Annotated in this window: 51 protein-coding genes, 5 tRNA genes, 1 rRNA gene and 3 pseudogenes (1 of these 60 only partly in view); 44 read left to right on the forward strand and 16 right to left on the reverse strand. The window is 52.2% G+C overall.

Annotated features, from left to right (window positions below):
- The 8 genes from ACVBDQ_RS10615 to ACVBDQ_RS10650 form a co-directional block, all read left to right on the forward strand.
- A 23S ribosomal RNA gene (locus tag ACVBDQ_RS10615) occupies nt 1-232 on the forward strand; the annotation flags it as partial.
- A 56-nt stretch (nt 233-288) separates the two neighbouring features.
- Nucleotides 289-360: transfer RNA gene (locus ACVBDQ_RS10620), tRNA-Gly, on the forward strand.
- 10 nt (nt 361-370) lie between these two features.
- Nucleotides 371-444 (forward strand) — tRNA-Arg (locus ACVBDQ_RS10625).
- A gap of 102 nt (nt 445-546) precedes the next feature.
- Nucleotides 547-617 (forward strand) — tRNA-Gly (locus ACVBDQ_RS10630).
- Between the two features lie 316 nt (nt 618-933).
- Nucleotides 934-1,010 (forward strand) — tRNA-Arg (locus tag ACVBDQ_RS10635).
- Nucleotides 1,011-1,537: 527 nt separating this feature from the next.
- Nucleotides 1,538-1,804 (forward strand): LysE family transporter, encoded by a 267-nt coding sequence (locus ACVBDQ_RS10640; RefSeq protein WP_223812650.1) that lies wholly within the window; start codon nt 1,538-1,540, stop codon nt 1,802-1,804.
- A gap of 335 nt (nt 1,805-2,139) precedes the next feature.
- Nucleotides 2,140-2,424: a hypothetical protein gene (locus ACVBDQ_RS10645; protein WP_011231627.1), complete on the forward strand. Its 285-nt coding sequence runs from the start codon at nt 2,140-2,142 to the stop codon at nt 2,422-2,424.
- 233 nt (nt 2,425-2,657) lie between these two features.
- The gene (locus tag ACVBDQ_RS10650) at nt 2,658-5,471 is read left to right on the forward strand and encodes a tetratricopeptide repeat protein (protein ID WP_021321523.1); all 2,814 of its coding nucleotides are present in this window, start codon (nt 2,658-2,660) and stop codon (nt 5,469-5,471) included.
- Between the two features lie 103 nt (nt 5,472-5,574).
- On the opposite strand, the gene ACVBDQ_RS10655 is transcribed toward ACVBDQ_RS10650, so the two are convergent.
- Nucleotides 5,575-6,816 (reverse strand): aminopeptidase, encoded by a 1,242-nt coding sequence (locus tag ACVBDQ_RS10655; protein WP_011231625.1) that lies wholly within the window; start codon nt 6,814-6,816, stop codon nt 5,575-5,577.
- Between the two features lie 321 nt (nt 6,817-7,137).
- Between ACVBDQ_RS10655 and ACVBDQ_RS10660 the strand changes: the two genes are divergently transcribed.
- On the forward strand, nt 7,138-8,574 hold the full coding sequence (locus tag ACVBDQ_RS10660; protein ID WP_014196165.1) for a sodium/proline symporter: 1,437 nt from the start codon (nt 7,138-7,140) through the stop codon (nt 8,572-8,574).
- A 145-nt stretch (nt 8,575-8,719) separates the two neighbouring features.
- Here ACVBDQ_RS10660 and hpaB read toward each other — a convergent pair whose 3' ends face one another.
- Entirely contained in the window at nt 8,720-10,165 is a 1,446-nt protein-coding gene (gene hpaB / locus ACVBDQ_RS10665; RefSeq protein WP_011231623.1) for a 4-hydroxyphenylacetate 3-monooxygenase, oxygenase component, read from the reverse strand.
- 474 nt (nt 10,166-10,639) lie between these two features.
- Here hpaB and ACVBDQ_RS10670 point away from each other — a divergent pair, with 474 nt between their 5' ends.
- The 8 genes from ACVBDQ_RS10670 (at nt 10,640) to ACVBDQ_RS10705 (ending at nt 17,367) form a co-directional block, all read left to right on the forward strand.
- Entirely contained in the window at nt 10,640-11,155 is a 516-nt protein-coding gene (locus tag ACVBDQ_RS10670; protein ID WP_446663210.1) for a DoxX family protein, read from the forward strand.
- Between the two features lie 237 nt (nt 11,156-11,392).
- On the forward strand, nt 11,393-13,060 hold the full coding sequence (locus ACVBDQ_RS10675) for an AMP-binding protein (protein ID WP_020279268.1): 1,668 nt from the start codon (nt 11,393-11,395) through the stop codon (nt 13,058-13,060).
- Nucleotides 13,061-13,118: 58 nt separating this feature from the next.
- Nucleotides 13,119-14,666 carry an acyl-CoA carboxylase subunit beta gene (locus ACVBDQ_RS10680; RefSeq protein ID WP_014196163.1) on the forward strand — a complete coding sequence of 516 codons (1,548 nt, stop codon included), beginning with the start codon at nt 13,119-13,121 and terminating at the stop codon, nt 14,664-14,666.
- Between the two features lie 314 nt (nt 14,667-14,980).
- Nucleotides 14,981-15,265, forward strand: coding sequence for an autorepressor SdpR family transcription factor (locus ACVBDQ_RS10685; RefSeq protein WP_011231619.1), 285 nt, complete (start codon nt 14,981-14,983; stop codon nt 15,263-15,265).
- The gene (locus tag ACVBDQ_RS10690; RefSeq protein ID WP_446663211.1) at nt 15,252-15,899 is read left to right on the forward strand and encodes an SdpI family protein; all 648 of its coding nucleotides are present in this window, start codon (nt 15,252-15,254) and stop codon (nt 15,897-15,899) included. The genes ACVBDQ_RS10685 and ACVBDQ_RS10690 overlap by 14 nt, the downstream gene beginning before the upstream one ends.
- Nucleotides 15,900-15,923: 24 nt before the next feature.
- Nucleotides 15,924-16,706: a YhfC family intramembrane metalloprotease gene (locus tag ACVBDQ_RS10695; protein WP_446663212.1), complete on the forward strand. Its 783-nt coding sequence runs from the start codon at nt 15,924-15,926 to the stop codon at nt 16,704-16,706.
- Nucleotides 16,703-17,071 (forward strand): VOC family protein, encoded by a 369-nt coding sequence (locus ACVBDQ_RS10700; RefSeq protein WP_096225016.1) that lies wholly within the window; start codon nt 16,703-16,705, stop codon nt 17,069-17,071. The genes ACVBDQ_RS10695 and ACVBDQ_RS10700 overlap by 4 nt, the downstream gene beginning before the upstream one ends.
- 92 nt (nt 17,072-17,163) lie before the next feature.
- Nucleotides 17,164-17,367, forward strand: a complete 204-nt coding sequence (locus ACVBDQ_RS10705) for a hypothetical protein (protein ID WP_049624781.1) — start codon at nt 17,164-17,166, stop codon at nt 17,365-17,367.
- Here ACVBDQ_RS10705 and ACVBDQ_RS10710 read toward each other — a convergent pair.
- Entirely contained in the window at nt 17,350-17,532 is a 183-nt protein-coding gene (locus ACVBDQ_RS10710) for a small acid-soluble spore protein H (RefSeq protein ID WP_044743730.1), read from the reverse strand. The two genes, ACVBDQ_RS10705 and ACVBDQ_RS10710, sit on opposite strands and share 18 nt — an antisense overlap.
- A 207-nt stretch (nt 17,533-17,739) precedes the next feature.
- On the opposite strand from ACVBDQ_RS10710, the gene bioF reads away from it, so the two are divergent.
- Complete coding sequence (gene bioF, locus ACVBDQ_RS10715) at nt 17,740-18,912, forward strand: 8-amino-7-oxononanoate synthase (RefSeq protein ID WP_446663213.1); 1,173 nt, start codon at nt 17,740-17,742, stop codon at nt 18,910-18,912.
- 92 nt (nt 18,913-19,004) lie between these two features.
- Here the strand turns inward: bioF and ACVBDQ_RS10720 are convergent.
- A tRNA-Pro gene (locus ACVBDQ_RS10720) sits at nt 19,005-19,078 on the reverse strand.
- A gap of 366 nt (nt 19,079-19,444) precedes the next feature.
- On the reverse strand, nt 19,445-19,906 hold the full coding sequence (locus ACVBDQ_RS10725; protein ID WP_014196158.1) for a Uma2 family endonuclease: 462 nt from the start codon (nt 19,904-19,906) through the stop codon (nt 19,445-19,447).
- Nucleotides 19,907-20,053: 147 nt separating this feature from the next.
- Here ACVBDQ_RS10725 and ACVBDQ_RS10730 point away from each other — a divergent pair, with 147 nt between their 5' ends.
- From ACVBDQ_RS10730 to ACVBDQ_RS10765, 8 genes and pseudogenes are all read left to right on the forward strand, one after another.
- Complete coding sequence (locus ACVBDQ_RS10730; RefSeq protein WP_014196157.1) at nt 20,054-20,629, forward strand: Uma2 family endonuclease; 576 nt, start codon at nt 20,054-20,056, stop codon at nt 20,627-20,629.
- A 165-nt stretch (nt 20,630-20,794) separates the two neighbouring features.
- Nucleotides 20,795-21,721, forward strand: a complete 927-nt coding sequence (gene glsA, locus ACVBDQ_RS10735; RefSeq protein WP_021321807.1) for a glutaminase A — start codon at nt 20,795-20,797, stop codon at nt 21,719-21,721.
- Between the two features lie 13 nt (nt 21,722-21,734).
- Nucleotides 21,735-22,139: a hypothetical protein gene (locus ACVBDQ_RS10740; RefSeq protein WP_014196154.1), complete on the forward strand. Its 405-nt coding sequence runs from the start codon at nt 21,735-21,737 to the stop codon at nt 22,137-22,139.
- 432 nt (nt 22,140-22,571) lie between these two features.
- Nucleotides 22,572-23,888 carry an ABC transporter substrate-binding protein gene (locus ACVBDQ_RS10745; RefSeq protein WP_014196153.1) on the forward strand — a complete coding sequence of 439 codons (1,317 nt, stop codon included), beginning with the start codon at nt 22,572-22,574 and terminating at the stop codon, nt 23,886-23,888.
- Between the two features lie 182 nt (nt 23,889-24,070).
- Nucleotides 24,071-25,378: a carbohydrate ABC transporter permease gene (locus ACVBDQ_RS10750; protein WP_021321806.1), complete on the forward strand. Its 1,308-nt coding sequence runs from the start codon at nt 24,071-24,073 to the stop codon at nt 25,376-25,378.
- Between the two features lie 13 nt (nt 25,379-25,391).
- A complete protein-coding gene (locus ACVBDQ_RS10755; protein ID WP_014196151.1) occupies nt 25,392-26,219 on the forward strand; it encodes a carbohydrate ABC transporter permease in 828 nt (275 codons plus the stop codon).
- A 268-nt stretch (nt 26,220-26,487) separates the two neighbouring features.
- Nucleotides 26,488-26,941 (forward strand): annotated as a pseudogene (locus ACVBDQ_RS10760) (MaoC/PaaZ C-terminal domain-containing protein).
- Nucleotides 26,942-27,075: 134 nt separating this feature from the next.
- Nucleotides 27,076-28,371, forward strand: a complete 1,296-nt coding sequence (locus ACVBDQ_RS10765) for an MFS transporter (RefSeq protein ID WP_033012663.1) — start codon at nt 27,076-27,078, stop codon at nt 28,369-28,371.
- Between the two features lie 94 nt (nt 28,372-28,465).
- Here the strand turns inward: ACVBDQ_RS10765 and iscB are convergent, their stop codons facing one another.
- From iscB to ACVBDQ_RS10780, 3 genes are all read right to left on the reverse strand, one after another.
- On the reverse strand, nt 28,466-29,719 hold the full coding sequence (gene iscB / locus ACVBDQ_RS10770; protein ID WP_223812651.1) for an RNA-guided endonuclease IscB: 1,254 nt from the start codon (nt 29,717-29,719) through the stop codon (nt 28,466-28,468).
- A 222-nt stretch (nt 29,720-29,941) separates the two neighbouring features.
- Nucleotides 29,942-30,394 carry a GNAT family N-acetyltransferase gene (locus tag ACVBDQ_RS10775; protein ID WP_047818559.1) on the reverse strand — a complete coding sequence of 151 codons (453 nt, stop codon included), beginning with the start codon at nt 30,392-30,394 and terminating at the stop codon, nt 29,942-29,944.
- Nucleotides 30,395-30,424: 30 nt separating this feature from the next.
- Nucleotides 30,425-31,321 (reverse strand): Rpn family recombination-promoting nuclease/putative transposase, encoded by an 897-nt coding sequence (locus ACVBDQ_RS10780; RefSeq protein WP_047818558.1) that lies wholly within the window; start codon nt 31,319-31,321, stop codon nt 30,425-30,427.
- Between the two features lie 423 nt (nt 31,322-31,744).
- Between ACVBDQ_RS10780 and ACVBDQ_RS10785 the strand changes: the two genes are divergently transcribed.
- From ACVBDQ_RS10785 to ACVBDQ_RS10805, 5 genes are all read left to right on the forward strand, one after another.
- Nucleotides 31,745-32,758, forward strand: coding sequence for a LacI family DNA-binding transcriptional regulator (locus ACVBDQ_RS10785; protein WP_446663214.1), 1,014 nt, complete (start codon nt 31,745-31,747; stop codon nt 32,756-32,758).
- A 140-nt stretch (nt 32,759-32,898) separates the two neighbouring features.
- Nucleotides 32,899-33,978: a Gfo/Idh/MocA family protein gene (locus ACVBDQ_RS10790; RefSeq protein ID WP_446663215.1), complete on the forward strand. Its 1,080-nt coding sequence runs from the start codon at nt 32,899-32,901 to the stop codon at nt 33,976-33,978.
- Between the two features lie 118 nt (nt 33,979-34,096).
- Nucleotides 34,097-34,846: a ThuA domain-containing protein gene (locus ACVBDQ_RS10795; RefSeq protein WP_011231598.1), complete on the forward strand. Its 750-nt coding sequence runs from the start codon at nt 34,097-34,099 to the stop codon at nt 34,844-34,846.
- The gene (locus ACVBDQ_RS10800) at nt 34,843-35,997 is read left to right on the forward strand and encodes a Gfo/Idh/MocA family protein (RefSeq protein ID WP_446663216.1); all 1,155 of its coding nucleotides are present in this window, start codon (nt 34,843-34,845) and stop codon (nt 35,995-35,997) included. The genes ACVBDQ_RS10795 and ACVBDQ_RS10800 overlap by 4 nt, the downstream gene beginning before the upstream one ends.
- A 103-nt stretch (nt 35,998-36,100) precedes the next feature.
- On the forward strand, nt 36,101-37,072 hold the full coding sequence (locus ACVBDQ_RS10805; protein ID WP_033017215.1) for a sugar phosphate isomerase/epimerase family protein: 972 nt from the start codon (nt 36,101-36,103) through the stop codon (nt 37,070-37,072).
- A 183-nt stretch (nt 37,073-37,255) separates the two neighbouring features.
- Here the strand turns inward: ACVBDQ_RS10805 and ACVBDQ_RS10810 are convergent, their stop codons facing one another.
- From ACVBDQ_RS10810 to ACVBDQ_RS10830, 5 genes and pseudogenes are all read right to left on the reverse strand, one after another.
- Nucleotides 37,256-37,732, reverse strand: coding sequence for a CBO0543 family protein (locus tag ACVBDQ_RS10810; RefSeq protein WP_014196141.1), 477 nt, complete (start codon nt 37,730-37,732; stop codon nt 37,256-37,258).
- A 151-nt stretch (nt 37,733-37,883) separates the two neighbouring features.
- Complete coding sequence (locus ACVBDQ_RS10815) at nt 37,884-38,234, reverse strand: hypothetical protein (RefSeq protein WP_011231594.1); 351 nt, start codon at nt 38,232-38,234, stop codon at nt 37,884-37,886.
- Nucleotides 38,235-38,341: 107 nt separating this feature from the next.
- Nucleotides 38,342-39,397, reverse strand: a complete 1,056-nt coding sequence (locus ACVBDQ_RS10820; protein WP_011231593.1) for an RNA-guided endonuclease TnpB family protein — start codon at nt 39,395-39,397, stop codon at nt 38,342-38,344.
- A gap of 4 nt (nt 39,398-39,401) precedes the next feature.
- Nucleotides 39,402-39,799, reverse strand: a pseudogene (tnpA, locus tag ACVBDQ_RS10825) (IS200/IS605 family transposase).
- 250 nt (nt 39,800-40,049) lie between these two features.
- On the reverse strand, nt 40,050-40,508 hold the full coding sequence (locus ACVBDQ_RS10830) for a CBO0543 family protein (RefSeq protein WP_025039170.1): 459 nt from the start codon (nt 40,506-40,508) through the stop codon (nt 40,050-40,052).
- A 198-nt stretch (nt 40,509-40,706) separates the two neighbouring features.
- On the opposite strand from ACVBDQ_RS10830, the gene ACVBDQ_RS10835 reads away from it, so the two are divergent.
- From ACVBDQ_RS10835 to tnpB, 5 genes are all read left to right on the forward strand, one after another.
- Nucleotides 40,707-41,033 (forward strand): nucleoside triphosphate pyrophosphohydrolase, encoded by a 327-nt coding sequence (locus tag ACVBDQ_RS10835; RefSeq protein WP_011231590.1) that lies wholly within the window; start codon nt 40,707-40,709, stop codon nt 41,031-41,033.
- Complete coding sequence (locus ACVBDQ_RS10840) at nt 41,026-43,473, forward strand: DEAD/DEAH box helicase family protein (protein ID WP_025039172.1); 2,448 nt, start codon at nt 41,026-41,028, stop codon at nt 43,471-43,473. Before ACVBDQ_RS10835 ends, ACVBDQ_RS10840 begins: the two co-directional genes overlap by 8 nt.
- A gap of 375 nt (nt 43,474-43,848) precedes the next feature.
- Nucleotides 43,849-44,640: a putative hydro-lyase gene (locus ACVBDQ_RS10845; RefSeq protein ID WP_011231588.1), complete on the forward strand. Its 792-nt coding sequence runs from the start codon at nt 43,849-43,851 to the stop codon at nt 44,638-44,640.
- A 238-nt stretch (nt 44,641-44,878) separates the two neighbouring features.
- The gene (gene trpB, locus ACVBDQ_RS10850) at nt 44,879-46,042 is read left to right on the forward strand and encodes a tryptophan synthase subunit beta (RefSeq protein WP_014196133.1); all 1,164 of its coding nucleotides are present in this window, start codon (nt 44,879-44,881) and stop codon (nt 46,040-46,042) included.
- A 209-nt stretch (nt 46,043-46,251) separates the two neighbouring features.
- A complete protein-coding gene (tnpB, locus tag ACVBDQ_RS10855; protein ID WP_011231586.1) occupies nt 46,252-47,364 on the forward strand; it encodes an IS200/IS605 family element RNA-guided endonuclease TnpB in 1,113 nt (370 codons plus the stop codon).
- A 197-nt stretch (nt 47,365-47,561) separates the two neighbouring features.
- Here the strand turns inward: tnpB and ACVBDQ_RS10860 are convergent, their stop codons facing one another.
- The 3 genes from ACVBDQ_RS10860 to ade form a co-directional block, all read right to left on the reverse strand.
- Nucleotides 47,562-48,026: an exosporium glycoprotein BclB-related protein gene (locus tag ACVBDQ_RS10860; RefSeq protein ID WP_231293743.1), complete on the reverse strand. Its 465-nt coding sequence runs from the start codon at nt 48,024-48,026 to the stop codon at nt 47,562-47,564.
- 316 nt (nt 48,027-48,342) lie between these two features.
- Nucleotides 48,343-49,497, reverse strand: coding sequence for a tetratricopeptide repeat-containing glycosyltransferase family 2 protein (locus ACVBDQ_RS10865; RefSeq protein ID WP_014196131.1), 1,155 nt, complete (start codon nt 49,495-49,497; stop codon nt 48,343-48,345).
- 210 nt (nt 49,498-49,707) lie between these two features.
- Nucleotides 49,708-51,441 (reverse strand): adenine deaminase, encoded by a 1,734-nt coding sequence (gene ade, locus ACVBDQ_RS10870; protein WP_446663217.1) that lies wholly within the window; start codon nt 51,439-51,441, stop codon nt 49,708-49,710.
- 170 nt (nt 51,442-51,611) lie between these two features.
- Here ade and ACVBDQ_RS10875 point away from each other — a divergent pair, with 170 nt between their 5' ends.
- The 8 genes and pseudogenes from ACVBDQ_RS10875 to ACVBDQ_RS10910 form a co-directional block, all read left to right on the forward strand.
- Nucleotides 51,612-52,241 carry a YhbD family protein gene (locus ACVBDQ_RS10875; RefSeq protein ID WP_011231582.1) on the forward strand — a complete coding sequence of 210 codons (630 nt, stop codon included), beginning with the start codon at nt 51,612-51,614 and terminating at the stop codon, nt 52,239-52,241.
- Between the two features lie 4 nt (nt 52,242-52,245).
- Nucleotides 52,246-52,950 carry a polymer-forming cytoskeletal protein gene (locus ACVBDQ_RS10880; RefSeq protein WP_020278569.1) on the forward strand — a complete coding sequence of 235 codons (705 nt, stop codon included), beginning with the start codon at nt 52,246-52,248 and terminating at the stop codon, nt 52,948-52,950.
- Between the two features lie 5 nt (nt 52,951-52,955).
- Nucleotides 52,956-53,678: a polymer-forming cytoskeletal protein gene (locus ACVBDQ_RS10885; protein ID WP_042382577.1), complete on the forward strand. Its 723-nt coding sequence runs from the start codon at nt 52,956-52,958 to the stop codon at nt 53,676-53,678.
- Between the two features lie 15 nt (nt 53,679-53,693).
- Nucleotides 53,694-54,608: pseudogene (locus ACVBDQ_RS10890) on the forward strand (MFS transporter).
- A gap of 442 nt (nt 54,609-55,050) precedes the next feature.
- On the forward strand, nt 55,051-55,419 hold the full coding sequence (locus tag ACVBDQ_RS10895) for a YidH family protein (protein WP_014196123.1): 369 nt from the start codon (nt 55,051-55,053) through the stop codon (nt 55,417-55,419).
- Nucleotides 55,420-55,582: 163 nt separating this feature from the next.
- Nucleotides 55,583-55,972: a DsrE/DsrF/DrsH-like family protein gene (locus ACVBDQ_RS10900; protein WP_011231562.1), complete on the forward strand. Its 390-nt coding sequence runs from the start codon at nt 55,583-55,585 to the stop codon at nt 55,970-55,972.
- A 23-nt stretch (nt 55,973-55,995) separates the two neighbouring features.
- Complete coding sequence (locus ACVBDQ_RS10905) at nt 55,996-56,241, forward strand: glutaredoxin family protein (protein ID WP_013145011.1); 246 nt, start codon at nt 55,996-55,998, stop codon at nt 56,239-56,241.
- Nucleotides 56,242-56,287: 46 nt separating this feature from the next.
- Nucleotides 56,288-56,919, forward strand: the 5' portion of a protein-coding gene (locus tag ACVBDQ_RS10910; RefSeq protein ID WP_014196120.1) for an MBL fold metallo-hydrolase. The gene runs 496 nt beyond the window's last position; the window shows 632 of its 1,128 coding nt (coding positions 1-632); the start codon lies at nt 56,288-56,290; the stop codon falls past the right edge of the window.

Consider the following 56,919-nt stretch of genomic DNA (forward strand, 5'->3'; position numbering starts at 1 on the left):
GGATGGACGCACCGCTGGTGTACCAGTTGTCCCGCCAGGGGCACCGCTGGGTAGCTATGTGCGGACGGGATAAGCGCTGAAAGCATCTAAGCGTGAAGCCCCCCTCAAGATGAGATTTCCCACCGCGCAAAGCGGGTAAGATCCCTCGAAGATGACGAGGTCGATAGGTCCGAGGTGGAAGCGTGGCGACACGTGGAGCTGACGGATACTAATCGATCGAGGGCTTGACCTATAAGCGGCTTCTTCCGACGGTTATCTAGTTTTGAAGGAATGAATTCTTCTCATGATGCGGAAGTAGTTCAGTGGTAGAACACCACCTTGCCAAGGTGGGGGTCGCGGGTTCGAGTCCCGTCTTCCGCTTTTCCATCATGCGCTCGTAGCTCAATTGGATAGAGCATCTGACTACGGATCAGAAGGTTAGGGGTTCGAATCCTCTCGAGCGCGTTTATTAACTAACTTCAAAAAAAGATATTGACAAAAAAAACAATTAGCGATTATATTTTTATTGCAGTCGTTTCTAAGACAAGTCCTAATGATATTGATCATGCGGGTGTAGTTTAATGGTAAAACCTCAGCTTCCCAAGCTGAAGTCGTGGGTTCGATTCCCATCACCCGCTTTCCTTTATTTTATCGTGAATATCGTATGGATATTGTTCCAGCAGCTCAGCTGGATAGGGCAACGAGCAAAGTCATCTTCGAAATGGCTACGAGTTGTCCTGATGCACCAAGCTTCCTTGAGTAGGCTTGTAGAGGAAGGGACAGCGGGAATGTTGGGGTGTCCTGTTGATTATGTCCCAGCAGCTCAGTAGGATAGAGCAACGAGCAATAGCTTCTTTGAAACAACTGCGAGTTGCCCCGACGCATCGGGCTTCTTCGAATCGGCTTGTAGAGGAAGGGGCAGCGGAATAATGAGAGTGTCATCATGATTACTATGTCCCAGTAGCTCAGTAGGATAGAGCAGCGGCCTTCTAAGCCGTCGGTCGGGAGTTCGAGTCTCTCCTGGGACGCCATTTCCATACAAAAAGAACGCGCAAAAGGCGCTGGAACGAAGTTCTCCGATCGCCAGGAAAGAAGATTGATTCCATGTGCGAGAGGGGAATTTTTTATTTGGTTATAAGAGCCGACAGTGGGAATATTGGAGTGTTCTGTCGATGATGTCCCAGCAGCTCAGCAGGATAGAGCAACGAGCAATAGCTTCTTTGAAACAACTGCGAGTTGCCCCGACGCATCCATCTTCTTCGAGTAAGCTTGTAGAGGAAGGGGCATCGGCCCTAAGCCGTCGGTCGGGAGTTCGAGTCTCTCCTGGGACGCCACTTACATACGATTCGTTCCGGTTAAAATCCTCAAAACCCTTGATACGATCGCGTTTGCGGTCGTTTTTCATTTTTTGGGAATCCCGAAAAAAACGATAGGATCCGAAAAAATTTTGCACGAATTTTGCGCGGTGATCACAGGGCATTATAGAGTTCCATCATGGTTTGATCTACCTGCCGCGATTCTTTTTGTTCCTTCTCGTCTATGATGTGAGAGTAGAAATATTGTTTTTTGGGTTAGCATCTATGGATCTGTATTAGCGATGGAATTGAATTCTATTGAAAGGTATCATGCACTTGCTAAAAGTAGTGCGATATTTCTGGGGATCGCATTATGGGATTTTACAGTAGCACTCTCTGTACATTTGGGAAGAAAAATGATAAGTCAAAAGTGGCTAAAATGGTTATCTGTTGCTGCAGGGATTTCTTTGATTGGATTTGGTATAAGCTTTGGATATAGAGCCTTTAAAACGTTGCTACATATGATATAATTTTTGGCATCAAAAGATACCTCGATCAATACGATTACTTGATTGTGTTCTGTTTGAATTTCCCATACTTTTGGCCACGCTAGATATGCGAACAACGGTGTATTTTAAAGACGGTATAGCTGTCATACAAGCTAATGATACTGGCGAAATTGTTAGTATTGTTACTAGAAGCCCGGTGAAAAACGGGGCGTTGCGGGCAAATCAACGGCGTTGGATCAGAATCGCAAGCCCGTTTGTCAAAGTTTCTCTAATTGAAAAATAGGTGGGCCATCAACCTTCTTCACTAAATCACCAGCTTTCTAGAAAGAATCCAAAAAAAGATTGGAGGGAAATCGATGGATGATTTGTTGCAGTGCATCGAAGACGATCTTGAAGGAAATTTGCCGCCAGAGCAATTTTCTTATGATTTTCCTGCTATATATGCATCTTATTTCGATGATGGAGATTTAGACGAAAAGTACATCGACGCGTTTGATGATATTTCGGAAGCGTGCGGCTGGTATGAGCCTAACCCTCTTCATAGAGAGGACGACGATGAGTATATCGGAGAAGAAGAGCTGAGGAACAAAGTAGAGGAAAAATATCAAACGATTAAGAAATTGTCGACGAGAAGCACTTAACCTACTCGAATGGTTACGTGCTTTTTTATTTTCCCTCGTCTTTTTAGCATTTGTAGACGTAAAAGAACAAAGTGGTTCGTGGCCGTAACCACCATTGAAAGTTCCTTTGGTTGGCCTCATCGCATATTGGGTCGAATTTTGTCTCGCAAATGAAAACAAATTGAAACGTTCATGGCGGCGAAAGTTTGTTAAAATGTATAGGATAGAAATAAAATTAGAAAACGTGCCATACAATGAACATGCATGGCAAATATACGAGTCAGGTGATCGACATGGGGTTTGAACAGCAACTTGTTCATAAAACATTTTACGAGACGCTCGTCGAGGCGGGGGAACGCGACGTTGTCAGCGCGCTTGGCGATATGTTTTTCACGGCGCATCGGGATGGCGCTGATTTGTCGTCGATTCGCTTTGCCCAAGGGGAAGTGTATTTCCACCGCCGCGACTACGAAGCGGCGATCTTGAAATGGGAACAAGTCCATCACGACGATTTGCGTCCGTGGGCGCAAAAAAATATCGCCGACAGCTACTATGAGCTTGGACGGCTCGAGCTGGCCGAGGAGCTGTACCGTTCGATTGAGACGGAAAGCGAAACGTTGCATGCGGAAATCATTTTGCGCCTGTTTTCGCTCTACCGTGAGTTGGGGGAAAACGCGAAAGCGGATGATATGATTAAGCGCGGTGTGACGTTGTATCCGGATTATCCGAACATGACCGAATGGGCGCGCGCCTTTTTCGAGGAGCAAGGTGATTGGGAAAGCGCCGTCGAGCTTGCTTTAGGAGAGGCGGTGCGGACGTCGGCGCGCCGCTGGGCGGACATCTTGACCGGTTATGTGGAACAAGGACATGCGCGAACGATGGCGCCTGCGCGGTTTTCACGCTGCCTGGCGCTGTTGTACGAAACGGATCGGGTGAAGTTTGAACGGCTTGTGCAGGCGCTATGGAACGGTTATCGGGATGGTGACCTCTATTTTTCGTGGCTCGCGGAGTGGAATCGCCTCTATGATGAGTTGTCGATCGGCCGCGACTACGACTGGAAGCGAATTCCCGGCCTTTTAGGGGAAGCCTATGCAGGATTGATGAAAGGCCCGTACCGATTGAAAGAGTTGGTGGAAGTGGTGCCACCGCTTGTCAAAAGCTGGGTGAGTTTAGCCGACGGTCCGGAGACAGCGGTGGCCGCGGCTGCCTTGTTGGCTTGGAGTGAGAAATTTCCTGAGGCGTTTGAAGAAGAGACGGTCAACGACGCCGCTAAGCGGCTCGTCCATGCGAAACGGCAAGCTGGGGAAGCGGGTGTGTCGCTATTTGAAGAAATTGCCGATTGGGCGGAAGAGCAGCGGGCGGGCTCGCATTTCCGCTTCCGCTGGTTCGTGCGGCAGCTGTCTGATTCGCGGACGCATTTCGTTTTGGTCGCTGGGGCGTCGCGCCATGAGCGGTTGGCGTTTTTGCGGACGTTGGTCGGCGAGGCAGCGTTGGCGGCGCCATCTGCGCCGGTGCTTGCGTGGAGAAACGGCGGGGAGATGGAAGTGGCGAAAATCAGCGACGACCAGTTTACCGTTTTTTCGAGCATTGACGAATTTCAACAGGCAACGGGCGGCCGCGGAAGCCGATTCTCCGATGACGCTGTCATTGAATGCACGGCGCCGTTTTCACTCGTGCCGCAAGGGATTGTCTTGTTGGATATCGGCCCGCTCGGCGGGCGCGCTTCATCCGACCATGAAGCGCTTGTGTCGTTTTCGCTTGCTGACAGCATTCTTTTTCTTCTCAACGGCGAGGATCCGTTTTCTAGCGCCGATGAACAGTTGATGCTGCAGCTTCGCGAGCGGGCGCCGTCTGCGCCGATGTACGTTTTGCTTCCTCCGGGCGACGGGATGGTGGATGAAGAGGAGACGGCGAGAATCGTTGAGGAAGTGGAAGCGCACGTTCGTACGATCGTTCCGGAGGCCAATGTCATGGTCTATTCGCCGCATGCGCCAAGCCGCAAGCAGCAGCAAGCCCTCGTCGGCTGGCTTGAGGAGATGCGCCGATGCGTGTCCCCTGTCCGCCGCGAGGAAGCGATTTTAACGACGATCCGCCAGTTCATCGCTCATTTGTTCCGGCAGCGAGCCGAGGCGGAAAGTCGACTGGCGGAGCTGGTCGTATGGAAAAAAGAAATGGCGGCCAAACTCAGCGGCGCCATTCATCAGCTTGGCGACCTGCAAGAGGAGAAAACGGCCAAAACGGCAAAGTCGTTCCACACCGTCTTGGCGGAAATGCGGGGCGAGCTGTTGACGGCGATTCCCGATCTGTTGCGCAGCATGGCGGATCTTGTGAGCGAAGACAGCGATTTTTCCCGCTTGCATCTTGAACTGAACGACAAAGCGAACGAACGGCTTCGCGCTTACCTTGATGAAGAGGCGCTGCCAAAGCTGCGCCGCGCCATGGAACAGTGGATTGCAGCGACGGAAGACGAATTCAACGAATGCCAGGTGTTTTTGCATGAAATGGGCGAAGGGTTTAACGCCATGTTCGGCCAGGAACGGCTCAAGCTCGAATGCGATTTTCGCCTTCTCGCCGATTGGCGGCGCGATACGGATCGGTTGATCAACGGGGTGCAAATTGACAAGGTGAACGTTTTCTTGCGGAGAACGCCAAGCCAGCTGCTGTTGAAAGGGGCGGGCAAACTGCTCGGTGCCTTTGCGCAAAACAAGGCGATGCTGGCGCAAAAGTATAAGCAGTTTATCCAGACGCAAGATTACGCTGAGGTGGTGGAGGCGATCATCCAGCAGTTGTTGCTGCCGTTTGAATGGTTTGCCAAATCGCTTGAGCGTGATGTCACTCAATTTTTCCATGCGCCATTGACGGCGCTCGATGAAACGTTGAAACGGCTGGAGCTGGAGATCGCTGCCCAGGAAGGCGAGCTCAAACATATGCGCAAAAACCCTGAGGCGTACCGCGACCCGCTCGTGCTCTTTGGCATTCGTTTGCGGCAATGCGAGCAGCTGGCGCAGGCGGCATCTGCCGCTGTGCAATTGCGGCAGGATGAAAACAAACCAATCAGTTCGGTCTAATGGTTCCGTGCAAAACCGTGCTTGAACGGAATAAGGCTGCGCCAACGGTCGGGTCTGGCCGCTCGTTTGGCGCAGCCTTATTGTTTAGAGCTGGCGAAACCGATTACGCCAGTTCGAATGCCCAGTTGCCGCTGCGGAAAATCGGCTCTCGCTTCCCGTCTTTCGTCACGCCGTCAATGTTCAGATCAGCTGAGCCGATCATAAAGTCGACGTGGACGAGGCTGTCGTTGACGCCGCGACGGTCGAGTTCGTCTTTGGACAATGAAGCGCCGTTCTCGATATTGGTCGGATACGCCTTGCCGAGCGCCAAATGGCAAGCGGCGTTTTCGTCAAACAGCGTGTTGTAAAAAATGAGATTGGACAGCGACACCGGCGATTGGTGCGGCACGAGGGCGACTTCCCCGAGGCGGCGCGCCCCGTCATCGGTGTCAAGCAAATGCTTAAGCGTCTCATATCCTTGTTCGGCGCTGAAGTCGACGACTTGACCGTCTTTGAACGTGAGCGTAAACCCATCGATCACGTTGCCGTTGTAATTGAGCGGCTTCGTGTTGCGCACCGTGCCGTTGACGCCGTCTTTATGCGGCATGGTAAACACTTCTTCGGTCGGGATGTTGGGATTGAAGCGCACGCCGCTTTGACTCGTCGCCGCGCCGCCGTGCCAGACGTGCCCGTCGACGAGTTCGACCGTGAGATTGGTGCCGGGCGCTTCGTAAACGAGCTGTTTGTATTGCTTGTTGTTTAAGTAATCGACGATGCGGGCGAGCCGGTCGTTATGTTCGCGCCAGGCAGCGATCGGATCGTCATGATCGATGCGGGTGATGCGGAAAATCGCTTCCCATAATTTGTCGATGGCTTCTTCATCGCGCAGATCGCCAAATACTTTTTGCGCCCACGCCGGTGTGGGGACGGAAATGAGCGACCAGCAGTTCCGATCGGCCATAATGGCGCTCCGGTAGTTGGCGAGCGCTTGGGCGGCCGTTTTATTGGCGGTGGCGATCCGCTTCGGATCAACATCTTTCAATAAGTCCGGGTTCGGGGCGTAAATGGATAAAAAGGCAGCGCCTTGTTCGGCGAGTTCTTCCATCGCTCTCGCCCGCCACATCGGATACTCGGAAAACGCTTCCTCTGGGGCGTAGTGAAATTTAATGTAAGTAAGCGCCTCGTCGTTCCACTCGACATACACGTGTTTCGCCCCGGTTTCGTACGCGGTTTTGGCGATTTTGCGGACGAGCGGCGCCGCCTCGAGCGGGGCGTTGACGAACAGCGTTTGCCCAGGCTGAATGTTGACGCCGACTTTCACGGCCAATTCAGCGTATTTGTGTAACTCGTTTTCCCAGCGATCCATATCGTTCACTCCTTTTTTTGGTGTCAAGTCCACTTTATTACATGACGATGCGTTTCGCAACTTTTTGAACAACGAAACGTGATGACTGCCTAAGGAAAAGAAAGGTGACAACGAGTTGAGTTAGGATTTAAAAAAGCAAACCGGCATAAATCGCTTCTTATCGTCATAATGGTAGTAATGAAATAAATAAGTCATGAAGCTGCACTTTTATTGGCTGCACCGGCATTGTCGTCTTCGTTCGATGGCAATGTCGGTTTTTTTACGGGGGAAACGGTGGGCGGTGGTGTCGTGAGGCAAACAATATAGCGAGGGGGAGAAACAATGAATGGCATCATCTTGGCGGAACTCGTGCTGTATTGTCTTGTGATGGCAGCGCTTGGCTATTGGTATGGGAAAAAGGAGATGAGCCATTCCGACTTTTTGCTTGGCGGAAAAAAACTTCCCGGCTGGGCGCTCGCGTTTTCCGAGCGGGCGACGGGCGAATCGGCATGGCTGTTGCTTGGCTACACGGGGTTTGTGTTTGCGAGCGGTCTTTCCGCGATTTGGGTGGCGGTGGGCATTGTGATCGGCATTATCGGCGCCTGGCTTTTTTTGGCTGACCGGTTTCGCCAAGAGGCGGAGCGGTACGGCGCGCTGACCTTGCCCGGCTATTTGGCGAAACGGTTCGGCGCGCATGGGCAAACGATTTTATGGCTTGCGACCGTCCTTATTTTTAGCTTTATGATGTTTTATTTCAGCGCACAAATTGCCGGAGCGGGCAAGACATTGTTTACCGTTTTCCATATCGACCCAGCGCTTGGCATGGTCATCAGCGTGGCGATTGTCATTATCTTGTCATACACCGGCGGATTTGTCAGCGTCGTCTGGACGGATATGATTCAAAGTGTGCTCATGCTGGCGACGCTCGTGATTTTGCCTATCGTGGCAGTGGTGGAAATTTACAGTGGTGGCTTGTCGATCAGTGAAGCGCTCCATCACGCAAAACCGGGCCTCGATTCATGGACGGGGGGAGTCACTGGATTTGCGCTCGGGCTATTGCTGTTTAACAATTTTGCCTGGTTTTTCGGCTATCTTGGCGGACAGCCGCAACTGAGCGTCCGCTTCATGGCGTTGAAAGACGCCCGCGAGGCGAAAACGGCCAAAACAGTGGCGATCGTTTGGACATTATTGGCGTATGGCGGAGCGTTTTTGATCGGCCTTGCGGCGATTGCCCTTTACCAAGGACAATCATTCACCGATGTCGAGACCGTGCTGCCGAAAATGGTGTTGGACTTGTTGCCGCCATGGTTGGCCGGGCTGCTGTTATCCGGCATTTTGGCCGCCATCGTGACAACGGCCGATTCGCAGCTGCTGGTGATCACGAGCTCCATCAGCGAAGATATTGTCCGCCGCTCGCTGCGCCTCCGCCTGTCGGAAAGGCAGCTTGTCGCCCTTTCCCGCGCGGTGGTGGTCATCGCCGGGTTGCTTGGCTTGGTGCTGGCGATGACATCCGAATCGCTTGTGTATTTCATTGTCAGCTGGGCGTGGGCTGGAATCGGCTGCACGCTGTCGCCGGCGATTTTGCTTTCTTTCTTCTGGAAAAGATATTCCGGAATCGGCGCCATCGCGACCATTGTTGCCGGTTTTGTCAGCACGGTCATCTGGATTTCCTCGCCGCTTGAGGCTATCATCAGTTCACGGTTTACGACGTTTGCCATTGCGCTGGTGGCCGGGGTGCTGTTCAGCTTGTTGTTTCCTGATCGTCAGCGGACGATGTGATCGATCACGTCAATGCGTTAGCATGAGGGTGTCCCGAAAGAGGCGGGACACCTTTTTTCTAGACGGAACGCTTGATGATATCCAGCCTCTTTGAAGAAAAGGCGGGCGTTTATGCCGGCCTGGTGCTGTGTTGGTTGCCGTTTTGTCAACGTTGTTCGCTGTCCAAAAACCGTCGCACCATTTGGGCGCATGCCTCCCGGTCGTAACGATGGTAAAAGGTTGTCGCAAACCGGGCCGGATCGCCGAAGAAAAACCGTTCGTACAGCGTCTGCCGCGTCCCGAAGGCGCTCATCGCCAAATCCCAGGCGAAGCGGAATAGCTGCACCCGCTGTTCGGCCGGAAGCGTCGCTGCCTGCAAATACCGCTCCAAATCCGGTCGGAGCGGAGAGGAGAAATCCGCTTCCGTTGGCAGACAAACAAGCCCGCTGGCGCCAAGCAGCTGAACGATGTCGACAAAACGCGGGTACAAGCGCGGGTATAAAAAGGCAGCGGCGTAAAGCGGGGCAGGATCGGGCACCATGGTGCCGCGCCGGTCCGGTTTCGCTTGGAGCTCGGCAGCGAGAAGCATCGCCCGAAGCGCTTCAAGGGCGGCGGCGATTTCCCCGATTTTTTCTTGCACATGCTGGTATCCGCCAATTTGGATGGCCTCGCTGAGCAGCTCCACCGTTCCAAGGAAAAACTCGGTTTTCACGATGCGCCGCGCCAGCACTTGGTGCAGCAGCATGATCGCCAAATGGGTTTCTTCATCTAGTTCTTTGGCCACCCATGCGTCTTTGTAGAAAAATACCCGATCCCATGGAACGAGCACATCGTCAAATACAACAATGGCGTCGATTTCATCAAAGTGCGCGCTGAGCGGGGCGTCAAACGAAGAGGCGCCAGCAGCAAAAGAAGGGCGGCAGATGAACTTCAACCCCGGCGTGTTGCTCGGAATCGAAAACGCGTACATGTATTCATCGCCAAGAAGCGTCCCGCCGGCTGGCAAAACGAGAAGTTCGTCAGTCATGCCGCCTTGGTTGGCGAGCAGGCGCGCGCCTTTGATGACGAGTCCGTCTGTCGTTTCGCGGATCACTTTGGCGGCGATCGGCTCGCCGTCTTCTTCCATATAGCCGAGGGAACGGTTCACTTGCGGATTGACAAACGTATGGGTAAACGACAAGTCGTTGTTGATCGCCCGCTCATAGAGGCGTTCGATATGTTCGGCGTAGGACGGGTGCTGCTGTCCGAAAAAGTCGGCCGCGGAAGCGAGCGCCATCACGGCGGTGTTCATGTAGTCGGGAGATCGACCCATCATCCCCGCTGTCAAGCGCGCCCATTCTTGGAACGCCAGGCGCCGGTGTTCGAGATCGTCTTTTGTCGTCGGCCGCAAAAACGCCGCGCCGGCCAGTTCCCCCGTCGATGTGCGGAACGTCAGCACCGGCTGTTTGTTTGGATTGTGCTGGGCGTCATATAAGCGGGCTTGGCTTCGGATTACGCCGGCGAAGGCCGGGTGTTCCGACAACTTTCCTCTCACCTGTTGGCCGTTAATCCATATATTGGATTGAAGGTTGTCGATTCGCTCGATATATTGGTCTCCGCGAATAATGGCCATCATTATCATCCCCTTTTTCCGCCAAACCGTTTATGGCCATTGTATGCACACCTAAGAAAAAGGGGAGGAGATTCACTCATGAACAAAGCAGGCCACTTCTACTCGGTTGCGCCCGTTTTGTTTAGCTCGGTAAAGCGCCTGATTGGCAAGGGAAAAAAAGCGTCTTAGCGTGTTCATCCGGCTACGGGATGGTTATGGCGGCTCTAACACTGACGGTGACGTAACTGGCAGCGGGCAATGAACGGTACGGAATGGCCAGCCGTTCAACGTCCACCCGTACTGCTTCGACGGCCGCTGTTGCCCCCTCATGAAACGCGGGGGTCGTTTATATTTTGCGAGCAGCAGCAATTCGCCATTTCGCCACAACTTTTCGAACATATTGTGAAATAGTGAACAAATCCATTTCATTTAGCGGAAAAAGGAGTACGATAAAAGTGTAAGGAAGATCTTCCAAAATGAAAGGGGAGGAACAAAATGGTTGTCAAATGGTTGCGCGAACACATCACGGCGTCGGCGTTGATGGTGGTGTTAAGGTTGTATTTAGGGTATGAATGGATGACGGCGGGGTGGGAAAAACTGACGAACGGTTTTGATGCCTCAGGATTTTTAAAAGGGGCGCTGGCGAATGCCACGGGCGAACACCCGGCTGTGCAAAGCTGGTGGGCGGCATTTATCGAAAACGTAGCACTGCCGAATGTCGGATTGTTCAACTTCCTCGTGCCATGGGGTGAATTTCTCGTCGGGATCGCGCTCATTCTCGGATTGTTTACGACTTTTGCCGCACTCATGGGAGCTGTCATGAACTTCGCCTTCATGTTCTCGGGCACGACGAGCACGAACCCGCAAATGGTGCTGCTCACCGTCTTCATCCTCGTCGCCGGAGCCAATGCCGGACGCTACGGTTTCGATCATTGGGTGCTGCCATATCTCCGCCATTGGTGGACGGATAAAACGCATCGTCCACATCGCCCGGCCGCAGCGCATAAATGACCGCCGTCAAGCCGCGTAAGCTGCTCCGGCTTTCCTCCTTTTCCTAACGGCTGCTCCTTCTCCAACGTGGAAGGGGGCGGCCGTTTGTCAGGGCGGCGAAAATGATGGGTCGTTCAAAAAAGGAAATCGGCGAATGACGGCGAAATTATTTCATATGGATGAAGCAGAGGACATGAACAATTGGGAGAAAGCGTTTTCTAAGCGAAAAATACTGACCATTCAGTATTCTGTCGAAGGATGGTGAAACAGGTGAACCAAACGCCCCCGTATTGGCCGAGCAGATTGCCGAAGAAGCTCCACTATGTGCTCGGCGAACAGCCGCTCTATCATTATTTGCGCCATCGCGGCGAACGCGAGGAAAACGAGCCGGCGTACATCTTCTACAACAAGGTGGTCACTTGGGGAACATTGCTGGATCACGTCCGCCGGTTTGCCCGCTATTTGCAGGAAAAAGGGGTGAGGAAAGGGAGCTATGTCGCCTTGTACATGCAAAACTGTCCGCAATACATCATCGCCCACTTCGCCATCCAGCAGTTAGGCGGCGTCGTCGTCCCGCTCAACCCGATGTACCGGGAATCGGAGCTCGCCTATTTTTTCGCTGAAGTGCCGCTTGTCGGCATCATCGCTGGGGAAGAAGGATTATCCCGCATTCAACAAGCTGAACAACAAACGGCGCCTCTGTCGTTTATCGTAACGTGCCACTACGGCGATTACGCCGATCCGGCAGGGGGCATCCCGCTTTGCGCCGAGCTTGTGCAACCGAAAGAGGCGATGAGCGCCGCGGACGATTTTGCGGCCATCATCGCCGCCTATCCGCCGCTTGATGAGACCGCTTCTATTGACTTATGGAACGATGTCGGGTTGATCATTTTTACATCGGGTACGACCGGTCGGCCGAAAGGAGCGATGCTCACCTATGGCAATGCGCTATTTAAGACGGCCGCATCCGCCCAGGCGAACCGGCTGACGGAAAAACGCGAACAGCTTATGGCCCATTCCCCGCTTTGCCATATTGCCGGCATGGTGATGGGACTGAATACGCCGGTGTACACGGGACATCCATGCGTGCTGTTTACCCGCTTTGATCCGATGGCGACGATCAAAGCCATCGAAACGTACAAAGTCACGGCATGGTACAGCATCGCGCCGATGAATGCGGCCATTTTGCAAGTGCTGTCAACCACCTCTGCCGACTTGTCAAGTTTAAAACGCAACTTGGCGACGAGCTTCGGTCTGCCGGTGACGAAAGACCTTGCCGAGCGGTGGGCGGAAGCGACCGGCGGCTGCCTGTTGTACGAAGCCGCCTACGGGCTGAGCGAGACGCATACGTGTGACACGTTTATGCCGGATGACCGTGTGAAATTTGGCTCGTGCGGCATCCCGACGTATGAGACGGACATTCGCATCATCGATCCGGAAACGAAACGGGAGCTTGGGCCCGGACAGTCGGGGGAAATTGTCGTCAAAAATCCGGGGGTTTTTCAAGGCTACTTCCGCCGCGATGACGCGACGAGCGAGACGCTGAAAGATGGGTGGGTGTACACTGGCGATATCGGGTATGTCGATGAAGACGGCTATTTGTATTTCCAAGGGCGGTTGAAAGAAATGATTAAAGTGTCCGGCTACAGCGTCTTTCCGGAAGACGTCGAGGCACTGTTGAACGAACATCCGGCCGTCAAGCAATGTGCGGTCATCGGCGTGCCTGACCCGATGAAAGGGGAAGTGCCGAAAGCGTTTGTCGTTCTCCATGATTCGTACAAAGGAAGGGTGGCGCCGTCTGACTTGATCGAATGGGCGAAAACGCATATGGCGGCGTTCAAGTATCCGCGTTATATCGAGTTCATTGATGAATTGCCGGCGACGCCGTCAGGCAAAGTATTGCGAAAGCTGCTGCCAAGAGAATAACATAGCGGCGGGGTTTGATGCGGGCCGCCCCGCCTTTTTCTGCCAAAGGGGGATCGCGATGAAACATTTGCGGCAATTAACAGACGAACTGATGGCGAAAAAAGCGCGCGCCGCGCTAGGCGGCGGAGAAGAGAAAATCGCCAAGCAGCACGCGAAAGGGCTCCTGACGGCCAGAGAGCGGATCGACCTGCTTGTGGATGCCAAAACTTTTGTCGAGTTCGGACAGCTGAACGCGTCCGACCAACCCGGTTTGGAAGAAACGACGTATGGAGACGGGCTCGTCGCCGGCATCGGTAAAGTGAATGGCCGCCCGGCGGTCATCATCGCCGGGGATAAAACGGTGCTTGCTGGAACGGAGGGGAGCGTTCATTTGCGCAAGTCGCGGCAAATGCATGCGTTGGCTGTGCGCAATGGCTTGCCGATGTTTTTCCTCCATGAAGGCGGCGGGTTGCGCATGCCGGACGGGATGGGGTCGGACGGGATCAGCGACAAATTGTTTCCACGCGAGCTGCTCACCCACCACCGGAAAGTGCCGACGATGGCGGCGATTTTGGGGGACAGCTACGGTGGGCCGACATGGACGGCGGTCAGCTGCGATTTTGTCACGCAACTGAAGGGGACATGCATGGCGATCGCTGGGCCGCGCATGCTCGAGCTGGCAAACGGGCAGCGCGTTTCTCCAGAAGAGCTTGGGGGCGTAGACATTCATCACCAGTATACAGGGCAAATTGACGCCGATGGCGAGACAGAGGCAGAATGCATCGAGCAACTAAAAAGGTTTTTTTCATACATGCCGCAAAACGAGAATGAGCGGCCGCCGATGCGGAAGACGGACGATGACCCATACCGGATGGTTGAGGAAGTGTTTTCAATTTTGCCGGACAAACGTAGCCGCGTCTATGATATGCGAAACATCATCGCCTGCCTTGTTGATGAAGGGGACTATTTTGAGTACCAGAAACAATTCGGCAAGGCGCTGATCGCCGCTTTGGCGCATCTGAACGGTCATGTGGTCGGCATCATCGCCAATCAGCCCAACCAATATGCAGGAGCGCCCGGGCCGCAGGAATGCCAAAAGGCGACGGAATTCATTTGCTTGTGCGACTCGTATCATATTCCGCTCATCTTTTTGCATGACACGCCGGGGTTTCGCATCAGCGTGGAGGCGGAAAAAGCGAAAATGGCGACGAAAATCATGGTGTGGAATCAGGCGCTTGCTCTATCAACTGTCCCGAAAATTTCGGTTGTCATCCGCAAAAGCATTGGCGCGGCGTACGGCAATATGTGCGGACCGGGGATGGGAGCGGATGTGGTCGTCGCTTGGCCGAGCGCGGAAATCAATTTCACCGGTCCGGAAGTCGGCGTCAACGTCGTATACGGCCGCGAGCTTGAACGCGCCGACAACCCGCATGAGCGGCGTCAGGAGCTGCTCAAGCAGTGGTCGTTTGACAGCTCGCCGTATGGGGCGGCGCGCAAACATTTGATCGACGATGTCATCCATCCGGCGGAGACGAGAAAATTCCTTTGCCAGACACTTGAATATTTGCTTACATCCAAGCGCGAAAAAAGCGAGCGCTTGCTCGCCGCTTGGCCGACGGGGTTTTAACGGAAGTCAGTGGGAAGCCAAGCTCCACGTTACCATGGACTCAGGGGGTTGCGCCTAGTTGTGCCCCCTCCTTTCCACTGATATCTACGTGGGAAAGCCAGAAAAGACATTGACAGTCGAATAGAAATGGAATATTCTTTAATTAATATCGAATCGTTTATTCAATATTTAGATGTTTTTCTAAACATCTAACTATATACATGTATGAAAACCTGTTCACATTGGCGCATAAGAAGCAACGACAAATGAAAGCTCTCCCGGTGGCCTCCCCCCTTAAGACGCATCCAAAAATCGTTCACAAGGTGGGATCACCCATGTCATTCAACGAAGCGTTTAAAGCGATCGCCGATCCGACGCGCCGGAAAATTTTATCCTTGTTGCGAACAGGGGATTTGACGGCAGGGGAAATCGCCTCGCATTTCGATATGCAAAAACCGAGCGTATCGCATCATTTGAAAATTCTCAAGCAGGCTGATTTGGTGCAAGACCGGCGTGAGGGACAGCATATCTACTACTCTCTGAACACGACGGTGTTTCAAGATTTGCTTCGCTGGTTTTACGATTTTGTCGAAAAGGGGGAGAGACATGGTGAACGTTAGCCGGCTGACGATCGTGTTGACGGTTCTCGCTTATTTCTTGAGTTTGGTCGCCCTTCCGTATTTGCCGGATCAAGTGGCGATCCATTGGAATGCATCAGGGGAAGCTGACGGCTTCAGCAGCAAATGGTTTGGCGCGTTGTTGCTGCCCGTTCTCATGACGGTGTTCACGTTTTTGATGGCGGTCTTGCCGAAACTCGACCCGAAAAGAGAAAATTACGCCCGATTTCAAACAAGCTATCGTATGGTCAATGCGGCGCTTTCCTGCTTTTTCTTGGCGCTGCATGCCGTGACGTTGGCGTACAATCTTGGATTTTCCATCGATGTTGGGGCGGTCATGCCGCTTGGCATCGGCGGCCTGTTTCTTGTCATCGGAAATTATATGCCGAAAATCAAACACAATTATTTCATTGGCATTCGCACACCGTGGACATTAGCGAGTGAGACGGTTTGGCATAAAACGCACCGTCTTGGCGGCAAAGTATTTACCGCGATGGGGATTTTGTCGATGCTCACCGCGTTTTGGCGCGGAGAGATGAGGGCTGTTTTGTTTCTCGTCATCATCGTTGTCGGCAATTTGTATCTCATCGTTCAATCGTTTCTTTATGAGCAGCAAGAACAGCGCAACCGTTCATAAATAAGCGGCAGGGGGGAGAGGGACGTGGGAATGATCGGTGCGGCTGTACAGCTTGCCATTTCATTGTTTGTTCCAGTTGGTCTCGCATGGTACGGGAGAAAAAAAGGATGGCTTTCATGGAAAGCGCTCGGCGTCGGGGCTGTTGTGTTTCTCGTTTTCTCACAAGTATTGGAAAAAGCGCTGCACATCGCTGTGCTCGAACCGGGCCGGCCAGCGTTAAAAGGAACAGACAGCGTTTGGCTCTTTGTCCTGTACGCCGCGCTTGCCGCTGGCGTGTTTGAAGAACTTGGCCGCTATGTCGGGTTTCGCTGGCTGTTAAAACAAAAACGCGCATATGGCGATGGGCTGTCATTCGGCCTTGGCCATGGCGGGGCGGAAGCGGTGTTGCTCGGGGTGTTGGGCGCCGTCAACGTCATGGTGCTTTCCATCCTCATCCAGTCCGGAGCGTTCGACAAAACGATCGCCCCATCGCTTCCGGCAGGACAGGCGGAGCTGATCAAGGAGCAAGTGTTGCACACGCCGTTGGCGATGTACGTGTTAGGGGGTCTGGAGCGGCTGTTTGCCTTGGCGGTGCACACGGCGCTGTCGCTCCTCGTTTTGCTTGGCGTGCGCCAGCGGCAGTTCCGTTATGTCCTGTACGCGATTTTGCTTCACACGGCGATGGACGTCTTGCCCGCGCTTTATCAAGCGAAAGTGGTCAAAAACATTTGGGTGGTCGAGGGAGTGCTGCTCATTTGGGCGGTTGCTGCGGTTTCGTTCATCCGCCGGATCAAACCGGCATTCGGACAGGGGGGAGAGGAACGATGATTCGTGTCAAACGGCTTGACCACGTGCAAATTTGCATTCCGTTTGGCGCCGAAGACGAAGCGCGCGCCTTTTACACCGGTGTGCTTGGTTTTCAAGAAATCGAAAAGCCGGAATCGCTGAAAGGAAACGGTGGACTTTGGTACAAAGTCGGCGATATCGAGCTCCATATCGGGGCAGAAAACCGCGACGGCTACAACAGCAAAAGCCACCCCGCTTTCGAAGTGGAAGATGTGGAAGCGGCGCGCCGTTATTTGGAAGAGCACGGCGTCGCGACGCAAGACGAAAAACCGATCCCAGGAGTGAAGCGCTTTTCATTTCGCGATCCGTTCCGCAATCGGATCGAGCTGTTGGAAAAAATCAGGTGAAACCGTGCTTGAGGCGAGAAGGGCCGCTTTCCCCTTCGCTATCGTAAACCCGTCTCATTCGGGGCATGCTAGGGATGAAGGAGGGGAGGGCGATGAAACGGAAACCGGACAACCAACGCGCCGGGCATCCGGCCCGCGCCGCCGACACACGGACGGCAGGCCGGACAGCGATGAAGGAACAAACGGTGCAAGAGGCCTACAAAGAGCGGGAAGAGCTGACGGCCGATTCAATCAAAAAGCGGGAGAAAGGGCGATTCCTTTCTCTCGCTTTTTTGCGGTTAAGCATGCTCTTCTAAGCTGGCGACCGGCACGCTTTGTTTTTGATTCGGGTTGTCAAGCGGGTGAATCGTGGCTACGCCTTTTTGCTGATCGACATGCTCAATGTAAATGCGCTGGCCGTTGTACGTGACGTTTGCCATCACCGGCGACGACGCGATTTCTTGCGCCCGACGGACATCCATCTGAAACACCTCCTTATTTGCCGATAACACGCATAGTATGACAGGTGTGCGATTGAACTATGCATGTGGCTGAGATCGGAAAGAATAATTTCCAAAACAATGTGCTAAATAATCAATCAACAAAACCGACCATCTTTTCCTAGCCGATTCACACGTTTTAATGTAAACTATTTTTTAAAAATAGTTTACATATAAGGGGGGATGGGGATGAAAACCGAACTAACCGCCCAACTGCTCGAATGGGAACAAAAAGCGCAAAAGCGCCAGCTGCGCCGGGCAGAGGCGTCAGGCGCTTCGGTCATGTTGGACGGAAAGCCGATGTTGAATTTAGCGTCCAATAATTATTTAGGGTTAGCGGATGATAGGCGGCTGATTGAGGCGGGCTGTGAGGCGTTGCGGGCCTATGGAGCCGGAGCGGGCGCATCGCGGCTCATCGTTGGGAATCACCCGCTCTATGAGCGGGCGGAAGCCGCGTTGAAACAGTGGAAAAAAGCAGAGGCGGCTCTTATTTTCAACAGCGGCTACACGGCCAACATCGGCGTGTTGACAGCTTTAATTGGCCGAGATGATCTTGTCTTTAGCGATAAGTTGAACCATGCGAGTTTAATTGATGGCATCCGCTTGAGCAAAGCCGCCTGTTTCCGCTATCGACATCATGACATCGATCAGCTGGAATCATTGTTGAAGCAATCTCCGCCCGCGAAGCGGAAATGGATCGTCACCGATGCCGTCTTCAGCATGGACGGCGATATGGCGCCACTCGAGGAGCTGGTTGAGTTGAAGCGGCGTTACCGTGCCGTTTTGCTCGTTGACGAAGCGCACAGCGGCGGCGTGTTCGGACCGAACGGTGAAGGGCTGCTTCACCATTTCGGGCTTGAGAAGGAAGAGGATGTGATCGCCATCGGCACCTTCAGCAAAGCGCTTGGCAGCTTCGGAGCGTATGTAACGGGAGAGCCGTGGCTGGTCGACTATTTGATCAACAGCGCCCGCAGCTTGATTTTTACAACCGCCTTGCCGCCATCGGTCCTTGCCGCCAATGAGGCTGCCATTCATATTGTCCAAGCTGAGCCAAAGCGGCGCGAGCGGCTGCACGCCCTAAGCGAAAGATTCCGCACCAAGCTGAAGCGGCTTGGGTTTGACACAGGCGGCAGCGAGACGCCGATCGTTCCCGTGATCGTCGGTCCGAACGACCGGGCCGTGGCCATGAGCGAGCAGCTGCAAGAAGCTGGCATCGCGGCCGTCGCCATCCGGCCGCCGACCGTCCCTGAGGGGACAGCGCGCATTCGCTTTTCCATCACCGCCGCGATGACGGAAGAAGACATTGATATGGCCGTTGACTGCATCGCTTTGGCGGGGAAGCGGATTGGACTGATTTCGTAGGAGGAAACAGCATCATAATGATGGAACTGATGGAACGCGGGGGAAGAAAAACAAAAAACCAGCCGAACGTTTTTTCGGCTGGTTTCCTTCGATCGGGATGACAGGATTTGAACCTGCGACCCCACGCACCCCATGCGTGTGCTCTACCAAGCTGAGCTACATCCCGAAATGGATGGTGAGACATTTCCGATTATACAAGAAAAGCAGGACAAAATCAATGGCGAATTTTGCGTTGAGTTGGAAAAGGATGCCGTTGAAAGACTAGCGGCATCCTTGTTGCTGACAAGTCTGTTTTTTTCTGTTTTCATGCTCCTTTGAACGTATCTTCCTCTGTCTACCCGCCCCTGCTTTTGCGACAGAGAATTCGCCATTGATTATACGGCAAAGCATGCAAGATGTCCCGCTAAAGAACTCGTGATTGGAAACGAGTTGTTCAGCAGAGACTCTTTTTAAGTTGAGAAACTTTGCAAAATCGACTCGCCTTCCGCCACAAAAACCGCCGATAGGCCGAAAAGAATTGTTTTCCCGTCTTCTACACGCCTTGGAACACGAGCGCGGTGTCAATCGTTCCGATAACAGAATCGAACGTTTCTCCGCAGGCGATGATCGTCTCGGCGTATCGATCATGTTCGAGTGTGCACTGACGGATCGTTTTGTTGTATGGGTCGGCGATCCAGTATTCTTCCACTCCGTAGGCACAGTACAAATCTTTTTTCAGCGTCACATCAATTTTGTAGGTTGACGGGCTGACAACTTCGATGACGATGAGCGGCCGCCCCTTATAGCCGCCGATGATTTTTTCCGGCCGTTCGCAATAGACAGCGACATCCGGCTGGATAAACTCGTTCATCACTTTTCCGTTCTTTTCGAGTTTCACGGACAAGTTTGAAATCGGTTGACATGGGCTTTTTCCTTTGATCATGGAAACAAGATTGTGGCAAACGATTTGATGTTCCCATGACGGGGACGGGGACATGTTGATGGCTTCTTGCATGCTCCTCACCTCTTTTTCATTTCTTTTTCATTATACTTGAAACCGTTCTCCCTTGCCTACAACAGGTTGTTGAGAAAAAAGAAAACGCTAGGTTGCCGGGCAGCGTTCAAGTATACTAAAAAGAAAAGAGGAAAGGAGGCCGTTTTGATGCCGATGCCGGAAAAAGGGCAGCCGTTCACCTATGCGCAATACATGATGCTCGACGAAGATGTACGATATGAGGTCATTGACGGCCAAGTCTTCAACATGTCTCCCGCTCCGACGCCGAAACATCAGGCAGTGCAACGTGAATTGTTGGTGGAATTTGCGACATATTTGCGGGGGAAAGAATGCACCGTATTTGGCGCTCCGATCGACGTTTGTTTGGCGGAGAGAGATGATCCGGAACAAATTCGCGAATGGGTTGAGCCGGATCTTGTCGTTGTCTGCGACAAAAACAAAATTCGTGAAAAACGAATTGTTGGCGTGCCGGATCTCGTTGTGGAGATTATTTCAAAATCAACGGTGCGCAAGGATAAAATCGTCAAATTTCACCGTTACGAGCGGGCAGGGGTGAAAGAATATTGGATTGTCGATCCGATGAATGAGACGATTGATGTCTATGTGCTCGAAGAAGGGAGATTCCGCCACCAAGGGATGTATGTCCGCGATGATACGATTCCTGTTCGCATGTTTCCCGGATTTGTGATCGAATTGAAAAACGTATTTGCCGAAGAAGAATAAGAAAAACGGCTGCTGTTCAAACAGCAGGTTCAGGCTGTCGTCTTGAAGAGGAGTTGTTTTTCCGGCGGTCCGCTTGGCGAGGCAAAGCGCCCCCGTCGGAAACCTCAGCTGTTTGAAGCGTTTGGGCATAGAAACGGAAAAAATAGGCGATACTAACCATCGGTGATGCTTGTGTACAACCAAGAAGAACTGGTCCGCTTTGTCGAAGAAGCGAAGCAGTACGCCCGCTACGGAAAAGTAGCCGATTACATCCCCGCCTTGGGCAAGGCCGATCCGAACGAGCTGTCCATTGCGATCTACACGCCGGATGGGCGGGTCGTGGATGCTGGCGATGTGACAGTCAAGGTGACGCTGCAAAGCATTTCCAAAATTATTGCGCTCGCCCTTGTGCTCATCGACCGGGGCGAGGATGAGGTGTTCCATAAAGTCGGCATGGAGCCGACGGATTATCCGTTCCATTCCATTGCCAAATTAGAGGAAAAGCCTGCCAAGCCGCTGAATCCGATGATTAACGCCGGCGCGCTTGTCGTCACGTCGATGATTCAAGGCAGCTCGGTGTCCGAACGGCTGGAACGGCTGTTAGCGTTCGTCCGCCGTCTCGCTGGCAACGAATGCATTTCGTACTCCGACGAAGTGGCCCGCTCCGAATTTGAAACCGCGTTTTTGAACCGTTCGCTTTGCTATTTTCTCAAGCAGCATCGTATCATTGATGAAGATGTCGAAGAGCTGATGGAATTGTACACGAAACAGTGCGCCATTGAGATGACGTGCATCGACTTGGCGCGCATCGGCTTGGTGCTCGCGCTTGATGGACGCGATCCGCATTCGAGTGAGCCGCTCATGCCGCTTGATGTCGCCCGCATTTGCAAAACGTTCATGGTCACGTGCGGCATGTACAACTCATCAGGTGAATTTGCCATCAAAGTCGGCATTCCGGCGAAAAGCGGCGTCTCGGGCGGCATTCTCGCTGCCGTGCCCGGGCGGTGCGGCATCGGCGTTTTCGGCCCGGCTCTCGATGATAAAGGGAACAGCTTGACCGGGGTGAAACTGCTCGAGCGGCTGTCAAAAACGTATTCATTAAGCATTTTCTAAGGAGGAAATCACGATGAAAACATTTACGGTCCAGTTTCACCGCGAAGACGACGTCGAAGCGATGAACGTCGGCAAGTTGAGCCAAGAGGATTTTGACAAGGCGACCGAAGGCGGGACGCGGCATCTGTTTGACCTTGACACGAATATCGGCTATTTCGTCTTTTTTGACGCCGAGGACAACGAAGGCAAGGTATCGTATTTAATGCTTCAATACGAAGAAGACAGCGAAGACCCGAGCGCGTGCTACAGCTTTGAGCTGAAAGACTTTTACGAATTTATGGCGCTTTACTTAAACGACCTTGAATTCGCCGACGAAGAAGAAATGACGGAAGACGGCGAAGAGGAATACGGACCGATCCACCACCTGGCGCATTTGCTTTATCATATCGTCGAGGAAGGGAAGACGGTGGAGGTGTGAAGGAACATCCCAAGCGAGTTTGCTTGGGGTTCTTTGTTTATAAAGCAAAAAAAGCATTTAGGGACTTGACGAACGATTTTTCGGCAATGTAAGATGATTTTGTAATCGATTACATAACCAAGGTGCAAAAAGAAGCTGGCAAAGCGGGCAGGGTGACCGACGGCCTAGACAGGTTGCTTTGGTTGAACAGGGAAGCATGGGAACACTGCACGTTTTCAGCTTCGAGAGGAAAGCAAGAAAAAAGCGGACATGAGGGTGTTCATCGTTTTGTATGTAATCGATTACAAAGAATGTGTATAGACAAGCAGTGGGGGATGCCAAGTCAAAAGTCAATGGATGTCATGTCCAGGAGGTGATTGGGGCAGTCGAAGCAACCACTATACGCGATGCCATGCGGTGTTTGACAAATCCAAAATTTAAAGGGGGAGAATCATGGTGAAAAAGACACTCAAAACATCGGCTGTTTTGTTAGCGCTTACGATGGGGCTCGCGGCATGCTCCGGCGGCCAAAGCGAGAGCCAGACGGGCCAAGACAGCAAAAAAGAAGCAGGAAACACGGGCGAGTCGGAAAAAGTGAAAATTGTCTATGCCCGCGGCCAAGATTCGACGAAAGCGACCGAAAAAATCATCGAAGCGTTCGAAAAAGCGCATCCGAACATCAATGTTGAATTTCGTGAAATGCCGGCTGACACCGGGAAGCAGCATGATGCTTACGTTACGATGTTAAATGCGCAGTCATCGGAAATCGATGTCATGGATCTTGACGTCATTTGGCCGGCGGAGTTTGCACAAGCGGGTTATACGCTGCCGCTCGACCGTTTTATTGAGAAAGACGGCATTGACCTCAGCAAATACAACCAAGGGGCGCTTGCGGCCGGCAACTTTAATGGCAAGCAATGGGCAATGCCGAAATTTATTGACACCGGTATGCTGTTTTATCGCACCGACCTCGTGCCTGAGGAGAAAGTGCCGAAAACATGGGATGAATTGTTAAAGACGGCAAAAGAGCTGAAAGGAAAAGGCGGCACGAAGTTCGGTTATTTGATGCAGGCCAAGCAGTATGAGGGGCTCGTCTGCAACGCGGTAGAATTTATCGCTTCGTATGGAGGGAAAATTGTCGACGAAAACGGCAACGTCGTCGTCAACAGTCCCGAAGCTATTAAAGGTTTGAAAAAAATGGTCGAAATCGTTCAATCGGATGTCGTGCCGAGCAACGTGACAACGTTTATGGAACCGGAATCCCATACCGCGTTCATTGAAGGGCAGTCGCCGTTTATCCGCAACTGGCCATACCAGTACGCTTTAGCCAACGATCAAGAGCAATCGAAAATCGTTGGCAAAGTCGGCGTCGCGCCGCTTCCAGCCGGCGACAAAGGGTCGGCTGCTGCGCTGGGCGGCTGGATGACCGCCATTAACAAATATTCGAAACATCCGAAAGAAGCATGGGAATTTGTCAAATTTATGACGGGGCCGGAGGGGCAAAAAATTTCTGCGATTTATGGCGGTTTAGCGCCAACGCTTCCGGAATTGTTTAAAGATCCGGATGTCTTAAAAGCCAATCCGTTCTTTGCGGAAGAAGGATTTGTCAATGCGTTGAACGCCGCTGTGCCGCGCCCGGTCGTCCCGAACTACCCGGAAATTTCGGAAATCATCCAAATTAACGTATCCAAAGCGCTGGCCGGGGAGCTGACGGTCGAACAAGCTGTGGCCAATATGGAAAAAGAAATGAAAGCAGCCTTGAATAAGTAAGGCGAATGACTGGGCCGGCGCGCCGCAGCCGATCCGAATCCGGCCAACGCCGGCCAATGCCCCATCAGCCAAACAAAGAACGCAATTTTGTTTGACCATTTTCGGTTCATTAGCCTTCAGGCCGCCATCTGCCCGGTGCTGAAGGCTAATATCCTTTTCCAAGCAGAAGGGAGAGAACAGCGATGAGGAATGAAAAGCGAATGGAGCGCCTATTAGGCTATTCGCTTGTCGCGCCGGCCATGCTGCTCATTTTGGCGATTGCCATTTGGCCTGTCATCCAGTCCTTTTATTACAGCTTGTTCGACTATCGGCTCAACGACCCGACCAAATCGTCGATTCACTGGAGTTACAGCCTCGATCTGGAAGGATATCTACAAAACTATCCGTTCCTCAAAAGCGCTCTTAAGCAGGAAATGGCGGCTGCGGATGGACAAACGAAACAAACGTTGGCGCAAATCGAACAAAAACTCGCGAAACTGGACGAGGCGATCCGTTCCAACGATCAAGTGGCGAAGCAATATGACAAAGTGAACGAAGTGCTCGACAATTTCGAGACGCCAAGCGATGAGCTGAAGATCGCCGAGCTGGACAAACAGACGGCCGAGCGGCTGACCGACACGGTTCATGATGTCGTCCGAGCGCTGAAGGAGATGAAAAAAGCGGGCGAACTGCAGCAGGCGGATAAAGTCGTCGGCTTGGCCGAAGGGCTCGAAGGGGTCGTGATCGAGCCGAACTTTGTCGGCCTCAAGCATTATAAGGACAGCTTCAGCGACATGCGCTTATGGAAGGCGTTATGGAATACGACGTTCTTTACGGTGGTGTCGGTCGCCATTGAGCTAGTGTTAGGGCTCGGAATTGCGTTGCTCATCAATAAGGCCTTTTTTGGACGAGGGGTGGTGCGGGCGACGATTTTGATTCCGTGGGCGATTCCGACTGCCGTATCGGCGCTGATGTGGAAATTTTTATATGATGGACAAAACGGCATTGTCGCCAAATATTTCGAAACGGTCGGCCTTGTCGACCGGATGGGGGATTTGTTGACGACGGAAGCGGGGGCGATGTTTGCGGTCATTTTTGCCGATGTATGGAAGACAACCCCTTATATGGCGCTTTTGCTGCTGGCCGGGCTGCAAACGATTCCGAGTTCGTTGTATGAAGCCGCCTCGATCGACGGGGCTACCAAATGGCAGCAATTCACCCAAATCACGCTACCTCTGTTAAAATCAAGCATTTTAGTCGCATTGTTGTTCCGCACGCTCGATGCGTTCCGCGTGTTCGACCTGATTTACGTCTTAACCGGCGGAGGGCCGGCGAACTCGACGGAGACGATTTCGATTTTAGCGTATAAAGTCATGTTCTCGCAGACGAATTTCGGCGCGGGGTCGGCGCTGGCGGTCGTTGTATTTCTCTGCGTAGCCATCATTTCGATGATTTATATTAAGTGGCTTGGAAAGGATTTGCTGTCTGACAGCGCGAGTGTGAAACGATAAGCGAGGTGGGATCATGACGAAAAAAGCAGGTCCGCTCTTTTACGTGTTTTTAGCCCTGTTTGTGTTCTTTGTGATGTTTCCGTTTTTATGGGTTTTGCTCAGTTCCATTAAGCCGCTTAGCGAATTGTTTGGCGACAAAGCGTTCGATTGGTTGACGAGCCATCCGACCTTAAAATCCTATGTATCGGTCTTTGTCAATTACCCGTTTTTGCGCTATTTATGGAACAGCACGGTCGTGGCGACCATTACGACGGTGTATACGGTCTTTGTCGCCGCGTTTGCGGCTTATGCGATCGCGCGCTTGGAGTTTAAGGGCAAGACGGTCATTCTCGGCTTGGTGTTGGCTGTATCGATGTTTCCGCAAATTGCCACCATTTCTCCGATTTACATGTTTGTGAAAAAGTTCGGGTTGACGAACAGCTACTTGGGATTGATCATTCCGTATACGACGTTTGCCTTGCCGCTCTCGATTTGGCTGCTTGTCACCTTTTTCCGCAAGATTCCGTTTGACTTGGAAGAAGCGGCGAAAATGGACGGGGCGACGCCGATGCAGACGTATTTTAAAATTATTTTGCCGCTCGCTGTGCCGGGGGTGTTTACGACGTCCATTCTCGTCTTCATTGCCGCATGGAACGAATTTTTATTTGCTTTAACGATCAACACAGCGGAAACATACAAAACCGTTCCGGTCGGCATTGCCATGTTCCAAGGCCAGTATACGATCCCGTGGGGCGAAATTTCCGCGGCCACCGTGATTGTGACGATCCCGCTCGTCATCATGGTGCTGTTGTTCCAGCGCCGCATCGTCTCTGGGCTCACGTCCGGCTCGGTAAAAGAATAAGGAACGAACGTGAAAAAGGATGCCAAGCGAGCATCCTTTTGTTTTTTGGGGTAATGCCCATTTTGAAACACGAAACAGAGGAGGAGCAGTTCTATCCGCTCCACTCCGTTCATATGTTAATGACAGACGGCTAACGGGGAGGGATGCGTAAAGGCCAAAGATGATATGATTAATATTCAGAATATTAACAAAATGGACGGTGGCAGCCGTGAAAGGGGGTGGAATTTGTTTTTACTCTTTTTTGCACCAATCAAGGGGAGGGGAAGGCGTGCGATTTGACCGTCCGTTTGAACAGTATGCGCTTGGCGAGCGCCACCGTTCGCGCGGGCGAACGATCACCGAAGCTGGTATTGTGCAGTTTGCCGGCGTTTCCGGAGATTTTTACCCGCTGCACATGGATGGGGAATACGCCAAGCGGACGCCATTTGGCGAGCGCATCGCATGGGATGTTGACGCTGTCGGCGGCGACGGGGCTGTGGATGATGGAGCCGGGAGTGGTTCTGGCGTTTTATGGCATCGATTCACTCCGTTTCGTTCGTCCCGTCAAGATCGGCGATACGATTTACGTGGAATCGGAAGTGAAGCGGTTGACGGAACGGGGCGAGGAAGCCGGGCTCGTCACGGTGCATCAGCGGATCGTCAACCAGCGGGAAGAGACGGTCGTCGATGCCGTTGTGCATGTGCTTGTTGCGCGGGAAGGAAATGCCTCTGCAAGAGCTTAGCGGCAAATGGGAAGTTTCGAGAATCGGTTGTAAGCGGTTTCAAAGAAGGGTAAAGATGATTCTTGAAAAAAATGGGCCTTATTGATCGATTTTTTCCTGCTGTCAGATCAAATGAACGGGAAGGAGTGTTGCCGATGGCGATGTCAACGATGGATGCGGCCGAATTGAAACGCCAAAAAAAGCGGGCGGCGATTTCCAGTGTAGTCGGCACGACGATTGAATGGTACGATTTCTTCCTTTACGGGACGATGGCCGCGCTTGTGTTTCCACAGCTCTTTTTCCCGCAAAGCGACCCGTACGTAGCGCTTATGCAGTCGTTTACAACGTTCGCCTTAGGGTTTGTTGCCCGGCCGGTCGGGGCTGCGATTTTCGGCCATTTCGGCGATAAAATCGGCCGGAAGGCGACGTTGGTCGCCACTTTGTTGTTGATGGGGCTGGCGACAGCATTGATCGGCTTGATGCCAACGTACGAACAAATCGGCTTATGGGCTGCAGTCTTGGTAACTATACTCCGTCTTATTCAAGGCATCGGGGTCGGCGGGGAATGGGGCGGCGCTATTTTGATTGCGATGGAGTGGGAAGAAGGAAAACGGCGCGGGCTGATGGCTTCCCTGCCGCAAATGGGCGTGCCGTTTGGGTTGTTGTCCTCTTCGCTCGTGACGACATTGATGCTCGCGACTGGCGGCGACAGCTTTTATGCGTGGGGGTGGCGTGTTCCGTTTCTGCTTAGCTTCCTGTTGATTGCCGTCGGGCTATATATCCGGCTGAAAGTGCTCGAATCGCCGCTGTTCCAAGAAGCGATGAAAAAACAAGAAACAAGCAAGATGCCAGTCGGCGAGGTGCTGGCCAAACATCCGCGGGAAATCATTTGGTCGGCGCTCGCACGGGTGATCGAAAACGGATCGTTTTATATTTTTGTTACGTTTATCGTCAGCTATGGGACGACCTTTTTGAACATGGAAAAAAGCATTTTCGTCAATGCGACGATTATCGCTGCCATCATCAATGCACTTGCCATTGTGTATTCCGGCCATTTATCCGACCGATGGGGGCGGCGGCGCGTCTACATGACAGGAGTCATTTTGCTTATGCTTTGGGCGTTTCCGTACTATTGGCTCGTCAACACAAAAAGCGTAGGTCTGATCATGTTGGCGACGATCATCGCCATGGTGTTCCACGGCATGCTGTATGGCCCGCAGGCGGCCATGATCGCGGAAAACTTCCCGACGCGCTTGCGCTACAGCGGCGCTTCGCTCGGCTACCAGTTGGCATCGATCATCGCCGGCGGCCCAGCGCCGCTCGTGAGCACATGGCTTTTGCACAAATACGGCAGCGCCACGGCCATCTCCTTCTATATCGTCGTCATGGGCTTGATTTCACTCGCTGGGGTGAAAATGCTTCAAGACCGCGCGCGTCAGGCGATTGATTAGATTAATCGGACTGAACTCCATTATGGGCGCCTTTGCGTTCGGGCAAAGGCGCCTCTTTAAACGTTCATCTTCTTTGGCGAGGAGACCCCGACTTCTAAGCGAGAGCGAAAGTCGGGGAGGAATCGCCCTTCCTCCTTTCAATTAACAATGTACTAGCATGCTCAACTCTTTTTAACTTTTTCCAGCTTGCTGAAGCATGCACTTTTGTGCCATCTAACAGCCGAAGGTCAAAATAACCACTGCTTCTTCTGCCAAATATAAAACATTCTTTCCTTTCGTATACCACCTTGTCAAACAGTTGAAACCCTTTGACAAATCGTGGAGCTTTGTTTGATTTTCGTTTTCCGCCTTTTAAGATGGTTGCTTTATGCAATTGACGGTTGTTTTTTCGAACGAATTTTAGAAGATAAACCGTGCCACTTGGCTTGGCTAGTGGATTTCCACTAATACAACGAGCATCCACCATATGAGATTTAGACAGTCCATTAGCAATGCGAATACATTTGGTGATATACCCGTATGTGATATTTGCATGCGAGTATTTTTCTCTTATCCTACTAAACATTGCCCATCGCATGGCGGTCATCTGACTAGCATCCCTCATAGGCGGTCGTTTGCGTTGAAATATATGCTCAAGCCCTTTTTCGTGAATTTCATGGTGGCATGTTTTGCATAGAGTGATCAGATTATCTGGTGAATCACCTCCTGTCTTTCGACTTTCAATATGATGCACTTGGAGAACAGGGTCTTTCTTTTTTCCTTTGCAATATTGACAAGTATGATTGTCTCTGTATAGAACATACTCTCTAACATTCCAAAACCCCATTTGTTCTCCTTGTTGATATTCCACCCCTCGGATATTTAGGTTTTTTAATTTCTGTGTATCGAATGCTGCTACCTCAATAGTGACAGATGTGACAGGGAGAATATTGTGAACTAAGTCAATCAACTTTATATGCGAGTTGATTTTGTGTTGAATAGATGGTGGTAACCATCCCTCTGGTTTTCTTCTGTTAAGAAATCTGGCTTCTCGGTAGCGAGTCTTTCTGTTTCTTCGACTTCTACGGAACTGTCTCCGTATAGCAAGTAATTCCACAATATCTGTTCGAAGTTGCGCTTCCGCTTCAAACAGCACATCTTTCTTTGTTGTTGCAGAAATTCCTACATGTCGTGTCCCCATGTCAACACCCAATGACACGGGTTGTTTGTAACCACTGCTACCATATAAAAGCTGGATGGTAAAAGGTGTCCTTCTTACTACTTTTGCTTTCTTCTGTTTTAGCAAAAGTCTTGCTTTCCTTGGTGAGCATGGCATGAGTGGTTTTCCATGCTTATTGATAATGTACACGAACAAGACGTGTACCTCCTTTCAGGAGTGAGTTCCTCCTCCCCAATGTTGGAAGGGCTTGTTCGGCAGACAGCACCGCTCCTACCCATCAGAGCTTTTAACCATCTGCGACAGGGTTACGGACTGGAGGAGCATCCGTAAGTGTCATGACCCTTCCAACGTAGCCATTGAATGGCTGAGGGTAGTCAACTAGGGCTTGCCAAGCCCCCACTTCAAAAGCCGTTAGGCTTTAAGTGGTGGGTAGTTGACGCTCATGATAATGGTTTTCTGCTTGAATCCGAATGTTTCATACAGTTTCATCGCTTGATTTCCTGCATATACACGTAAACGAATCTCTGAATATCCATCCTGTTTAAGATGTTCGATGCCAGCTTCTATTAATTTCCTTGCCATTCCCTTTCCCCTAAATTCTTCTAACACAAACAATTCGTAGATAAATCCATATATTTTCTCAGTGAGCGGGTCTTGGCTTGCTCCGATTAAAATCCAACCCATGAGATGATTGCCTTCCGTTGCGATCAAATAATAGCTCCCTTTCTGCAATAATGGCTCAATCAGTTGTTTGACTTTTTCCTCTGACGGTTTTGCTTCGCCTAATGTGCCTTCGAATAATGCTTGTGGTGTGAGTGATAAAATCGTTTTGTATTCCGAATCGTTTGGTTTTCTAATTTCCATGGAGTTCTCCTCACATCACTATTTATTTTCCTATTCTTCAAGCAATGCCCGAACATCTTCCACTGGAAGATCCACCAACTGAGCAATGTCTTTCTCCGTCATTCCTTTGCGCGCCATGTTGCGGATCAGTTGCTTCATTCCTTGTTTCATTCCTTGCTTGATCCCTTGTTCAATCCCGCGTTTCATTCCTTCTTCCAATCCCTCTTTCCTTCCCTTTTGCTCATAGGAAATGATCAGCTCCAACACTTTTTCTCTTTCTTTCGTTTCCATCGCCTTCACCTCTCTTTGCAGTTGTTGCTCTTCCTCCTCCGACAGCTTCACATACGTTTCAAAAAAGCCCAACAAGAGCCGCTGCCTCGCTTTATCCAGCTCCAATCTCGCCAACATGCGCAAACACTCTTTTTTCAACTCGACTTTCTCACTTTCAGTATACCCCATTTTGCCAAGGAGGGCAGCTGCGATCGGATTGTCATGCCGGATGTAGTCTCTCCAATGTTTCTTGCGCAGCTCTACGGGGAAAAAGCGAAACTGCAGCACGTCGCCAAAGGGAAACTCGATTGAGAACACGGATGGTTCCTCGCGAAGGGCCTCATAGCTGAAGACGGCGATCGGAACGATGCGGGTGCGGTATTTTTCAAACAGACGGCTGAAATAGATAAACATGCGCTCTGGAAACGATGGCTGCACGTAGCTTTGATTCTCCACATGAACGATGATCAGCCCATTTTCCCCTTTCAGCTTCGTCTCGACCAATAGATCGACGCGGTATTTTTCACCTGCCGTGACATCAGTGAACAGTTCTTCGGACAGGAAGGACAAATGGCGGAAATCAATGTGTTCGTGCATGTCGGGGAAAAAGAGAAGGAGAAACTCTTCGAAGAACGTTTGAATCAGCTCTTTGAACAATCGGTCATGGTCAATGGCCATTCGATCACCTCGCTTTGAAATGTTACATTATCAACTGATTCGTGAGCAGAAGAAAAAATCCTGCATAGAAAATAAAAATTGGATCACTAGGAAAAATTTCTGTTTTGTATTGTATTGACTTCGCGTCATACATGCATTGGCCTGCCAACACCACAAATGTCCCTGAACGGTTTGCTCTTGTCGAAAGAGCGGGGGTGCGCTAGTCTTGGACAATGCCTACCTGTGGTTGGAGGTCGGAAGCATCGATTCATCTCATGATTACGCTTTCGCAGAAGCTTTCGTGATGGGAGATGATCTTTTTCGCCGATGAGAAAGGAGCAACCCATGTCTAAGACGGATAGAAAAAACAACGCTTGACAACCGTCCTGTCTTTCCGATACGATGGTGATGTAATCGATTACATAAGCGAGAGGACTACGACCAATGGCAAGCATAAAAGACGTGGCGAAACGGGCGAACGTATCGACGGCGACCGTGTCGCGCGTGTTGCGCAACACGGGCAATGTCACCGAAGAGACAAGGCAGCGCGTGCTTGAAGCCATTGAAGCGCTGAACTACCAGCCGAACGTGCTCGGCCGGTATTTGCGGCGGATGGAGACCGAGACGGTGCTCGTCGTCGTGCCCGATATTACGAACCCATTTTTCTCGAAAGTGCTGCGCGGCATTGAAGCGGTCGCCCTCAAGCACGGCTATCAAGTGCTGCTTGGCGATACGCAAAACGATGCCCGGCTTGAGGAGCAATATTTGAACGTATTGCCGCAGCGGCAAGTCGACGGGATGATTTTTTTGACCGCCCGCATCCGCAAAGAGCTGATGGAAGAGATGGCGCGCCAGTTTCCGATCGTCTTGGCGTGCGAGTATCTCGAAGGGACGGATATCCCGACCGTGTCCATTGACAATATCAGCAGCGCCCGCAAAGCGACAGAACACTTGATCCGCCTCGGCCATCGCCGCATCGCCCACCTGTCCGGGCCGATGAACATCATTTTAAGCCGCGATCGGCTGCGCGGCTACCAACAGGCGCTGGCCCAGCATGAGCTTGAGGCGGACGCTGCGCTCGTGCAGGAAGGCGATTTTACCTATGAGTCCGGATATAATTTGACGCTGAAGCTGCTCGCTCTTGAGAAGCCGCCGACAGCGATTTTTGCCGCCAACGATGAGATGGCGATTGGGGCGATCAAAGCGGTTCGCCATCGAGGCGGACGCGTTCCCGACGATGTCGCCGTTGTCGGATTTGACGACATTCAAATGGCCTCGATTTTTGAACCGAGCCTCACGACGATCGCCCAGCCGATGTTTGAGATCGGGCAAAAAGCGATGGAATTGCTGCTTGCGCTCATTGAAGGAACGAGCGCGCGGCGGCGTCAGCTTGTTCTTCCCGATCGGCTCGTCATTCGCGATTCGTGTGGAGGAGAGCGCTCTGGGCAAAGGGGCTGACAGCGCTCTCTGTCCGGTGCGGGGAACGGGCGGATTTTTTTGCACGGTGATGTAATCGATTACATCACTTAGAAAACGGACGGCGAATCGGTGGAGCATATGGGACAGAGAAAACAAATGAGCGCAAGGGGGAAAAGGACATGGGAAACACACTTCCAATCCGCCTCGGCTTGATTGGAGCTGGAGGCATTTCCAAAGAACATATCAAGGCGGCGCTCACCCTGCCCGAGCGCGTCGTCTTGCAGGCGATTTGCGACGTCAATGAACAAGCGGCCGCGGAGAAAGCGAAAACGTACGGCATCCGTGAAGTGTATCGCGACTACAAGGAACTGCTCGCCTCACCAGATGTCGATGCCGTCATCATTACCGTGCCGAATTTTTTGCACGCCCAAGTGGCGGTCGACAGCTTGCGGGCCGGGAAACACGTGCTTTGCGAAAAGCCGATGGTGACGAAAGCGGAAGAGGCCGACGCCATCATCCGCGCCCGTGATGAGTCGGGAAAACAGTTTATGGTGTCGTTGAACAACCGCTTCCGCCAAGCGGCGCAATGGCTGCATGAGCGAATCCAATCCGGTGCGTTCGGTGAGATTTATTACGCGAAAACGGGCTGGGTGCGCCGCCGCGGCATTCCCGCATGGGGGGCATGGTTTTTTGACCGCGAACGCTCCGGCGGCGGTCCGCTCATCGATTTGGGCGTCCATATGCTCGATGTGACGCTTTGGCTGCTCGGGAACCCGAACCCGGTCGCGGTGACGGGGAAAACGTACGCGAAGTTCGGCCCGCGTCGCCAAGGGGCATGGCCGGGAACGACGTTTTCGCCTGATGCCGCCTATACGGTCGAAGATTTCGCCGCGGCGTTCATCCAGCTCGAAAACGACGCGACGGTGCTGCTGGAGACGAGCTGGGCGTCGCACATTGAAGAAGAGCGGGCATATGTCGAATTTCTTGGCACGGAAGGCGGCGTGCGCTGGGAGTGGAATATCGCCGGCAAGCGCCAGGAAGTGAAATGGTTCCGCAACGAACACGGCGTTCCGGCCGATGTCACGCTCCATTTTGAGGACCAGGGCGAACGGGTGGCGCTCCTTGACCACTTTGTCACGAGCATCACGGAGGAGACGGCACCGCTTTGCACGGCGGAACAAGGGCTTATGATCGCTAAAGTGTTGGAAGCGATTTACGAGTCGTCCGAACAAGGGCGGCAAGTTCGCATCGAATGGTGAGAAACGCTCCATGAATCGCACTGGCGTCCCAACGAGTCGCGAACATGGGGAAACATTCCAAAAAACACTCGGCCTAGCCGCATACAGGCAGGCCGAAAGAACCAAGGGGGATTCATGAATGACCACACCCATCCGCGTTGTCGTCTGGAACGAATTTCGCCATGAAAAGAAAGATGAACAGGTAAGAGCGATTTATCCGGAAGGAATGCATACCGTCATCGCGAACTACCTAGCCGAAGCAGGGTTTGACGCCGCGACCGCTGTCTTGGACGAACCGGAGCACGGCTTGACCGACGAGGTGCTCGACCGGTGCGACGTCCTCGTCTGGTGGGGGCATATCGCCCATGATGAAGTGAAAGATGAGGTTGTCGAACGCGTCCACCGCCGCGTGCTGGAAGGAATGGGGCTCATTGTCCTTCATTCCGGCCATTTCTCGAAAATTTTCAAAAAGCTGATGGGGACGACATGCAATTTGAAATGGCGCGAAGCCGATGAAAAAGAGCGTCTCTGGGTCGTCGCCCCGGGCCATCCGATCGTGGAAGGAATCGGACCGTACATCGAGCTTGAGCAGGAAGAAATGTACGGCGAGTTTTTCGACATCCCAGAGCCGGACGAAACGATTTTCATCAGCTGGTTTGAAGGCGGAGAAGTGTTCCGCAGCGGTTGCACGTTTACGCGCGGGAAAGGGAAAATTTTCTACTTCCGCCCCGGCCATGAAACGTACCCGACGTACCATCACCCGGATGTGCTGAAAGTGATCGCCAACGCCGTCCGCTGGGCCGCGCCGGTCAACCGCGGGGAAATCGTCTTTGGCAATGTCAAGCCGCTTGAGCCGATCAAAGCGAAACAAGGAGGAGTGACGCAGTGAAACCGATCAATGTCGGCATTATCGGCACGGGCTTTTCCGCTTCTTCCCATATTGAGGCGCTCCGCCGCCTGCCGTTCGTGAACATTGTCGCCATCGCTTCAAGCAGCCAAGAAAAAGCGGAGGAAGCCGCGCGCCGATTCGGGATTCCGAAAGCGTACGGCGATTACCGCGCCTTGGTGGACGACCCGGACGTCGAAGCCGTGCACAACTGCACGCGCAACGTCCTCCATTTCCCGATCAACAAGGCGGTGCTTGAGGCGGGAAAACATTTGTTGTCGGAAAAGCCGCTCGCCATGGACAGCGAACAGTCAGCGGAATTGAAGCGGCTCGCTGAACAAAGCGAAAGCCTTAGCGCGGTCTGCTTCAACTACCGCCACTACCCGATCGTTGTCGAGGCGAAAGAGCGGCTCGCCCGTGAGGCGAAGCGCGTTCATTTCGTGTACGGCGGTTATGTGCAAGACTGGCTCTTGTATGACACGGACTACAACTGGCGGCTCGACCCAGCGCAAAACGGCCCGTCGCGCGCCATCGCCGACATCGGTTCGCACTGGTGCGACACGGTGCAGTATGTGCTCGGCAAGAAAATCGTCGAAGTGTTTGCCGACTTGCGCACCGTCCATTCGGTCCGCTACAAGCCGAAGCAGGAAGGGAGCACGTTCACATCCGGCCGCAGCCAAGACGCGGAGCCCGTCCAGATTGACACCGAAGACGGCGGCAGCGTGCTCGTCCATTTTGACGACGGCACCCACGGGGCGTTTACGATTTCGCAAGTGAGCGCTGGCCGGAAAAACCGGCTCTATTTTGAAATCGCCGCCGATGAGATGACGCTCGCTTGGGACCAAGAGCACCCGAACCGCCTCTGGGTCGGGCGCCGCAGCGGCCCGAACGAAGAAATCGTCCGCGACCCGGCGCTTTTGTCGCCGCCAGCCGCCGCTTACGCCCATTACCCGGGCGGCCATGAAGAAGGCTGGCCGGACGGGCTGAAAAATTTGTTCCGTGATTTTTATGGCGCCATCATCCGGAAACAATGCGGCGAGGCGCTTGGGGAACTGCCGTTTGCGACGATCGCCGACGGCCACCATACGATGAGGATCGTCGACGCCATTTTGGAAAGTCATCGCACGAAACAATGGGTGCGGGTGGCGGAATAAGCGTGGGAGTTCGTTCGATCCGCTCGTCCGACGAGAAGCAACAACAGCGCGGCGCGGCGGCCGTCCGGCCGTTGCGCGCCGTCAAAAGGGGGAGAATGACAAAATGAAAGTAGGCGTATTCACCGTCTTGTATCAGCAGCTGCCGTTTGAGGAAATGCTCGACAAAGTCGCCGCCATGGGCATCGAAGCCGTTGAGCTTGGCACCGGCAATTACCCGGGCAGCGCCCATTGCGATCCCGACGCGCTGTTGGATCAGCCGGAAAACATCAAAGCGCTGAAAAAAGCTGTCGCCGACCGCGGTCTCGTCATCAGCGCGTTAAGCTGCCATGGCAACCCGCTTCATCCGGACAAAACGTTCGCGAAACAGTCACATGACACGTGGCGGAAAACGGTCAGGCTCGCCGAGCAGCTCGAAGTCCCGGTCATCAACGCCTTCTCCGGCTGCCCGGGCGACCATCCCGGCGCCAAATACCCGAACTGGGTCACATGCTCCTGGCCGCCGGATTACTTGGAAATTTTAAAATGGCAATGGGAAGAAGTCGTCATTCCGTACTGGCGCGAAGAAGCCGCGTTCGCCAAGGAGCACGGCATCACGCAAATCGCCTTTGAAATGCATCCAGGTTTTGTCGTCTACAACCCGGAAACGCTCCTCAAACTGCGCGAACATGTCGGCGACGCGATCGGCGCCAACTTCGACCCGAGCCACCTGCTTTGGCAAGGCATCGACCCGGTTGAGGCGATCAAACTGCTCGGCCGCGAAAAAGCGATTTTCCATGTCCATGCGAAAGACACGTACCTAGACGAAGCGAACATCCGCAAAAACGGCGTGCTCGACACGAAACATTACAGCCAAATCCTCGACCGCTCATGGGTGTTCCGCACCGTCGGCTACGGGCAAAGCGAAAAAATGTGGCGCGACATCGTCAGCGCCCTGCGCGCCGTCGGCTACGACTACGTGCTGTCGATCGAACATGAAGACATGCTCGCTTCGATCGATGAAGGGCTGTCAAAGGCCGTCGCCCTCTTGAAAAAGGTGTTGTTCAAAGAAGAACTGCCGGAGATGTGGTGGGCGTAAAAAGAAGGCGGCAAGGAGCTAGGGGCTCTTTGCCGCCTGTATGCTTGCTTTGACATCTGCCGCCAAGAGATCTCACGTTTTCGACATAGGGGCTTCATGCGGACATTCGTTCGGCCGCAAACAGTTTCTTTTGGAAAGCCAACGTTGTCTCTTGTCCGTTCGGGCGCTTCTGTGACGAAGCGGTCATGAACGCCAGCGGACGGACTCTTCCCAGCGGTTGATCAGCTTCATCAGCATCCGAACGGAAAACGACAGAAGAAAGATCGTGACAAACGAATGCATCCATGTCCACGTATGGTACGTGATCAAATTTGTATACTTTTCATAAAGAACTTCTATGAACGTCAAAGCGGCTGTATACAAGGCGCATTGTCCGACAATGCCGAAAAAGCTCGAATGGTACGACGTTCGATAAAAATACACGCACATGATCGGATACAGAAAGTATTCAAACAAGATGCTCGTGTCGAAGTATTGCCCCAAAAACCTCACGGGATAGTCGAGCAAATGCTTTTCGACCACAATGACACCGAAAAAGGTGGAAAAATAAGCTTTCAATAAAAACACGAGAATCACGTCTTTAATGGGCGGTTTGCGCAAGCTGAAAACCAATAGGATGAGGCCCAGCGCCAGCAACACCCATAAGTGGATTCGATCCATGTCTTCATCCTCTCCTGTCAGGGGTTCTGTTGTCCAGCCTGTGCTGTGCGGCCGATCAGAATGTCATAGATCCACCGGGCGTTTGATCAGGCATGGGCGCAAGCGCGGCTGTGGACCGATTCATGCAGGGCACCCAAGGCGCAGCCCCCGTTTACATCGCGTGCGCCGTCTCACGGCCGATGCGCCCTTTCATGAACAGTAGCCGATGCCCATCCACCGTCAAATCGATCATCGCCCCGTTCAATATGTCTTCGCCTGATTTCCGCCCGTTCGCCTGCAAATACTTCACTCGATACCATTTTCGTCCATATTCAAAATAGAGATACTGTCCGCGCTGGAAATCGATCCAAAACTTCACCCGCTCGCCGTTCACGGTCTTCCATACATACCCCCAAGCCCGGTCTTGGCGGATCGGCGCCATTTTCGGGCGCGCGGAATTGATGGCTTCTTGACACTCCGCACGGCTAAAGCCATGGGATTCTTGGGTCGTTCGCGTCCTCATCCATTTCTGGTTCGGACCACGCCCAAGTTCAGGGGTGTGTCATCACCCCGTCCCATCGGGTTAGAATGTACCCCGATGGGCGGCGCACCTGTGACCAGTGCGCTAGGTTAGGCGGCGAAGCCCGAAATCGCTTTGGCGATGTTGATGGCGCCATTTAAGTCGGCGTGGATGGTGTATCCGCACTTTTGACATCGGAAGCGGATGCCGTTTCGGTTCGCTTTCTCTCGATAACCACATTTACACGTTTGGCTCGTGTAGGTCGGCTTCACCCACTCGACCCGAATGCCCGCCATTTCCGCTTTATAGGCGATCATCGTTTGCAGTTGATGAAACGCCCAAGCATGAAGGCTTCGCCCCGCTTCTTTGGGCGATGCCGCCCGTTTCCGAATGCCCGTCAAATCTTCCATCCGAATCACGCCAACACCGTTGGCGAGCGCAAAGTTGACGATTTGACGGCTGATTTTGTGATTTTGGTCCTTCATCCAGCGGGACTCTTTGCGGCCGATTTTGCGAATCATATGGAGCTTCTTCGCTTTGCCCAACGTTCGCCGCAAAGCCGCATATCGTCGGCGAATGAAGGCGCATTGGCTCCCTTTGAAAAACAACGATTTCGTTCCCACGCTGGCCACAGCGATATAACGAAGTCCCAAATCAACGCCCATTACCTTCGTTTCTTCCCGTTGTTGGACTTCAACTGTGATCGCAACAGCCAAGCACCATTTCTTTCTCTTTTTGTAGAGCTTGGCGGCCCCTTGTTTGGCGGTTCCGTTAAGCAGCCGATTCAGCCATGCTTCTTGATAGGGGTGCGTGACGACCGGCACGCCAATTCGCTTCTCCAGTGTAGGGAAGGAAACCGTGTAGAACGCTCCTTTCTTTTCCACCTTCACGTTTTGATTGTTAAAGCAACACCAGAATGTTCGAAACTTCTTTGTTTTCTGGTTTTTCTTTTGGGACTTCACTTCTCGAATCGTTTGATTCACGACGGCGGAAGGAAACCGCTGCGACGAAAACTCTTTAAAAATTTTGCTCGTCGCTTGATTCAGTTCTGGATGATCCAACAGCCAATTCGCAAACTCTGTATTCACTTCTGTCATCCGTTCATACATTTCCTGTTTGACTTTCGTTGGGTTGTGCAGTTCCAGCCTTAGTGTGATCGTCGGCATGGATTCACCCCCTTTTCTTTTGAGATTCCACATAATGTTTGATGGTTTCGCTTGATCCATTCCCTGCTGTACTAACGAAGAAAGAGCGTGTCCAAAGACTAGGCAAATGAGATAAGTATTGAAATTCCTGCCTTAATCGTCTGGGAGTCACTCCTTTCACTCTTGCCATCATATCTGATGGAGAATCAGAAGGGAGGCCATTCAAGAACAAACGACAACGATCAGGCATCACTTCCATCGCAAGGATGACCCCATCATTCTCTTGGCAAATTTCTCTACTAACTGCTTGAATCGCTCTTCCACTCTGCCTACTAACACCTTTCTTCGATAACGCGGACAGAAAACAAAATGATAGTAAATCAACGATACAGTTGTTTTCGTTCTTCGATATTCTTGTTCCATATTATAGATCGTATCAGTTTTAATGATTATACTACAACATCTAAAGAGAAAGATGGTGGCTCTAAGCAATCCTCTTAAGGGATTACCGAGCAATGCCGTCTTTCATCCCTCGATTGAAACCGTGGGCTTTCAGACGGCATTTTCTGTAATACAGGCGGTGTTTGATGTCAAACAGCACCATCCTATTCGCCTCCTTTTGGACAACTATACTATATGTATAGCGCCAACTAGGAGAAATAGACATGCCGGCTCACCCGTTTTCTTTCAGCAGCCGTCCCGCCATCACCCGAACCGCGAGCGTCACGACAAACATCGAGACGAATGAATATCCCCACTTCCACGTATGGTATTCGATCAGGTCGGTGTGCCGCTCCAACAGGATCTCGACCGCCGTCATCCCCCCTGTATAAGCGGCGCACTGCATCCATATCCCCTTCCAGCCCGAGCGGCGCGATGTCCCGTAAACGTACACACTGACAACAGGGTAAAGCAAGTATTCAAAGATCACGCTGTCGTTCGTATAATCTGGAAACAGCCGCACCGGATAGGCAAGCATTCCCGCCCCGCTGACGATCAGGCCTGCCAAACTGGAAATATACGCATTCAGCAAAAACGAAAGCCATACTTCCCTTGGTGAAAGAAAGCGGAAGCTGAGCCCCAGCAAACCGATGCCCACCGCAGCAAGCAGCCAAAGGATCGAGTGTTCCATCATAGCCCCCAAGCGCGAATTATGTCGATTTTTCTTAGTATGGGATGAAAGAGGGGGGAGTATGTGAAATTTTTGGTGTTTTCATTTTGCAACAGGCAATAGGCCTTAGAAACGGCGGTCTTCTGTGTGTTCTTTCCTATGAAAAAAAGGCGAAATTTTGTAAAATGGTAGTATAGTTTTGTAAATGGAGGAATGGACATGCCGATGTACAACAAACTCGTTCGCGACCGCATTCCAACCATTATTGAACAAGCGGGAAAAACGTTTACAACCCGCATACTTGACGATGAAGAGTATAGGAAAGAACTGCAGAAAAAAGCGTTTGAGGAGCTTGAGGAATACGTCCAAGCGGAAACGGATGAGGCGGCTCTTGAAGAGCTCGCAGACGTGTTGGAAATTATCCATGCTTTGGCTGAATGCCATGGCGCTTCGATCGAGCAAGTGGAACAAATCCGCGCCAAAAAGGCAGAGAAGCGCGGTGGTTTTCGAGACAAAATTTTTTTGATCGAGGTTCACGATGAGTAAGGTGGAGTTGATTTCCAGACGTCTTCTCGACAAGTTGCAGGAACAGATGAGCCGCTCGTCGACGATATACATACTGACATCGTTTGCCATGAAGTCCGGGGTTCGCTTATTGAAGGACAGTTTGCGGGCAGCTGCAGAGCGGGGGGCGGATATCAAAATTTGCGTTGGTGATTACTTGTTTGTCACTCAGCCAGAGGCGCTGCGCGAGCTCATATCCATCCACCCGGACATCGAGGTCCGCTTGTATCGGAGTGAGGGAATTTCCTTTCATCCGAAAGCGTACCTATTTGAAGATACAGAAGGCGGCTACTTCATTGTCGGTTCTTCCAACTTGTCCCGTTCGGCGCTCACTGACGGTGTCGAATGGAACCTTGGGCTGGATAAGAGCGTTGATGAGGATGTATTTGCCGAAGCAATGGAGCAGTTTTTAAAGCTGTTTTACGCTCCGGAAACCGTGCCGGTCAATGCCGAAACGGCCGCTGACTATGAAAAGCAGCATCAAGACTATCATCAGCGGCACCCCAATTTAGCCCGCATATGGGCGGAGAATGAAGAAATCGAGTTGATGCTTCCGACGGAAACGGAGAAGAAGCAAGAGGGAGAGACGGCGGACAAGGTTGATGTTGTCCATGAAACGGCGGCGCCATATGGAACGATCCAGCCGCGCTTTGCCCAAGTTGAGGCGTTGGAGCGGTTGGAAGCTGCCTATGAAGAAGGGTACGACAAAGCGATGGTTGTCATGGCGACCGGGCTGGGAAAAACATACTTGGCCGCTTTTTTTGCCCGCCGTTTTTCGCGGGTGCTGTTTATCGCCCATCGCGAAGAAATTCTTCGCCAGGCGAAGCAGTCGTTTGAACGCGTGATTCCTGATCGAACAGCAGGACTGTACGATGGCAATCAAAAAGAAGGAAATGCCGACATGGTGTTTGCCTCGATCTTTACACTAAGCATGAAAAAACATTTGCATTCGTTTCGTCCCGACGCATTTGACTTGATCATTGTCGACGAGTTCCACCATGCGGCAGCCCGCTCGTACGAACGCGTCCTTTGTTATTTTCAGCCGAAATTTTTGCTTGGCATCACTGCTACTCCAGATCGGAGCGACAACAAAGACGTATACGCCCTTTGCGACGGAAATGTCGCGTATCGCATCGATTTTATCGAAGCGGTGCAGCGCGGTTGGTTGGCTCCCTTCCATTATTACGGGGTCTACGACGACACAGACTATTCGCAAATCAAGTGGCTTGGCAATCGCTATGATGAGGAAGAACTGCTTCAAGTGCAGCTTCGCGAGGAGATGGTGGAGAAGATTTTGCGAGCGTGGGAGAAGTATAAGAAAACAAGGACGCTTGTCTTTTGTTCATCGATCAGGCAAGCTGATTTTCTGTCCGAATATTTCCAGCGTCACGGCTACCGGACGGTCAGTCTCCATTCGAAGCAGACGGCTATTTCGCGCAAGCAGGCCATTGCCATGTTGGAACGCCGTGAACTGGACGCCATTTTCACCGTCGACTTGTTCAATGAAGGGGTCGATATTCCTTCTGTCGATACACTTTTGTTCGTGCGGCCGACGGAATCGCTGACCGTCTTCATCCAGCAAGTCGGGCGCGGGCTGCGGCTGTACAAAGGCAAGGATTATTGCGTGATTATTGATTTAATCGGAAACTACCGGAATGCGGATGTCAAACTGCGCCTGTTTGATACACAGCGGGGCGAAACGAAGAAAAAGGCGCGGGAATCCGTTGTGCCAACGGTTCCGGAAACGTGCGAACTGCATCTCGATGTTCAAGCCATCCATCTTCTCGAAGAGATGCAGAAAAAACGCCAACCGCGCAAAGAACGGCTGCTTGCTGATTATCGGGAGCTGAAACAGGAGCTTGGCAGACGGCCGACGTATTTGGAACTGCATCTCCAAGGCCGAAGTGAAGCGGCGGAGTACAAACAAGAGTTCGGATCTTATGTCGCCTTTTTATATTGGGCGGGGGAGTTGTCGGAGCTGGAAAAGGAAGTGTTTCTAAAACACGAGCCGTGGCTTGTTGAAATGGAACGTACGGTGATGTCAAAAAGCTACAAAATGGTTGTTCTAAAAGCCATGCTTGAACGTGGACCGTCCGGATGGCACCAACCAATTACACCGCAGGAGGCTGCCCCGTTTTTCCATCGGTATTTAACGGAAAAAGAATACCGAAAGCGCATCGATTTTTCCGACGGAGAAACGAAGCGCCTCTGGGAATATGACCAGGAAAAGGTGAGCCGGTTGATCGCCCGCATGCCGATGACGAAATGGAGCGGCAGTTCGAATGGGCTGATTTCCTTTGCAAATAACGTTTTTGCGCTCCAATTTGCCATTGAGAACGAGCATGAAGAAATATTGCACAACTGGACAAAAGAGATTTGCGAGTATCGGTTGCATGTGTATTTTGAAAGGAAGGGGGGATGAGAAAACTCCTCTCTTTTTTATGGTAGTTTACGGTGATTGCAAGAAAATACTGTCGGGCATCAGATTCGGGCAAGTTAGGCGGCCAGGCATGGATATGATTTATGATTTAGTATAGAAACGATGAGAAAAGAGCGGCTTAGGTTACTCGATAGAGGGACTGTTATCGTTTATTACTGATCCATTTTTGGTGGTTGATGCGAAGGAAAATATTATTCACGTAAACTCTGCAGCAGAACGATGGATAAAGAAATTAGACTTAGAAATGCTAATGAGGTATTCTTTGGCGCACGTGTATCGGGGAACGTGATTTTGGGATAGAAACTAATACCCTTAATCGGAGATCGTGATATTGAATAACCAAGGAGGGAGATTGCGATGACTTTCGCCGCACCAATGAGCTCCAAAGAAGCACGGCAAATGATTCGGAACAATGAATGGGTGAAACCGACAGCGGGTGTCGCAAACGGCTATACACAGGCTAATTTAGTTGTGCTGCCGAAGGAGTTGGCGTTTGAATTTCTTCTGTTTTGCCAGCGCAATCCGAAACCTTGTCCGGTATTAGATGTGACCGAGCCGGGATCATGGGAGCCAAGCATGGTGGCGCCAGGAGCAGATTTGCGTGTAGACTTGCCGAAATATAGGGTTTATCGAAATGGCGAACTGACAGAGGAGCGGACGGATATCATCGATCTTTGGGATAAGGACATGGTCGGCTTTCTGCTCGGGTGCAGCTTTACGTTTGAACATGCCCTGGTGAACAATGGCATCCCGGTTCGCCACATTCAAGAAAATTGCAATGTCCCGATGTATAAAACGAATATCCCGTGTGTAAAAGCGGGAAGATTTGAAGGGCCGATGGTTGTAAGCATGCGCCCGATTCCCCATAAGGATGTTGTCAGGGCGGTTCAAGTCACGAGCCGCTTCCCGTCTGTTCATGGTGCCCCTATTCATATTGGCGACCCGAAACTTATAGGGATTCATGATATTTATAAGCCTGATTTTGGGGATCCGGTCACCATCCGTGAGGGGGAAACCCCGGTATTTTGGGCCTGTGGGGTCACCCCTCAAGCGGTTGCTATGGAAGTAAAGCCGGATATCATGATTACGCATGCCCCAGGACATATGTTTATTACCGATCTGCGCGATGAGCAGCTTGGGGTTTTATAAGCCGAACTGCCTGCTCTGGTTGGTGAATATCCGAAGTAGGAAGCTGTGAGGGTGCGGCTGCACGATGGCTTTGCAGCAGCACCTGCTCACCCCACTAGCGGTGAATGCTTCGCGTATGGTTATGCGGTGGACCATTCCTTTTTTAATGTTTTGAAAAATAAAAATTATTGATTGACTTGCTTGCCAAAACGGTTTATGCTAATTTTATGACTTTCAGAAAGCAGAGGAGAGATGAGCCATGAGTGTAGTCCAGGAAACGAAAGGCTATTTCGGCGAATTCGGCGGCAGCTTCGTTCCGGATGAATTGCAGGAAGTGCTTGATTATTTGGAGGAGCAGTTTCTGAAATATAAAGATGACCCGGAATTCAATGAGGAGTTTCGAACCTATTTGCGGGAGTATGTCGGCCGTGAGAGTCCGCTGACGTTTGCGGCGCGGTTGACGGAGCGGCTCGGCGGGGCGAAGATTTATTTGAAACGTGAGGATTTAAACCATACCGGTTCGCATAAAATCAACAACGTGATTGGGCAAATTTTATTGGCGAAGCGGATGGGCGCGAAGCGGGTCATTGCGGAGACAGGCGCAGGCCAGCACGGGGTGGCGACCGCTACCGCATGCGCCATGTTTGGCATCGATTGTACCATTTATATGGGAGAAGAAGATACGAAGCGCCAGGCGCTCAATGTGTTCCGCATGGAGCTGTTAGGGGCGAAAGTCGTGTCGGTCTCGAAAGGTCAAGGACGATTGAAGGATGCCGTGGACGAGGCGCTGAACGATCTTGTGCAAAACTATAAGACTACATTTTACTTGCTTGGTTCGGCGGTTGGTCCGCATCCGTACCCGTCGATGGTGAAACATTTTCAGTCGGTTATTAGCGAAGAGAGCAAGCGGCAGATTGTAGAGAAGGAAGGACGTCTTCCGGATGCGGTAGTGGCCTGCGTCGGCGGGGGAAGCAACGCCATCGGGGCGTTCGCCCACTACTTGGATGAACCGAGCGTGCGGCTCATCGGTGTCGAGCCGGAGAAGGCAGCGACGCTAACGAAGGGCGTTCCGGCCGTGTTGCATGGATTCAAGTGTTTGGTGCTCCTTGATGAAAATGGAAACCCGCAGCCGACATACTCGATTGCCGCCGGGCTTGATTACCCGGGCATTGGTCCGGAACATAGCTACTTGAAAGTGTCCGGGCGGGCTGAGTATTATACGGTCACGAACGAAGAAGTGCTTGAGGCGTTTCAACTGCTGTCTAAAACAGAAGGAATCATCCCAGCTCTCGAGAGCGCCCATGCGGTGGCGTACGCTATCAAGCTTGCGCCGACGTTAAGCAAAGACCAAATCATCATTGTGAATTTGTCGGGGCGCGGGGATAAGGATGTTGAGCAAGTGTTTTCCATGTTGCAATCGTGAAGAAAGCAGGCGGTTGTTCACGACGGTGTTCGCGTGAAGCCGCCTGCTTATTTGTAATCATCTTCCGCCGAGAAAATCTCGCTTTTACCCGTAAATGTAAGTCGGGATGAATCCGGGCTTCCTTTGCGAATCTCCCTATTGCCCCCAATGGGCAAAAAGTATACAATGGATGTAAATAGAACAAACGTTCTTTTTGAGGAGGGAGGGCTATGCACAAAGCCTATCGCTTTCGGCTGTATCCCACCCGAACACAGGCAAAACTCCTCAACGAGACGATTGGGTGCTGCCGATTTGTGTACAATCACTTTTTGGCCGAGTGGAAGGAGACGTATGAAACCACGGGAAAAGGACTCGGCTACAACGAGTGTTCCAAACGATTGACAGCTTTGAAGAAAACCCTTCCATGGCTGAAAACCCCTGATTCAACCGCCTTGCAAAACGCACTGCAGCAGTTGGCCGAGGCGTTTGACCGGTTCTTCGAGGGAACGGCGAACGCTCCCCGCTTCAAAAGCAAAAAACACCCGAACCAATCGTACACCGCCCAGTGCAACTACCCAAAGAACGGACGCCCTACGATCGAAGTGGACGGCCATCGGTTGAAACTTCCCAAGCTCGGATGGGTGAAGTTCGCCAAAAGCCGCGAGGTGGAAGGCCGCATTCTCTCCGCCACGATTCGTCGAAATCGAGCGGGGAAGTATTTCGTCTCCATTCTCGTGGAAACGGATATTCCCCCATTGCCCCAAACCGACAAGAAAGTGGGCGTCGATTTGGGGTTGAAACAGATCGTAGTGCTTTCCACAGGCGAAACGATCGAACACCCCCGGTATTGGCGCCGGTATGAAGAAAAGCTCGCCTACTGGCAGCGGGTGATGGCTCGTCGAAAGCCAGGCGGTTCGAACTGGGAGAAAGCCCGTTTGAAAGTGGCCAAGCTTCATGAAAAAATCTCCAACTGCCGGAACGATTTCCTGCACAAACTGTCCACCCGCCTCATCCGCGAAAACCAAGTGGTGTGCGTGGAGGACTTGCGTGTTAGGAACATGCAAAAGAATCGCAAGCTGGCTAAATCCATTTCCGATTCCGCGTGGGGGAGTTTTCTTCGCATGCTCGAGTATAAAGCGACATGGTACGGGCGGACGGTGGTTCGTGTTGCGAGCACGTTTCCCTCGAGTCAATTGTGCTCGTGCTGCGGGCATCGGCACGTCGAGGTGAAATCGCTTGGCATTCGCGAGTGGGTGTGCCCCGCCTGCGGAGCCGAACATGACCGGGACCATAACGCTGCCCGGAATATTCTAAATGAAGGGCTTCGACTGCTGTCGTTGTAGGGCGGCTGAACCGTGGGACGCACGGGGATGGCTTGGCGGACATCCTGCCGCGGGGCGGGTGTTCCCAAGAATCTCCCACCTCGAAATGCGGGCGGGAGAGCGTTCAACTGAACGGAGAGGGATTATAAGGCCGCTTGTTTGCAGCGGCCTTAGTTGAGCGCTTCAATGAGCCGCAGCCTTGGTATCACAGTGAGGCGCTAACTAATCGCCACTCCTGCGCTCGCATATCCCGTGACGGAAGCGGCGATTGAAAGGCCGGAAGTGGTGATGAAAAACGCCATGAGCAGCCGGTCGCCAGTATTGACAGGCACGTTTAATCCTGTGATGATGCCGCTGGCGTTTTGGGCTAGGGAGATGGGAAAGGTGATTGATGGCGTTAATGTAATGAGCGTGCCTGGAATAGGCGAAAATACGTTGCTGGATGGAGAAGTGGCGATATACAATTGAGCGCGGATCGTAGCTGTTCCTAAAAGCGCTGTGCCTGTTGTAGCGGAAAAATTGGCTGCGACAGCAGTAATGATTCCTGAACGCGGGATGGTAAAGGAAAAATTCGATGTGCCGCCAAGGTTTATCGTTCCTCCCACTAAACTGATGCTTGAAGCAGCGTTTCCAAATCCGATCAAACTTGTGGTGTCGGCCAACCCGGCTATAGTGGCGGTCAAGACAACCGTTGTTCCTGAAGCGAATGGAATGATGGCTCCTGCTCCAGCCGGTCCCGTCGGCCCTGTGGGTCCTTGAGGTCCTGTGGGTCCGGTCGGCCCTGTAGGTCCTTGAGGTCCTGTGGGTCCTTGAGGTCCGATGGGTCCCGTGGGTCCTTGAGGTCCTGTGGGTCCAGTCGGTCCTGTAGGCCCTGTGGGTCCCGTGGGTCCTGTTGGTCCGGTATAGATTTTTACAATCGGCGGCCATGTTCCGCATAAAGGGGAAAGACATTTTACTCGAATAGGACGTCGGTCAGACAAGCGGCATAACCTCCCTTCATCACGATTCATCGGTTTGGTGGAACGTGCTTTCGGCGGCGAGAATGGATTGCAGCAAACATTCGTTGTGCAAAACCGCGGGATGATGAGGAACGTATTGTTTGGCTTTTTCGTTATGTTGGTATGCTAACTCGTACTCGCCCATGTAAAAGTAACATACACAAAGCTGCAAGTGGGGAAGCCAAGTCCAGCAAGCATGATGAACAAATCCCCAGCTGTCGGAAGGCATTGTGAGTTGAGTGGCTAAATGGTACCAAAAGGCGGCAAGACGATATTGCTTGCGCTGAAGGAAGTAATAGCCCAGCCGGCAGCAGCATTCAGCCCGAGGGGTATCGTATTCGAACGATCGGAGCGCATATCGCAATGCCTGTTCTTCATCACCAAGCGCATCAAAACAATCCGCTACCTTTCCGCAGGCGGCGATGCAATCTTCCACCCACCCTTTTTTTGTCTGCAAAAACTGTTCATAATACTGAATGGCCCGCTCGTATTGTTGATGGTCGAACAGTTCGTTGGCAAAGTAAAACAGATCTCTTGGGGAAAATTCTTTTCCTTGTGCCAACTGTTTCTCATAGATTTGCAAATTTCGATCTGAAGCGCAGCGATTGGGTTGATGAATAATGGTAATATCGCTGTTGAGAATCGTTCCCCATACTTCTAGATATTCATGAACCATCCCATGCCATCGGAAGCCGTTGGATCGTTTGACGAGACGATTTCGGCGGACGCTCGAGATCGTCTTTCCATATTCATCTTGGGCAAGGCTGTAAATCATGGTGACGGAGTCGATGTCAGAAGAAAGGGTGCGCTTCAATGTGAGAAATTTGGTCTGCTCTTCTGCCGGCAAGATGTCGTCTGCGTCCAGCCAAAAAATATAGTCCATGGTGGCGTGGGAAAAGGAGAAGTTTCGCGCCGCCGAGAAATCATCGCTCCAAGGAAAGTCGATGACTCGTGCGGTGTAGGAGCGGGCGATTTCTTTCGTGCGATCCGTTGATCCTGTATCCACAATCACGATTTCGTCTACGAGATGTTGGACGCTGTCCAAACAGCGGGCAAGGACGTCTTCTTCATTTTTGACGATCATGCAAAGACTGATGGTGATCAATTTCCTTGCACCTTCCTTTCGGCCATGTTGCTGTTTCACTATATGCATCATGCGGGAACGTGCTTATGCCAATGCCGCATGGCGCTGTGAAAATCGAGGAAAAAGGGCGGAGTGAAGAAAATCCCTTCATCCCCGCAATCAATGGGGGATGAAGGGACTGATTTGCTTCGCGGTTGACCTTAGTTGTGAATGAGCGCCCTGCTGTAAGGCGGTGCTCCCGTAATCCTCTTGCTTTGAAACGCCAGCCTCAATCGGGAGGGGTTACACCGCTTCAACAGGAATAAATTCCCATTTATTTACATCAAATAATCCTTGGTCGGTCAGCTTGAGCTCTGGGATGACCGGCAAGGCGAGGAAGGACAATGTGATGAATGGGTTGAACGAGCCATTGGCGCCGATGGCTTTAAGGGCTTTGTCAATCTGCTTCAATCCGCTTAGCACCTCGGTATAGTCTTTTCTTGTCATTAGACCGCCGATCTCAAGCGGCAGGCTGGCAAGCACCGCTCCGTCTTTGATGACCGCCAAGCCGCCGTGCTGCTCGCGGAGCTGTTCGATGGCGGCGGCGAGGTCGCGATCGTTTGTTCCGGCGGCGATGATATGGTGTGAGTCGTGCGCGATCGAAGAAGCGATGGCGCCTGCCTTGAATCCGAAGCCGCGGACGATGCCAAGGCCGATGCCGAGGCCGCGATGGCGTTCGACGACAACAAGCTTCAGCAAATCCCGCTCGATCGACGGGCAGAAAGCCCCTTCCTGGACATCAACGTCCGTGATGAGGTGGTTCGTATGCAAATGGTTCGGGATGATCTCGATGACATGGGCTTTCGTTCCTCTTTTCATCGGGATGCGAAGATCGGTTTCGTCCACTGCTTGGCAACGGATGGAGTGAAGCAATGGCTGTTCAAGGCTTTCTGCCGATCGTTCGGCCGGAAACACCGTCTGTCCATGTTGGGCCACTAGTCTTCCCGCTTTGAAGACGTGGGTGATGTTCAATATTTCCAAATCGTCAACGAACAAAAAGTCGGCGTCATATCCTGGAGCGACAGCGCCTTTTGTCGGCAAACGGTAGCACTCTGCGGCGTTCAGCGTGGCCATTTGGATGGCCAGAAGCGGGTCGAGGCCGGCCTGAATGGCGAGCCGCACATTATGGTCGACGCTTCCTTCGAACCATAAGTCATCAAGATGTTTGTCATCCGTGCAAAACAGAAAGCGGCGCGCGTTGTGCTCAGTGACGGCAGGAAGAAGTTTTTCGAGGTCTTTAGCGACTGATCCTTGGCGAATGAGCACGTACATGCCGCGGCGAATGCGTTCAAGCGCTTCGTCGACGGTGACGCATTCATGATCCGTATGGATGCGGGAGCTTCGGTAGACGTTGATGGCGTTGGCATCAAGGCCGGCCAAGTGGCCGTCGATCAGGCGGTTGGCGTTTGCCGCGAGCGCCAGTTTGTCGAGCATCGACGGGTGTTGTTCCCTTAATGACGGATAGTCCATCACTTCCGCCAATCCGAGAACGCGTTCATCGTTGAAAAACGGCGCCAGTTCCGCGGCGGATAAGACGGCTCCGGCATGTTCAAATGAGGAGGCCGGCACGCACGACGGCAACATCATATACACATCGAGCGGCGTCCGTTTCGCATCATCGAGCATAAACTGGATGCCGTGGATGCCGGCGACGTTCGCGATTTCGTGCGGATCGGCGATCACCGTGGTGACCCCATGCGGGAGAACGACGCGGGCGAATTCGCTCGGAGGAACCATGGATGATTCGATATGCACGTGTCCGTCGATCAGTCCCGGACAAATGTAGCGGCCCTCGGCGTCAATCGTTTTCTCTCCTTCATAGCGCCCGATGCCGACGATCATTCCTTCCACAATGGCGAGGTCTCCTTCGATGATTTCGCGCGTGAACACGTTGACGATTTTCCCATTTTGGATGACGAGATCGGCTTTTGTTTGTTTGGCGGCGGCGGCGATTTGGTTGTGCAATGTCGAATGCATGCAGTGATTCTCCTCTCTTCATGATGTGAATCGCGATGCCAGTGGAAATTGGCTTTATTGTAATGGGCTTGATGGAAGATGTCAATCGCTTTGGCGCTGATTTTGACATACCCTCTTTACAACGTAACAGTGTTATGTTACATTTATGATTGTGAGGGGGTGATGCCACGATGGAACCAGAACTCATCTCAAAAAAAGAGCTGCTCGAGCTGACCGGCATTTCGTACGGCCAGCTGTACCGCTGGAAGCGGAAAAAGCTCATTCCGGAAGAATGGTTTATTCGCAAATCGACATTCACCGGGCAAGAGACGTTTTTTCCGAAAGAGAAAATCTTGGCCCGCATTGAGAAAATCAAAGAGCTGAAAGATGAGCTGTCGCTCGATGAACTGGCGGGTGTGTTTGCGCCGAGTCCGGCGGCGGTTGTTTTGACGAAAGAGGAAATTGTAAAACGTCACATTGTTTCGGATTTGGTGATGCAATGGTTGGATGATGAATGGGGAGGCCGCCAAGATGTGTCCTTTGCCGAGCTCCTGTCCCTTTACATCGTTGACCGGCTTCTTCGTTCCGGTGAGATCAGCATAGAAGAAGGAAAAAACATATGGATGATGTTTAAGAGCCATTATCCAAAATTGCAAGGGAAGTCATGCGAGCTTGTCGTTTTGCGCAAAATGGGGGTCACGGTTTCCTTTCTTGTGGAAGGGACAGCAGCTTTGCATGTGGAAGAAGGGGCGAAGCTCATTGCGCGGCTGCACGTGCCAACGTATATTGAAGAGTTGAAACTGGCCATTTCGGAGGGATAAAAGGATGGAGCGTCGAGATTTGGTCATTGCCGGGACGGGTCATGCGTCCGGCGGGCTGTACAATTTGGTGAAATTGTCGGGAAATGGGAAGCTGTACGGCGACATCGACTGCCTCGAGCTGCAGGTGCAAGGAAACGCGGCCGTGGAAGGGAGCGTGAAAGCCAACACGGTTCATATTGCCGGGAAAGGAAATGTGGCAGGCGGGGTGGAGTGTGAGTGGATGAAAGTGAGCGGGAGCATAAGAATTGAAGAAAATGTGCAATGCCAAGAGGCGACCGTTCGCGGCCGCGGGGAGGCGAAAGGTTCATGGGCGGCGGAGGTGGTTCGCGTCCATGGCGAGCTCAATATCGGTGGCGATTGCTCGGCTGAGCGGATGGAGGTGGAAGGGCATTTTGCGGTCGGCGGGCTGCTGAACGCGGACTATCTCGAAGTGAAGCTGTTGGGCCCGAGCCGCGTAAAGGAGATCGGCGGAGAGACGATCGTCGTCAAGCGGCAAGGAAGTTCGCTGTTCAAAAAATGGTTTTTTCCAGCGGAGTTGACCGCCGATGTCATTGAAGGGGATTCCGTCCATCTCGAACATACGAGCGCGAAAATGGTGCGCGGCAATCGCGTCGTGATCGGGCCAGGGTGCGAGATCGAGCGAGTCGAATACCGAGAAAAGTTGGAATGCGATGAAGAGGCGAAAATCGGCACGATCGAGAAAGGGTGAAAACGATGGCGGAACGAAACTTGACGGTTCATGGATCGGCGCTTTCTGGAGGCGGTGTGTTCCATCACGTCACGATTCGCGGCGATGCGACGATTCGGGGCGACATCGAGTGCGACCGCTTGAAAGTGTTTGGCGCAGCCGACATGAAAGGAGCAGTTGCGGCCCGCACGTTTCGCCTATTTGGCCAAGCGAACGTGGACGGTCCCGTACAGGCGGAGAAAATGGGGGTGTTCGGGGAAGTGGACATCCGGGGACACGCCCGCCTTGGGCATCTTCAGCTGCGCGGGATGGCGCAAGTCGAGGGGGGCATCGAAGCCGATGTCATCCGCGGTTACGGCGAGCTGTCGGTGTCGGGAAGCTGCGAGGCGGAGAGTGTTGCGTTGACCGGAGTTGTGCACATTGGACAGACGTTGAATGCGGAGCAGGTGGAACTGTCGCTCTGTTTTGCCGACAGCTCGGTCAAGGAAATCGGGGGGCGGACGATTTCCATCACCCGCAGCAAAAAATGGAGCGCGATTCATTGGTTGAGCCGTTTTTCTTCTTCGCCCGCCGTATTGGCAGCGGATGTGATTGAAGGAGATGAGATTTATGTGGAGTATACACGAGCCGCGGTCGTCAGGGGGGATCGGGTGACAATCGGTCCGGGCTGCGACATTGGGCTTGTTGAATATCATACAGCCTTTGCCCAAGACAAGAAGGCTGCGGTGAACGAAAAAAGACAGAGATAGAGGGAAATGGAACGGATGGAGAGGAAGGAAACGAAGACGGGATTGGTCGTGATCGCGCTGTTGCTCGGCATTTTTGTCGCTTCCATGGACAATACGATTGTGGCGACCGCCATGGCGACGATCGTCGCGGATCTCGGGGGGCTCAAGCAGTTTGTTTGGGTGACGTCAGCGTATATGGTGGCCGAGATGGCCGGGATGCCGATTTTTGGGAAACTGTCCGATATGACGGGAGGAAGCGATTTTTCTTATTTGGCATCATAGTGTTTTTGCTTGGTTCGATTTTGTGCGGCATGGCGCAAACGATCGTCCAGCTCAGCATCTTCCGTGCCATTCAAGGCATCGGCGGCGAGGCGCTGGTGCCGATTGCGTTTACGATTATGCTACCGCAACGTGATGTTCGGGTTTATGCTCTTGTTTGCGGCCGGGATCGGGCTGTTTGGCACGATTGATGAACAGACCACGCGTCTTGTCGTGACGTTGTACATGATCATTGTCGGATTAGGGATGGGCGCTTCGTTTTCCGTCCTCGGCATGGCGGCGATCCATCATTTTTCCGAAGCGGAGCGGGGCGCGGCCAGCTCGACGAATTCATTTGTCCGGTCGCTCGGCATGACCGTCGGCATTACGGTGTTTGGCATCATTCAGCGCAACTTGTTTACGGATCAATTGGCTGAGCAGTTTCACGGCATGGCGCAAGGCGCGTTTGGAAGCAGTGTTCACGACCCGCGGGCGATGTTGTCGCCAGAAGCGCGGGCGCACATCCCGGCACCGGTGCTCGATCGGTTGACGGAAGCACTGGCTTCTTCGATCGCCGATACGTTTTTATGGGCGCTCATTCCCGCGGCGCTCACGATCGTTTGCGTGCTTTTGATGTCCAATGATCGGCTCGCCTCGTGGACGGGTGCGCGGGAACGAGCAAGTGAGAAATAAAAGGGGCATGATTGGAAGAAAAATAGAGTCTATGCAGCGGACGGTGCTCATCATGCGGTTAGGGTGCGCCGTCCGCTTGTGGTTTATGCCGGGCTTTTGGCGAGATGTTGCAATTTCACTTCTTCCCGATGGAATTGCTTAAACAGCGTTATTACATCTGCTGTACGTTGAAAGTGATAACGAATCGGGCGCCTCGCCAATAGCGGCAAGGTGTTTTTTGTGTGCAGATTGACAATAGAATAAACTGAGGGCTAATATACCTGTGTGGGTAGTCAGATCGCATTGGTTTCGATCATTCTAAGCATGAAAATCCGCTATTGGTTGTCAGTGTTGTTGCATCAGTGGATGTGATCTAAAAAATAGTGGAACCGATGAGTGATGATTGGATCATCGATCATAAAAGAGACGATCCGGCAAGTTCGTGAAAAGGGGGAAAAGGTGGATGAAGGAAGAAAGACCAAAACCGACAGAGGACTCCAAATATATTCAGCAGCACTTAGCCAATGAACGGACGTTTCTCGCCTGGATTCGCACCTCGATTGCCATTATTGGAATTGCTTTTTTAATGATCAATTTGCATGAAAAATCAACGAGCAACGCATTGTCCACGGCCATTGTCCAATTGATCGGAGCATTGGCGGTGGTCATTTCCATCTGCACGATTGTGTTTTCCACCATTAGTTATGTCATGAAGACCAAACAAATTAATGAACAAACGTTCCGGCCGTCACGCCCGCTTATTTGGTTTTTGGCGTCCTTGTTGTTGCTGATCACCGGATTGTTTGGCTATTATTTTTTCACTTTGCTTTAATAGCGGTGCTTTCTCACCGCTTTTTTGTTGACAAAAGGAAAGTGATTCGATAACATAGGATTTGAAATACACATACGTGTATATGTATATATAACACGTATGCGTGTATAAAACCGGGATAGGTATCAAACATAATAACAAAAAATGTAAGGAGGCTCTTTTGATGAAAGTAGCGATTATTGCAGCAAACGGCGGGTTGTTTGATGCGTACAAGGTGTTCAACATCGCGACAGCTGCTGCGGCGGCAGACGCGGAGGTCGGGGTGTTTTTCACATTTGAAGGGTTGAATCTCATCCATAAAGAAGCGCACAAACAATTGCCGATTCCTGAAGGGAAAGAACATTTTCAACAAGGGTTCCAAAAAGCGAACGTTCCATCGATTGCCGAATTGCTTCAAATGGCGCAAGAGATGGGTGTGAAGCTGATCGCTTGCCAAATGACGATGGATGTCATGGGGCTTGACAAAGACCAATTCGTCGATGGCATTGAGGTGGCGGGGGCGGCGACGTTCCTGCAGTTTGCGAAAGACGCCGATATTACATTGGCCTTTTAATAAGGGAGAGGAGGAAGGAGAATATGGCACAAGTCACTGTCTATACAACAACGACATGCCCGTATTGTGTCATGGCGAAAAACTTTTTGCGCGCTCAAGGGATTCCGTTTAAGGAAGTGAATGTCGAGCTCGATCCGGAAGCGGCGCGGAGGCTGGTGGAAACGACCGGGCAAATGGGCGTGCCGCAAATCGAGATTAACGGCCGCTGGGTGCTCGGGTATGATCCGGATGCCATTATGGCATTGTGGAATCAGGCGAATCATCGTTGAGAATAACGGACCATTGACGAAACTATGAGATCAGGAGGGGATATCGTTGGCAAAAACGATTTCGGTCAAAGAGATCGCCAATAAGATCATTCGCGGTGAGGAGCTGTTCATTGTGGACGCTCGCAACCCCGAAGATTTTGCTGACTGGCGGATTGAAGGGAGACATGTCGAGGTCGTCAATATTCCGTATTTTGAAGTGTTGGATGGCATTGAACCATATTTGGACCGTTTGCCAAAAGATAAAAGCAAAACGATTTATGCCGTTTGCGCGAAGGGCGGCTCGTCGGAGTTTGTGGCAGAACAGTTGGAAGCGGCGGGCTATACGGACGTTTATTCAATCGAAGGTGGCATGAAGGCATGGAGCGAACATTTGGAACCAGTGAAAATCGGCGAGCTGAAAAGCGGAGGAACGATTTACCAATTCGTCCGCCTCGGCAAAGGGTGTCTCTCGTATCTCGTCGAATCGAACGGCGAGGGGGCGTTGATCGATACGAACCGCATGACTGACGCATACGTCCGTTTTGCCAACGAACACGGCATTACAATCAAGCATGTGCTCGATACGCACTTGCATGCCGACCATATTTCTGGCGGGCGCAAGTTGGCGGAAGAACTGGGTGCAACGTATTACTTGCCGCCGAAAGACGCGGAAGAGGTGACGTTTACCTACACACCGAT

The sequence above is a fragment of the Geobacillus sp. CCR genome (genome assembly GCF_052906625.1).

What these genes read in the sequence shown, in the direction of transcription:
- ACVBDQ_RS10645 (WP_011231627.1), top strand. Translation starts at nt 2,140, where the DNA reads ATGGATGATTTGTTGCAGTGCATCGAAGACGATCTTGAAGGAAATTTG.
- ACVBDQ_RS10650 (WP_021321523.1), top strand. Translation starts at nt 2,658, where the DNA reads ATGAACATGCATGGCAAATATACGAGTCAGGTGATCGACATGGGGTTT.
- ACVBDQ_RS10655 (WP_011231625.1), bottom strand. Translation starts at nt 6,816, where the DNA reads ATGGATCGCTGGGAAAACGAGTTACACAAATACGCTGAATTGGCCGTG.
- ACVBDQ_RS10660 (WP_014196165.1), top strand. Translation starts at nt 7,138, where the DNA reads ATGAATGGCATCATCTTGGCGGAACTCGTGCTGTATTGTCTTGTGATG.
- hpaB (WP_011231623.1), bottom strand. Translation starts at nt 10,165, where the DNA reads ATGGCCATTATTCGCGGAGACCAATATATCGAGCGAATCGACAACCTT.
- ACVBDQ_RS10670 (WP_446663210.1), top strand. Translation starts at nt 10,640, where the DNA reads ATGGTTGTCAAATGGTTGCGCGAACACATCACGGCGTCGGCGTTGATG.
- ACVBDQ_RS10675 (WP_020279268.1), top strand. Translation starts at nt 11,393, where the DNA reads ATGGTGAAACAGGTGAACCAAACGCCCCCGTATTGGCCGAGCAGATTG.
- ACVBDQ_RS10680 (WP_014196163.1), top strand. Translation starts at nt 13,119, where the DNA reads ATGAAACATTTGCGGCAATTAACAGACGAACTGATGGCGAAAAAAGCG.
- ACVBDQ_RS10685 (WP_011231619.1), top strand. Translation starts at nt 14,981, where the DNA reads ATGTCATTCAACGAAGCGTTTAAAGCGATCGCCGATCCGACGCGCCGG.
- ACVBDQ_RS10690 (WP_446663211.1), top strand. Translation starts at nt 15,252, where the DNA reads ATGGTGAACGTTAGCCGGCTGACGATCGTGTTGACGGTTCTCGCTTAT.
- ACVBDQ_RS10700 (WP_096225016.1), top strand. Translation starts at nt 16,703, where the DNA reads ATGATTCGTGTCAAACGGCTTGACCACGTGCAAATTTGCATTCCGTTT.
- ACVBDQ_RS10705 (WP_049624781.1), top strand. Translation starts at nt 17,164, where the DNA reads ATGAAACGGAAACCGGACAACCAACGCGCCGGGCATCCGGCCCGCGCC.
- ACVBDQ_RS10710 (WP_044743730.1), bottom strand. Translation starts at nt 17,532, where the DNA reads ATGGATGTCCGTCGGGCGCAAGAAATCGCGTCGTCGCCGGTGATGGCA.
- bioF (WP_446663213.1), top strand. Translation starts at nt 17,740, where the DNA reads ATGAAAACCGAACTAACCGCCCAACTGCTCGAATGGGAACAAAAAGCG.
- ACVBDQ_RS10725 (WP_014196158.1), bottom strand. Translation starts at nt 19,906, where the DNA reads ATGCAAGAAGCCATCAACATGTCCCCGTCCCCGTCATGGGAACATCAA.
- ACVBDQ_RS10730 (WP_014196157.1), top strand. Translation starts at nt 20,054, where the DNA reads ATGCCGATGCCGGAAAAAGGGCAGCCGTTCACCTATGCGCAATACATG.
- glsA (WP_021321807.1), top strand. Translation starts at nt 20,795, where the DNA reads ATGCTTGTGTACAACCAAGAAGAACTGGTCCGCTTTGTCGAAGAAGCG.
- ACVBDQ_RS10740 (WP_014196154.1), top strand. Translation starts at nt 21,735, where the DNA reads ATGAAAACATTTACGGTCCAGTTTCACCGCGAAGACGACGTCGAAGCG.
- ACVBDQ_RS10745 (WP_014196153.1), top strand. Translation starts at nt 22,572, where the DNA reads ATGGTGAAAAAGACACTCAAAACATCGGCTGTTTTGTTAGCGCTTACG.
- ACVBDQ_RS10750 (WP_021321806.1), top strand. Translation starts at nt 24,071, where the DNA reads ATGAGGAATGAAAAGCGAATGGAGCGCCTATTAGGCTATTCGCTTGTC.
- ACVBDQ_RS10755 (WP_014196151.1), top strand. Translation starts at nt 25,392, where the DNA reads ATGACGAAAAAAGCAGGTCCGCTCTTTTACGTGTTTTTAGCCCTGTTT.
- ACVBDQ_RS10765 (WP_033012663.1), top strand. Translation starts at nt 27,076, where the DNA reads ATGGCGATGTCAACGATGGATGCGGCCGAATTGAAACGCCAAAAAAAG.
- ACVBDQ_RS10775 (WP_047818559.1), bottom strand. Translation starts at nt 30,394, where the DNA reads ATGGAAATTAGAAAACCAAACGATTCGGAATACAAAACGATTTTATCA.
- ACVBDQ_RS10780 (WP_047818558.1), bottom strand. Translation starts at nt 31,321, where the DNA reads ATGGCCATTGACCATGACCGATTGTTCAAAGAGCTGATTCAAACGTTC.
- ACVBDQ_RS10785 (WP_446663214.1), top strand. Translation starts at nt 31,745, where the DNA reads ATGGCAAGCATAAAAGACGTGGCGAAACGGGCGAACGTATCGACGGCG.
- ACVBDQ_RS10790 (WP_446663215.1), top strand. Translation starts at nt 32,899, where the DNA reads ATGGGAAACACACTTCCAATCCGCCTCGGCTTGATTGGAGCTGGAGGC.
- ACVBDQ_RS10795 (WP_011231598.1), top strand. Translation starts at nt 34,097, where the DNA reads ATGACCACACCCATCCGCGTTGTCGTCTGGAACGAATTTCGCCATGAA.
- ACVBDQ_RS10805 (WP_033017215.1), top strand. Translation starts at nt 36,101, where the DNA reads ATGAAAGTAGGCGTATTCACCGTCTTGTATCAGCAGCTGCCGTTTGAG.
- ACVBDQ_RS10810 (WP_014196141.1), bottom strand. Translation starts at nt 37,732, where the DNA reads ATGGATCGAATCCACTTATGGGTGTTGCTGGCGCTGGGCCTCATCCTA.
- ACVBDQ_RS10815 (WP_011231594.1), bottom strand. Translation starts at nt 38,234, where the DNA reads ATGAGGACGCGAACGACCCAAGAATCCCATGGCTTTAGCCGTGCGGAG.
- ACVBDQ_RS10820 (WP_011231593.1), bottom strand. Translation starts at nt 39,397, where the DNA reads ATGCCGACGATCACACTAAGGCTGGAACTGCACAACCCAACGAAAGTC.
- ACVBDQ_RS10830 (WP_025039170.1), bottom strand. Translation starts at nt 40,508, where the DNA reads ATGGAACACTCGATCCTTTGGCTGCTTGCTGCGGTGGGCATCGGTTTG.
- ACVBDQ_RS10835 (WP_011231590.1), top strand. Translation starts at nt 40,707, where the DNA reads ATGCCGATGTACAACAAACTCGTTCGCGACCGCATTCCAACCATTATT.
- ACVBDQ_RS10840 (WP_025039172.1), top strand. Translation starts at nt 41,026, where the DNA reads ATGAGTAAGGTGGAGTTGATTTCCAGACGTCTTCTCGACAAGTTGCAG.
- ACVBDQ_RS10845 (WP_011231588.1), top strand. Translation starts at nt 43,849, where the DNA reads ATGACTTTCGCCGCACCAATGAGCTCCAAAGAAGCACGGCAAATGATT.
- trpB (WP_014196133.1), top strand. Translation starts at nt 44,879, where the DNA reads ATGAGTGTAGTCCAGGAAACGAAAGGCTATTTCGGCGAATTCGGCGGC.
- tnpB (WP_011231586.1), top strand. Translation starts at nt 46,252, where the DNA reads ATGCACAAAGCCTATCGCTTTCGGCTGTATCCCACCCGAACACAGGCA.
- ACVBDQ_RS10865 (WP_014196131.1), bottom strand. Translation starts at nt 49,497, where the DNA reads ATGATGCATATAGTGAAACAGCAACATGGCCGAAAGGAAGGTGCAAGG.
- ade (WP_446663217.1), bottom strand. Translation starts at nt 51,441, where the DNA reads ATGCATTCGACATTGCACAACCAAATCGCCGCCGCCGCCAAACAAACA.
- ACVBDQ_RS10875 (WP_011231582.1), top strand. Translation starts at nt 51,612, where the DNA reads ATGGAACCAGAACTCATCTCAAAAAAAGAGCTGCTCGAGCTGACCGGC.
- ACVBDQ_RS10880 (WP_020278569.1), top strand. Translation starts at nt 52,246, where the DNA reads ATGGAGCGTCGAGATTTGGTCATTGCCGGGACGGGTCATGCGTCCGGC.
- ACVBDQ_RS10885 (WP_042382577.1), top strand. Translation starts at nt 52,956, where the DNA reads ATGGCGGAACGAAACTTGACGGTTCATGGATCGGCGCTTTCTGGAGGC.
- ACVBDQ_RS10895 (WP_014196123.1), top strand. Translation starts at nt 55,051, where the DNA reads ATGAAGGAAGAAAGACCAAAACCGACAGAGGACTCCAAATATATTCAG.
- ACVBDQ_RS10900 (WP_011231562.1), top strand. Translation starts at nt 55,583, where the DNA reads ATGAAAGTAGCGATTATTGCAGCAAACGGCGGGTTGTTTGATGCGTAC.
- ACVBDQ_RS10905 (WP_013145011.1), top strand. Translation starts at nt 55,996, where the DNA reads ATGGCACAAGTCACTGTCTATACAACAACGACATGCCCGTATTGTGTC.